Source organism: Caloramator sp. ALD01 (assembly GCF_000472625.1).
Taxonomy (GTDB): Bacteria; Bacillota; Clostridia; order Clostridiales; family Caloramatoraceae; genus Thermobrachium; species Thermobrachium proteoclasticum.
The window spans coordinates 1-41,575 of record NZ_AXAA01000019.1; the positions used below are offsets into that span (position 1 = coordinate 1).

35 protein-coding genes and 1 pseudogene are annotated in these 41,575 nt (G+C 30.7%); 34 read left to right on the forward strand and 2 right to left on the reverse strand.

The window, feature by feature from the left end:
* The first annotated feature begins 285 nt into the window (after nt 1-285).
* The 6 genes from ftsE (at nt 286) to A3M9_RS0108580 (ending at nt 5,779) form a co-directional block, all read left to right on the forward strand.
* Nucleotides 286-972, forward strand: coding sequence for a cell division ATP-binding protein FtsE (gene ftsE, locus A3M9_RS0108555; protein WP_027308862.1), 687 nt, complete (start codon nt 286-288; stop codon nt 970-972).
* Nucleotides 962-1,849, forward strand: a complete 888-nt coding sequence (gene ftsX / locus A3M9_RS0108560; protein ID WP_027308863.1) for a permease-like cell division protein FtsX — start codon at nt 962-964, stop codon at nt 1,847-1,849. Before ftsE ends, ftsX begins: the two co-directional genes overlap by 11 nt.
* 23 nt (nt 1,850-1,872) lie before the next feature.
* Complete coding sequence (locus A3M9_RS0108565) at nt 1,873-3,030, forward strand: murein hydrolase activator EnvC (protein ID WP_027308864.1); 1,158 nt, start codon at nt 1,873-1,875, stop codon at nt 3,028-3,030.
* 364 nt (nt 3,031-3,394) lie between these two features.
* Nucleotides 3,395-3,838, forward strand: coding sequence for a VanZ family protein (locus A3M9_RS0108570; RefSeq protein WP_027308865.1), 444 nt, complete (start codon nt 3,395-3,397; stop codon nt 3,836-3,838).
* Nucleotides 3,839-3,882: 44 nt separating this feature from the next.
* Entirely contained in the window at nt 3,883-4,716 is an 834-nt protein-coding gene (locus A3M9_RS0108575; protein WP_027308866.1) for a hypothetical protein, read from the forward strand.
* Nucleotides 4,717-4,840: 124 nt separating this feature from the next.
* The gene (locus tag A3M9_RS0108580; RefSeq protein WP_027308867.1) at nt 4,841-5,779 is read left to right on the forward strand and encodes a DUF2140 family protein; all 939 of its coding nucleotides are present in this window, start codon (nt 4,841-4,843) and stop codon (nt 5,777-5,779) included.
* 52 nt (nt 5,780-5,831) lie between these two features.
* Here the strand turns inward: A3M9_RS0108580 and A3M9_RS0108585 are convergent, their stop codons facing one another.
* On the reverse strand, nt 5,832-7,295 hold the full coding sequence (locus A3M9_RS0108585) for an aminotransferase class I/II-fold pyridoxal phosphate-dependent enzyme (RefSeq protein ID WP_027308868.1): 1,464 nt from the start codon (nt 7,293-7,295) through the stop codon (nt 5,832-5,834).
* Nucleotides 7,296-7,479: 184 nt separating this feature from the next.
* On the opposite strand from A3M9_RS0108585, the gene A3M9_RS0108590 reads away from it, so the two are divergent.
* From A3M9_RS0108590 to A3M9_RS0108665, 16 genes are all read left to right on the forward strand, one after another.
* Nucleotides 7,480-8,061: a 50S ribosomal protein L25 gene (locus A3M9_RS0108590; RefSeq protein WP_027308869.1), complete on the forward strand. Its 582-nt coding sequence runs from the start codon at nt 7,480-7,482 to the stop codon at nt 8,059-8,061.
* Nucleotides 8,062-8,163: 102 nt separating this feature from the next.
* Nucleotides 8,164-8,949, forward strand: coding sequence for a hypothetical protein (locus A3M9_RS0108595; RefSeq protein WP_027308870.1), 786 nt, complete (start codon nt 8,164-8,166; stop codon nt 8,947-8,949).
* Between the two features lie 152 nt (nt 8,950-9,101).
* Nucleotides 9,102-10,169 (forward strand): tetratricopeptide repeat protein, encoded by a 1,068-nt coding sequence (locus A3M9_RS0108600; protein WP_027308871.1) that lies wholly within the window; start codon nt 9,102-9,104, stop codon nt 10,167-10,169.
* Nucleotides 10,170-10,171: 2 nt separating this feature from the next.
* The gene (locus A3M9_RS0108605; protein WP_027308872.1) at nt 10,172-10,855 is read left to right on the forward strand and encodes a YveK family protein; all 684 of its coding nucleotides are present in this window, start codon (nt 10,172-10,174) and stop codon (nt 10,853-10,855) included.
* Nucleotides 10,856-10,866: 11 nt separating this feature from the next.
* Complete coding sequence (locus tag A3M9_RS0108610) at nt 10,867-11,553, forward strand: CpsD/CapB family tyrosine-protein kinase (RefSeq protein WP_027308873.1); 687 nt, start codon at nt 10,867-10,869, stop codon at nt 11,551-11,553.
* Nucleotides 11,550-12,326, forward strand: coding sequence for a tyrosine-protein phosphatase (locus tag A3M9_RS0108615; protein ID WP_027308874.1), 777 nt, complete (start codon nt 11,550-11,552; stop codon nt 12,324-12,326). Before A3M9_RS0108610 ends, A3M9_RS0108615 begins: the two co-directional genes overlap by 4 nt.
* A gap of 329 nt (nt 12,327-12,655) precedes the next feature.
* A complete protein-coding gene (locus tag A3M9_RS0108620; RefSeq protein ID WP_027308875.1) occupies nt 12,656-13,378 on the forward strand; it encodes a CpsD/CapB family tyrosine-protein kinase in 723 nt (240 codons plus the stop codon).
* A 61-nt stretch (nt 13,379-13,439) separates the two neighbouring features.
* A complete protein-coding gene (locus A3M9_RS0108625) occupies nt 13,440-15,290 on the forward strand; it encodes a nucleoside-diphosphate sugar epimerase/dehydratase (RefSeq protein ID WP_027308876.1) in 1,851 nt (616 codons plus the stop codon).
* Nucleotides 15,291-15,336: 46 nt separating this feature from the next.
* Nucleotides 15,337-15,966, forward strand: a complete 630-nt coding sequence (locus tag A3M9_RS0108630; protein ID WP_027308877.1) for a sugar transferase — start codon at nt 15,337-15,339, stop codon at nt 15,964-15,966.
* A gap of 155 nt (nt 15,967-16,121) precedes the next feature.
* Nucleotides 16,122-17,333 (forward strand): glycosyltransferase family 4 protein, encoded by a 1,212-nt coding sequence (locus tag A3M9_RS0108635; protein WP_027308878.1) that lies wholly within the window; start codon nt 16,122-16,124, stop codon nt 17,331-17,333.
* A gap of 6 nt (nt 17,334-17,339) precedes the next feature.
* Entirely contained in the window at nt 17,340-18,383 is a 1,044-nt protein-coding gene (locus A3M9_RS0108640) for a nucleoside-diphosphate sugar epimerase/dehydratase (RefSeq protein WP_027308879.1), read from the forward strand.
* Nucleotides 18,384-18,409: 26 nt separating this feature from the next.
* The gene (locus A3M9_RS0108645) at nt 18,410-19,519 is read left to right on the forward strand and encodes a capsular polysaccharide biosynthesis protein CapF (RefSeq protein ID WP_027308880.1); all 1,110 of its coding nucleotides are present in this window, start codon (nt 18,410-18,412) and stop codon (nt 19,517-19,519) included.
* Between the two features lie 3 nt (nt 19,520-19,522).
* Complete coding sequence (wecB, locus tag A3M9_RS0108650) at nt 19,523-20,650, forward strand: non-hydrolyzing UDP-N-acetylglucosamine 2-epimerase (RefSeq protein ID WP_027308881.1); 1,128 nt, start codon at nt 19,523-19,525, stop codon at nt 20,648-20,650.
* A 1-nt stretch (nt 20,651) separates the two neighbouring features.
* Nucleotides 20,652-21,518, forward strand: a complete 867-nt coding sequence (locus tag A3M9_RS0108655; RefSeq protein ID WP_027308882.1) for a glycosyltransferase family 2 protein — start codon at nt 20,652-20,654, stop codon at nt 21,516-21,518.
* A gap of 158 nt (nt 21,519-21,676) precedes the next feature.
* The gene (locus A3M9_RS0108660; RefSeq protein ID WP_027308883.1) at nt 21,677-21,913 is read left to right on the forward strand and encodes a helix-turn-helix domain-containing protein; all 237 of its coding nucleotides are present in this window, start codon (nt 21,677-21,679) and stop codon (nt 21,911-21,913) included.
* 354 nt (nt 21,914-22,267) lie between these two features.
* The gene (locus tag A3M9_RS0108665; RefSeq protein ID WP_027308884.1) at nt 22,268-23,626 is read left to right on the forward strand and encodes a hypothetical protein; all 1,359 of its coding nucleotides are present in this window, start codon (nt 22,268-22,270) and stop codon (nt 23,624-23,626) included.
* Between the two features lie 507 nt (nt 23,627-24,133).
* Here the strand turns inward: A3M9_RS0108665 and A3M9_RS0108670 are convergent.
* Nucleotides 24,134-24,895 (reverse strand): transposase, encoded by a 762-nt coding sequence (locus tag A3M9_RS0108670; RefSeq protein ID WP_370882854.1) that lies wholly within the window; start codon nt 24,893-24,895, stop codon nt 24,134-24,136.
* Nucleotides 24,896-25,307: 412 nt separating this feature from the next.
* On the opposite strand from A3M9_RS0108670, the gene A3M9_RS0108675 reads away from it, so the two are divergent.
* From A3M9_RS0108675 to A3M9_RS0108730, 12 genes and pseudogenes are all read left to right on the forward strand, one after another.
* The gene (locus A3M9_RS0108675) at nt 25,308-26,588 is read left to right on the forward strand and encodes a hypothetical protein (RefSeq protein ID WP_027308886.1); all 1,281 of its coding nucleotides are present in this window, start codon (nt 25,308-25,310) and stop codon (nt 26,586-26,588) included.
* Nucleotides 26,589-26,836: 248 nt separating this feature from the next.
* Nucleotides 26,837-28,131: pseudogene (locus A3M9_RS14455) on the forward strand (IS1380 family transposase).
* A 177-nt stretch (nt 28,132-28,308) separates the two neighbouring features.
* A complete protein-coding gene (gene istA, locus A3M9_RS0108690) occupies nt 28,309-29,886 on the forward strand; it encodes an IS21 family transposase (RefSeq protein WP_027308889.1) in 1,578 nt (525 codons plus the stop codon).
* 65 nt (nt 29,887-29,951) lie between these two features.
* Entirely contained in the window at nt 29,952-30,368 is a 417-nt protein-coding gene (locus A3M9_RS15015) for an ATP-binding protein (protein WP_305803569.1), read from the forward strand.
* A 1-nt stretch (nt 30,369) separates the two neighbouring features.
* Nucleotides 30,370-30,702 (forward strand): ATP-binding protein, encoded by a 333-nt coding sequence (locus A3M9_RS15020; RefSeq protein WP_305803570.1) that lies wholly within the window; start codon nt 30,370-30,372, stop codon nt 30,700-30,702.
* Between the two features lie 643 nt (nt 30,703-31,345).
* Complete coding sequence (locus A3M9_RS0108700; RefSeq protein WP_027308890.1) at nt 31,346-32,512, forward strand: nucleotide sugar dehydrogenase; 1,167 nt, start codon at nt 31,346-31,348, stop codon at nt 32,510-32,512.
* A gap of 11 nt (nt 32,513-32,523) precedes the next feature.
* Entirely contained in the window at nt 32,524-34,044 is a 1,521-nt protein-coding gene (gene murJ, locus A3M9_RS0108705; RefSeq protein WP_027308891.1) for a murein biosynthesis integral membrane protein MurJ, read from the forward strand.
* Nucleotides 34,045-34,207: 163 nt separating this feature from the next.
* The gene (locus A3M9_RS0108710; protein ID WP_027308892.1) at nt 34,208-35,911 is read left to right on the forward strand and encodes a phospho-sugar mutase; all 1,704 of its coding nucleotides are present in this window, start codon (nt 34,208-34,210) and stop codon (nt 35,909-35,911) included.
* 308 nt (nt 35,912-36,219) lie between these two features.
* Nucleotides 36,220-37,116, forward strand: a complete 897-nt coding sequence (galU, locus tag A3M9_RS0108715; protein WP_027308893.1) for a UTP--glucose-1-phosphate uridylyltransferase GalU — start codon at nt 36,220-36,222, stop codon at nt 37,114-37,116.
* A 545-nt stretch (nt 37,117-37,661) separates the two neighbouring features.
* Nucleotides 37,662-38,507 (forward strand): hypothetical protein, encoded by an 846-nt coding sequence (locus A3M9_RS0108720; protein ID WP_027308894.1) that lies wholly within the window; start codon nt 37,662-37,664, stop codon nt 38,505-38,507.
* Nucleotides 38,508-38,561: 54 nt separating this feature from the next.
* Complete coding sequence (gene galE, locus A3M9_RS0108725; protein ID WP_027308895.1) at nt 38,562-39,575, forward strand: UDP-glucose 4-epimerase GalE; 1,014 nt, start codon at nt 38,562-38,564, stop codon at nt 39,573-39,575.
* A gap of 40 nt (nt 39,576-39,615) precedes the next feature.
* On the forward strand, nt 39,616-41,385 hold the full coding sequence (locus tag A3M9_RS0108730; RefSeq protein WP_027308896.1) for a transglutaminase family protein: 1,770 nt from the start codon (nt 39,616-39,618) through the stop codon (nt 41,383-41,385).
* Nucleotides 41,386-41,575 lie beyond the last annotated feature (190 nt).

Here is a 41,575-nt window from a genome sequence, read left to right on the forward strand (position 1 = left end):
ATAATAAAAATAGGGCTCAAAAACAAAGCCCTATATAGATTGAATTAACAAATATTAATATATTTTTAATGCTACGCATTTTACATTAATAACTTTTTATGCATTTTATTAAATTAAGTTGAATATTTATAAAAAACGTCATTAAAAGCCACTATTTTTTCGGAGCTCTTGGTGGCACTTTTTTAAAAAATTTTTTCACACAAAAAAACAAATTTATGTTATTATATATGTTGTAGAAAAATATATAACTATTATACAATACGACGAAATAAGGAGTTGTTGCTGATGATAGAACTTAAAAATGTTTCAAAGGTCTACAAAAACAACCACATAGCACTATCAAATGTCAATTTTAAAGTGCAAAAGGGTGAATTTGTGTTTTTGGTTGGACCAAGTGGTGCAGGTAAATCAACAATTTTAAAACTTCTAATGAAGGAGATAGAACCTACAAGTGGAGATATAGTTGTAAATAATGTAAATATAACAAATTTAAAAAGAAAAGAAATCCCATATTACAGAAGAAGTATAGGGGTAGTATTCCAAGACTTTAGACTTCTTCCTGATAAAACAGTTTATGAAAATGTAGAGTTTGCAATGCAAATAGTTGAGGCAAGCCACAAGGACATAAAAAAGAGGGTGCCCCAAGTATTAGATATGGTTGGATTATATAGCAAACAAAAAAATTACCCACACCAATTATCAGGTGGAGAACAGCAGAGGGTTGCTATTGCAAGAGCAATAGTAAACAACCCAAAGCTTTTAATATGTGATGAGCCAACAGGAAACCTTGACCCAGATACAGCACAGGAGATTATGAGTCTAATAAACGATATAAATAAAAGCGGAACTACGGTTCTTATGGTAACCCACGCAAAGGATCTTGTTGATAGAATGAAAAAGAGAGTTATAGCAATAGAAAAGGGTGTAATAGTAAGAGATCAGCAAAGAGGTGTATACGGATATGAGGATTAATACGATAAAGTACTATATAAAAGAATCATTAAAAAGTGTGTATAGAAACAGAATAATGAGTCTTGCATCAATCACAACAGTTGCAGCAACACTATTTATACTTGGTGTTTTTATGGCACTTGCAATAAACGTTAATCGCTTTGCAGCAAATGTTGAGGATATGATTGAAATAACAGCCTTTCTAAAGGATGATGTAACAACATTAAAACAGCAGGAGCTTGAGAGACAAATAAGAGAAATACAGGGTGTTGTAAGTGTAGAATATGAATCAAAGGAAAAGGCACTTGAAAAATTTAAAGAACAGCTTGGAGAAAATAAGGACCTTGCAAAGGGCCTTGAAGAATCTAATCCACTACCAGCATCCTTTATAATAAAGGTTGACAGCCCAGACAGCGTAGAATATGTAAGCCCAAGAATAGCACAATTAGAGGGTGTACTTAAGGTAAAGGATGCTAAAAAAACAGTTCAAACCATAGGAAAGCTTGTAAAAATAGTTAGATATTCTTCAACTGTCCTAATGATAATTTTAGGTACAATTTCAATCTTCTTAATATCAAACACAATAAAGCTAACTGTCTTTGCAAGAAAAAGAGAAATAAGCATAATGAAATATATAGGTGCAACAGATTGGTTTATAAGATGGCCATTTATATTAGAAGGTTTACTTTTAGGCCTAATAGGAGGCTTTATAGCCGCACTTATTGTAGAGAATGCATATACCTATGCAGCAAATGCAATCAAGCACAACATAATGATATTTACTTTAGTACCACCTCAAGAGGCTGTTAAACAGTTTTGGTGGCAGTTTAGCCTTCTTGGAACTTTAATTGGAGGATTTGGAAGTTATATTTCTATAAGAAGATTCCTATCTGTATAAAAATTGGTTTGGGGGGATGGTTCTTGAAAAAGAGGATTGCTGTTGTTTTTATGACTTTAATGTTTACATTTTCATCTTCCTTTGTATTGGCTGATGAATTAAAGGAGAAGCAAAAACAGCTAAATGAAACAAAGAAAAACATAGAAAACCTAAAGGGAAAGATTGATGATGTAAAGGACAAGCAAGAAGATGTAGAAAAGGAAATAAATAATCTAAACAGTAAAATAGATAAGTTGCAAAATAGCATAGAGAACTTAGATAACCAAATAGCAGACACTAAAATGAGAATTAAACAGCTCAATAAAGAAATAAAACAGCTTGAAAAGGAATACGAAGAGCAGCAGGAACTGTATAAAGAAAGAATAAAGGTTATGTATATGAATGGACCTTCAAGTATTTTAGAAGTGTTATTGGACTCTCAGAGCTTTTCAGACTTTTTTGGACGAGCAGAGATTGTAAAGGCAATAGTAGAAAATGACAAAAACATATTAAAATGTATTGCGGAAAAAAAGGAGCAAATAGAAAACAAAGCAAAAGAGGTAACGCAAAAGCAGCAGAGATTATTGAGTATGCAATATGAATTATCATCTCAAAAAAGTCAGCTTGATGAGGCCTGCAGGGAACAAAGAAGGCTTTATGATAAACTTGAAAATGACAAGGCATATTTAGAAAGGGTACTAAAGGCTGAACAGGAGGAATCGAATCTGCTTGAAAAACAAATAAAGGAGATTCAGGCAAGACAAAAGAAAAACAATAACTTCGGCACTTTTTCAAAAACAGGTATTATTAAAGTAAGCGACTTAGGCTATATTCCAAAAGTAACATCACCCTTTGGAATGAGAATGCATCCAGTTTTAGGCTATGCAAGAATGCACAATGGTATGGATATTGCAGTTCCAACAGGCACACCAATATATGCAATGGCAAAGGGTGAGGTAATAATAGCACAGTATATGAATAGCTATGGGAACGTAGTTATAATAGACCACGGGGATGGATTAACCTCAACCTATGCCCATCTTTCAAGGATATCCGTTTCAGTTGGACAAGTTGTTGAAAAGGGACAGATGATTGGAAAATCAGGTAACACTGGTCTATCATCAGGTCCTCACCTACATTTTGAAATAAGAAAAAATGGTGTTCCTGTAGACCCAACACCTTATTATATAGTTGGACAATAAATAAAAAAACTGGCAGCCATATCACATATAACATTTGATATGGACTGTCAGTTTTCTTTATCTAGAAACATAAAATTAACAAAATTTATATAGTAAATTAATATGCATCCCTCCGCTATGCATAGTCCTGATGACCTCTCAGCTTGACACATCCTATCCTGAATTACGGTCTTTTTCTATGTCAAAATACAAGATTCAATAAATATAAATAAATATTTAAATTTTAAATCCCTTTGTTAAGAGTTTTTTAATTTAAGATAACAATTAAGTTTACTAACAAACTGATATGTTTTATAAAAATATATGGTATAATATAACAAATATTGGGTATTATATAAAATAAAACTGTATGAGGTAGATTGCAATGAAGCGTAAATTCCTATTTATTTTTTTATTGTTGTATATGTCATTTATATTTTACCTATCATCAGAACCTGCAAATATATCCCATAGTAGAAATAGAAAAATAATTGAAACAGTAAAGATAACAACAGGAAAGGATATTGATAAAAAGGTAGGTAGAGAACGCCTAAATTTTTATGTTAGGAAAAATGCCCATTTCTTTTTATTTATGTTCTTAGGAAGCCTATCCCTTTTATACATAAACCACATAAAAATAAAAAACAAGTTTTTAATAGCATTTATATTTTGTTTTTTATATGCTATATCAGATGAAGTACATCAGTATTTTGTCCCAGGTAGAGGGCCAAGAGTTATGGATGTATTTATTGATTCTGCGGGTGCACTTATTGGTATATCCTTTATCAAAATAATAAATTGGAAAAGTAAAAGAATTGTGGTAAAATAAAAACATTAATTAGTAACAAATACCTATCATAAGGGAGGATAACTATGCTAATTTTTACAAAGGCAGAGGGAAGGTTTAAGGAAATATCAGATAAATATATAAAAAAGAGCGAGGTTGCTCGAGTTTCACTACCCATTGAATACAAAGGTCAGCTCTATAGAGAAATACAGTTTAATAAAGTATTTTTAGGTAGTGTACGCCAAACTGTTAATGGCTACATATACGTTACAGAGGATGGACAAAAGGTAGAGGATGAAAGGGACATTAAGGAGCTCTCTTATCTTGCATATCAATTTGAAGTTCTATTTGATGATGTTTTCAGCGGAGGAATTCCAAAGGCGGTAACCGAAGAAAAACAACTAAAAAGAGAAGAGAAGGACTTTGAAAAAATGCTTGTAGCCCTTGATGCGCTTAAGGCGGAGGGGCTTGAAAAAACAGAAAAATTAAGGGATGCCTTCTTAAGGCTTACATATCTAAAGAGAGAAAACAACAAGGCACTTAAGGAACTAATAGATAAAGTAAACAGCCTATCAAATGAAAACATTGTCTTTAGCAAAAAAATATTAGATGAAATAATGCCCTACTATAGAGGTGCCCTTCTTAAGAATTTTGAAAAGATAAAGCTAATTGCCAAGACAAAGGACGAGATAGACGATGTTAGATCAGCCCTAAACAAAAAAAGAAAATCACTTAGATTTAGAATATCAGGCACAGAGCTTATGGACTGCCTAAATAGACTCGATTACGGCATAGACTACTTTAAAAAAGTTTTAACCGTATATGAACCAGTACTGGATATGAGTGATAAGGAATATATTAAATACCTTGATTCTATGGATAGAAAAAATGTTGAAGAGAAATTAAGCAAATTAAGATAGCCCACTTTATTGTGGGTTATATTTTTGATATTTAAATAAAAATAAGCTATTAAAAAGGCTTTAACTTTACCTATTTTATAAAGTATAATTATAGGATGGTAAATACAAATATAGGAGGTTTCATATGAAAAAGAAATGGCTTATACTAACACCTTTACTCTTAATAATATTATTACTTATTTCTCTTCCAATTCTTGCTGTATCTAAGCCCTATTCCTTTGAAGAGAGAAAGTCTACAGATTTAATGACCAAGTTCATAAAATCAGAAAAATTAGGAACAATTACAGCAACCGAAGATGATATTAATGGTTTTATAAACACATACTTAGAAAGGCACAAAAATTTATCAAAAATATCGATTGAAAAGGCAAATATAAAAATAGGCAATGCAGATATAGAACTAATAGCCCAAATATTATATCAAAAATATAGAGCACAGGTTTCCCTTAAGGGAAGTTTTGAAATAGATAATGAATATATTTATCTTAACCCAAGTAGTTTTAAGGTAGGAAGACTCAATGTTCCAAAATCCTTAGTATTCAATTTTCTAAAGGATAAACAAACCGATTTTATACAAGATGAAAAAATAAAGTTTCCAAAGGAAAAATTTCCTGTAAACATAACAGAAATATATTTAGAACCAAAACAAATAACAGTGAATTTTACAAAAAGGGAAAACTTGATTTTTAGCAAGCAAGAAGAAAATAACCAAAAGAGTCCACAAAATACAACCCAATCTCAAACTAAAACTCAAAAACAAACAAATACTACAACTCAAAATTCCAATAAAAAAATTGTATTAATAAATAAACTTAACTCTCAACTTGATAAAACATTATCTAATTTAAAATTAAAAGAGCAGAAGCAGATAATATATCAAATACAAAATACATTAAATTCAATGACTAAAACTTCTAAATACGATTACACAAAGGATATACCAAAGGTTAAGGCACTCTATAATAAATTAACACCTCAGCAGAAGGAAGAGTTTAAGCAGGTATTATTTAATAATGTCAGCATAGATTTGCTTTTTGAGTTAAAGTCAGTCTATGGTATGTAGTAAATAATATAAATGGGACAAAAAATGTAGAAGGCAGAATAAACTCTGCCTTCTACATTTCTAAAACCTTAATATATTCAACATTTGGATCTTCAGTTCCCTGCACATATAGGTTTGCATCCTTTAGAGCTTGAACATAATCTATAACCTCTTCGTTTATAATCTCACCAGGACATACAATTGGAATACCTGGAGGATATGCAAGAAGAAACTCTGCAGAAACAAGCCCAACACTTTCCTTTAATGGAACACATCTCTTTTTACCATTAAAGGCCTGTCTTGGAGTAACAGCCCTCTTTGGAATTCCTGGAAGATCAAGAACATTTCCTATTGCAGGTCTTGTTCCATAGTATCTATCAGAAATTTCCTTAAGAGCAGATATAAACTTATCCATCTTTTCCTTAGTATCTCCAAAGGAGCCAACCGCAAGTATGTTATATAAATCCGATAGCTCCATCTGTATATGGTATTCATCTGCAAGTATTTGGTCAAGCTCATATCCTGTAAGCCCAAGCCCCTTACAGTTTACTGTAATCTTAGTTGGGTCAAAGGAAAAGGCTCCAGGCTGTCCAAGTATCTCCTCACCAAAGCAGTATAGCCCCGGTATCTTATTTATCTCACGTCTTGCATAGGTTGCAAGTTCTATTGCCTTATCTAAAAGCTCCCTTCCTTTTGTTGCAATCTGCATTCTTGCAACATCAAGGGATGCCATAAGAGGGTAAGATGGGCTGGTTGTTTGAAGTAGATTCATAATCTGCTGAACTCTATTTATATCAACCCTTCCAGCTCTAACCTGTAAAAATGACGCCTGTGTCATTGCACCAATAATCTTATGGGTGCTTTGGGCACAAATATCAGCACCTGCCTGCATAGCAGACATAGGTAGTTTTTCGTTAAAACTACAGTGTGGTCCGTGGGCTTCATCAACTATAAGTGGAATGTCGTAGCTGTGTACAATATCTGCAATTTTCTTAATATCTGTTGCAACACCATAGTATGTAGGATTAATAATCAAAACTGCCTTTGCATCAGGGTTTTCCCTAAGAGTTTTTTCCACCGTCTCAGGTGTAACATTATGTGCAATACCAAGATTTTTATCAACCTCAGGTTGCATATAAACAGGAACTGCCCCAGATAAAATAATACCTGCTGTAACAGATTTATGTACATTTCTTGGGATTATTATCTTATCCCCTTCTCCCACAACAGACATAATCATAGCCTGAATTGCACCACTTGTTCCGTGGATTGAAATAAAGGCCATATCAGAACCATAGGCATCAGCCGCAAGCATCATTGCCTCCTTTATAGGCCCCTTTGGGTGGTGCAGGCTATCAACTAATTTAAATACAGTAACGTCGATTGAAAGTATGTTTGTACCAACAAACTCCTTAAACTTATTATCCATTCCATCGCCCTTTTTGTGCCCAGGTACATGGAAGGGAATAGTATCTCTCTTTACATATTCCATCAAAGCATCAAATATTGGTGTTTTAGTTTGATCCATCTTATACAATGTAATATCCACCCTCTTTCTTATAAAGTGAAACCTTAATAATTATATTCCACTCTATATAAAAATGCAATTATCTATATAAAATTTTTTCCTTAATTTTTAATAATATTCAATGTATAAAAAATAACTTTATAGGGAAAACTCCTCTAATGTAGTAGAGTGTTGTAAAAAAGGAGGAGTAAAAATGCAAATACAAGCAAAGGTTAGGCAAAGGGTTTCAAAGAGTGAAAACCATAGGCTTAGAAAAAGTGGCAAACTTCCTGCAGTTATATATGGACTAAACAGGGAAAACTTTAATATTGAGATTGCAATGGAGGATGTCTTTGAGGTCTTAAAAAAGGATGGTCCCCACGCAATAGTTGATATTAACGTAGATGGAAAACACGAAAATGCAATGATAAAGGATATACAGAGGGACCCAATTGATGGTAAGGTCCTCCACGTTGACTTTGAAAGGGTAGAGGGAAACAAAAAGGTACATACAAAGGTTCCAATAAACTACACAGGAGAGGACTACCTAAAATCCCGAGGCCTTTTAATTCAAAAGGAGATATCCTATGTTGAGGTTGATGCTCCAGCCGATAGAATACCAAAGAACATCACAATAGACCTATCCAGCATAACAGGAAACTACAAGGTAACCCTAAAGGATGTTGAAATAGCAGAGGAGATTGCAATAGACCTTTCAGAGAATGCCACAATAGCACAAATATATTATTTGAAAGAAGAAAAAAATCAGGATACAGTTGAAGTGCAGAGCCTATAAGCTCTGCTATTATTATACAAAATTTACATACAGAGCATTGAAAAAAAATAGAAATCAGTATAAAATATAATTATTAAAAAAACATAAAAAAGGAGGGCAAAAATGAAAAAGACTAAGAAATTATTTGCACTAATTTTAGCACTAACTTTTTTTGTATTTCCATTAACTGAAATTAGTGTACAAGCAAAAACAGCATTGCCAAAGGCAACAATAGCATCATCAGTTAAATCAACTTACCTTGTTTATGAACCAATTACAGCAACAGTAAACTCAAATTATGCAGGTAATGTTCAATACAGAGCATACTTGAAGAATTTAAGAACAGGAAAAATATATGATGTATTTACAACAAGCAGGGATAAATACTCAAGTGCTGTAAATGGAAGAACAAACTTTACATTTAAAACAAGAGCAACTGCTGAAGGAAGATACCAAATAGTTGTAATGGCAAAAAGAAGTGGCGTTAAGAAGTCATATGAATCAATTGCCTACTCAAAGGTTTTTACAGTAAAGGATGTAAAGGCAGCAATAACAAATGTTAGCTTAAAGGTAAATGGAAACAAGATAATAAATGGTTCAGTTTCTGGAAATACATTTAGCTTCAACTTATCAGGTCTAAGTGATAAAGACTCAATAACAAGACTTGTACTTACAGCAAATAAGGATGCAAAGGTAAGTATATTAGGAGTAGAAATTTCACTTACTGCTTATCAACCAAAGGAAATATCACTATCTATGTTAGGAATAAAGGATAATGGAGTAGAGGGTGCAACACTTGCAACACTAAGAAGCATTAAGCAAGATTCAAACGGATATATTTCAAGAAATATACAGCTTCTTGCAGACGGCAAAAATTATACATATGTAATAAAGGCAAAGATAAAATAACACATTAATAAACTTAAGCAAAGTGCAGGATTTAAAATATATACCCTGCACTTTGCTTTTTAATTAGTTTCAAAAAAATATTAAATTTTATTGTAAAATAAATGTATTTGTATTAAAATATAATTTGTTAAAGTTCTAAAAGGGGTGATTTGTTGAATTACGTAGATTACATAAAAAAAGAAGTCGAAAAAATACTTTTTATTGAAATAGAAAGGGATATAAATTTTAAAATAAAAAATAACTTCACATTAAAAAAGGGTGAATATCCAATATATGCTGAAAAACTAAAGGAGATGGCCCTAAGCGGTACATCAAACATAAATTTAACATATATATTAGAAGGAATTATTACCATACTTGGAGTTGACGAAAACTTCAAATATAAGGACCTATATTTATCTACACTAAAGAACATAGATGGAATAGAGAGCTACATAATATCCCAAATAGAAAAAAATAAGCAAAACAACCTAAAAAAATCCCTAATATATGCCAACACATTAATAAAAATAAACAATAGTGAAACAAATCAAATAAACAGGATTTATCTTTTATTTGACCTTCAGGCAAAAACAGGGTTAGACTTTAAGGATGAAATAGAAAAATCCCTAAAGGATGTCTTAAAAACAAACATAGAAAACCCCACCGCCAATTACAATTTAGCCCTACTTTACCTAAATTTCGACAGAGATTTAGCAAAATACCACTTAAGAAAATGCCTAAATTACCCGATAACTAAAAAGGAGGCAGAGGAGCTTTTATATAAGATAGAATTGGTTGAAAACTTTGATAGGGCAGTAGATTTAATAAAGCAGCAGCAGTATAAGGAGGCTCTAAACATACTTATTCCACTAATAGAAGAGGAGCCACAAAACCTAAATGCAATATACTACACAGCCCTATGCTACAGAAACCTAAATCTAAACGAAAAGGCTCTTTACTACCTCTATATGTTAAAGGACCAACCAGAGAGGCCTGAGGTTCTTATTGAAATAGGACTAAACCTTGCATCTTTATCCTATTTTGAAGATGCATTAGAATATTTTAAGGATGCACTCAAATTAAAGCCCAATGACCAAACTATAATTTCAAACATTGGTGTTTGCTATTATTATTTAGGACAAGTTGATAAGGCAAAGGAGGCCTTTGAACTCTCATTAAAGCTTAATAAAGATGACGAAGTAACCAAAAAGTGGTTAGAACTTATAAAGGAGGACTAAAGATGGAACAAGAAATGACGCTGGATTTAACAGAATTGTTTGCAATTATTAAAAAAAGATTATGGCTTATTGTTTCAATAACCCTTATTACAACATTAATTTCAGCATTACTTAGCTTTTTTGTTTTAACTCCAATATATGAAGCAAAGATAAGCATATTCCTTGGACGTGAAAGAACTGCAGAATCATTAAAAACAGACTACAACGAAGTTTTAATGTTTCAAAAACTATCAAAGACCTATGCAGAGATTGCAAAGTCTAAGACTGTTGCAGAAAAGACATTAAAGGAATTAAATAAAGATGTACAAGCTGATGTATTACTAAATAATTTAACTGCAACACCACAACCAGATACACAGATGCTTGTTTTAAAATATCAATCAAAGGACCCACAGGATGCAGCATTAACACTTAATACTCACGCTAAGAACTTTATTGAGGAATCAAAAAGATTCTACCCAGACGGTAATGTACAAATTGTAGATGCAGCACAAGTACCACAAAATCCTGTTAAGCCAAAAAAGATGCTTAACATAGCAATCGCCTTTGTACTTGGAGTAATGCTATCCCTTGGACTTGTGTTTATTCTTGAATATATGGATACAACAGTAAAAACAGAAGATGAAATAGAAAAACTACTTGATATACCAGTAATAGGAATAATACCAAAGAATTTAGAAGAATAGGGTGATGATATATGTCAAATTTTATTGTTGAAAAAAATCCAAAATCTCCAATATCCGAATCCTATAGAACACTTAGAACAAACATACAGTTCTCATCCTTTGATAAGGATATAAAGACAATAGTTGTAACAAGCTCTGCACCAGGAGAAGGTAAGAGCACAACTGTTGGCAACCTTGCACTTGTTATGGCACAGTCGGGCAAAAAGGTTCTTTTGATTGATGCAGACCTAAGAAAGCCAACAGTTCATAAAAAGTTTAAACTCTCAAACCAAACAGGACTTACAAATATATTAATAGAGGACAAAAATCCCTTTGAGGTTATACAAAAATACAGCGACAATCTTTATATCTTAACAAGTGGAATACTTCCTCCAAACCCTGCGGAGGTTGTTGCATCAAACAAGCTTAAAAACTTTATAAATGAAATGAAAAATCACTTTGACTATATACTTCTTGACTCACCACCTGTTATTGCAGTAACAGATGCACAAATACTTTCAAGCTTTTTAGATGGAGTTATACTTGTTGTATCAAGTGGTGAGGCTGAAAAGGAACTTGTTAAAAAGGCAAAGGATCTTCTTGACAAGGTAAATGCTAATATAATAGGTGTTGTATTAAACAAGCTTGAATTAAAATCAAGGAAGGGCTATGGATATTATTACTACTATTATGGTGAAGAAGGAAGTGCTAAAAAATGATAGATATTCACAGCCACCTACTCCCAGAAATAGATGACGGAGCAGACAACATAGATACGACAATTGAGATGATAAAAATATATAAATCACAGGGGGTTGACAAAGTTATTGCAACCCCCCATTTTTACCCATCCTACTTTGAAAACACAAGAGATGTAATAAAGAGGGAAGTAGAAAAAGTAAACATCCTGCTAAAGGAAAAAAACATAGACTTTACAATCCTTCCTGGAAGTGAAGTATATGCCACAAGGGACACACTTTTGGACCTTAAGGAGGGAAGAATCCAAACCCTAAACGATTCAAGATATATACTTATGGAGTTTGACTATAGAAGGTTTCCTGATTACGGTTTTGACCTTATATATGAAATAGGTCTTTTAGGATATAGAGTGGTTGTCGCCCACCCCGAGAGATACCATTATGTCATAAAGGATATAACCTTTTTAAACAAACTAATAGACGAAGGATGCTTAATTCAGATTAACTCCTCAAGCCTTACAGGCGTTTTTGGAAAGGACGTAAAAAAAACAGCCCTAAGAATAGCTGAAAATGGCTCCTTTAATTTTTTAGCAACCGATGCCCACACCCAAAACATAAGAGGCCCACACTTTGAAGATGCCCTTAAGATTCTTAATAAATTAAAAAAAGATTATTATCAAACATTATCATATAATGCTGAAATGTTAATAAAAAATGTCGAAATATGTAGCGAACTTAACAAAATCAAAGAAAAACGAAGTATTTTTAATATTTTTAGAGCAACAAAATTATAATTATGAAATATATAATTATTTCGTAATTATTATAAAAATTTAAAAGTTTATTCAAAAATATTTCATATGTTATCATTAAATAGCGATTGGTGATCTGTGAAGCTTACTCTGTATCTGGGCCCTTGGAGTAGGTGGAGATAGTAGGGCACCCACCACCAGATATTTTTTATTTGGAGGTGGTTTGTTTTTTTGAAGCAGTAAATATAAAAAACAAGTCTGTATATAGCTTAAGATTTTGGGGGATTTATATCAATTGACATTTTATTTTTACATTATGTGGGTAAATAAGGCATCCTAAAATGGGTATTTTTTTAAAGGTGGGGGTTTAAATGGTTGGTATTGATTTAGTTACTGTTGAAAAGCCAAAGAGCCCTATAGCAGAGGCCTATAGGACTTTAAGAACAAATATACAATTTTCATCTCTTGATAAAAAGGTTAAAAAAATAGTCATAACAAGTTCTGCCCCAGGTGAGGGCAAAACCACAACAGCATTAAATCTTTCTATAACATTAGCACAAAATGGACATAAAACGCTTCTACTTGATTGTGATATGCGAAAACCAAGTATACATAAAAAACTTAAAATTTCCAATTTATACGGTATTTCTGATCTTTTAGTTGGTGAAGCAAAATATGAAATCGTAATTTCAAAGGGGCCTGTTGAAAACCTTGATATAATAACATCGGGTACAAAGCCCCCAAATCCCGCAGAACTTTTATCGTCACAAAAGATGCTAAACTTTATATCTGACGTTGAAAAAAATTATGAATACATTATTATAGATACACCTCCTGTTCTTATGGTAACCGACGCACAAGTTCTTTCTAAATATGCCGATGGAACAATACTTGTTGTAGCATCAGGTGAAGCAGAGAAAGATGCTGTTGTTAAGGCAAAGGAACTACTAACTAAGGTTGGTGCAAATATACTTGGTGTAGTTTTAAATAAGCTTGATACCAATAGACGCGGCTATTATGGATATTACTATCACTACTACTATGGACAAGAGCAGGAGAAGAAAAAGAAGAAGGGATTCCTATTCAATAGGTAAAAATTACATCTAAAGTTTTTGTAACATTGGTCGATATAGTAATTATGAGAAGGTGATTTTATTGGAGAAGCTAAAAAAATATAGATACTTAACTTTAATATTATCAGATATCATATTATTAAATATTTCATTAGTCTTGGCATCATTCTTTGTATATGGAGATAGGATAAAGTATTCCTTTAACAATCCTTATCTATTACTAAATACTGTTTTTTTAGTTGCATCCTATGCACTATTTGGTCTATATAAAAGCCTATGGCATTATGCCAGCGTTGATGAACTTATATCATCCTTCTTTGCAAACGCTCTATTTTTACTAACAAACCTTCTTTTAAACAACTTCCTTTTCAACCAGTTTGAAACAAGGTTTGTTCTTTTATATGCAATATTTACAGCTCTTTTAACAAACCTACTGAGGCTTAGCTTTAGAGTATATAGAAGAGTGAGCATAGGTGCAACAAAGAAGCTTGCACAGGGCAAAAAAAGAGCCCTAATAGTTGGTGCAGGTTCTGGAGGAACTCTTCTTTTAAAGGAGATAAGACAAAACATACTTTTAAACTACGAAGTTGTAGGATTTATTGATGACGACCCTGCAAAGATAGGAAAGACAATAATGTCAGCAAGGGTATTAGGGAATAGGGATGATATTCCTACTATTGCAGATAGATATCAAGTTGATATAATAATAATAGCAATCCCAACATTAAACATACACGACAAGAGGGAGATAATTAAGATATGTAAATCCACAGGCTGTGAAGTTAAAATAATGCCTTCAATGGATGAGGTTTTATCAAACACCGAAAGGGTTAGGGAAATAAGGGACGTAAAGATTGAGGACCTTCTAAAGAGGGATCCAATAAAACTTGATAATAGAGCAATCAAGGAGTACATAGAGGATAAGGTTGTTTTAGTTACTGGTGGAGGAGGCTCTATAGGTTCTGAACTCTGTAGGCAGGTTATAAGGTTTAACCCTAAAAAGCTTCTAATACTTGACATATACGAAAACAACGCCTATGACCTTGAGCTTGAGCTTAGAGCAAATCATCCCCACATAGACATCGAGGTTTTAATTGCTTCAATAAGAGATAAAAAGAGGATGGAAACAATATTTGAAAAATATAGGCCTTATGTTGTATTCCACGCAGCAGCTCACAAGCACGTACCATTGATGGAACACAACCCATCTGAGGCAGTAAAGAACAACGTATTTGGTACCTTAAACCTTGTTGAATGTGCAGACAAGTACAGCGTAAAAAGATTTGTACTAATCTCAACCGACAAGGCAGTAAACCCAACAAATGTAATGGGTGCAACAAAGAGAACAGCAGAAATGATTGTACAAGCCTTTGCAAAGAAAAGTAAAACTGAATTTGTTGCAGTTCGTTTTGGAAACGTGCTTGGAAGCAACGGCTCTGTAATACCACTGTTTAAAAGACAGATAGAAAAGGGAGGCCCTGTTACTGTAACCCATAGGGAAATAACAAGGTACTTTATGACAATCCCAGAGGCCTGCCAACTTGTTCTTCAATCTGCAGCCTTTGCTAAGGGCGGAGAGATATTTGTGCTCGATATGGGTGAGCCTGTTAAGATATACGATATGGCCTGCAACCTAATTAGGCTATCAGGTTTTGAACCAGAGAAGGACATAAAGATACAGATAACAGGCCTAAGACCAGGTGAAAAACTATATGAAGAACTCCTCTTATCAGAAGAGGGACTAACAAAGACCCAAAATAGCAAAATATGTGTTGCAAAACCACTAAATATAGATTATGAGGAGCTAAAACTTAAGCTTGACGCCCTAAAATTTGCACTACAATCCGAAGAACCTATGAAGATAAAGAAGCAGCTAAAGGAGATAGTAGAGACATATAAGGTATACGATGAGGTTGCAGCAGGGGAGGAATAGGTGGAGAGGTTATCACCTTTCCAACCTATAAAAGGAGGATGATTGAATGTATCGAAAGTACATAAAAAGATTTATAGATTTTCTACTTTCACTTATTGGACTTATAGTTTTATCACCAATATTTCTAATTCTTATGATCGCAATAAAACTTGATTCAAAAGGGCCAGTATTTTTCAAACAAAAAAGAGTGGGAATTAATAAAACACATTTTGAAATATTAAAGTTTAGAACAATGAGAATAGATACACCAAAAGATACACCAACACACCTTTTAGAAAATCCAGAGAAGTGGATCACGAGGGTAGGTAAATTCTTAAGAAAAACATCCCTTGATGAGTTACCACAAATTATAAACATTCTAAAGGGTGATATGAGTATCATTGGCCCAAGACCAGCTCTTTGGAATCAATATGATTTAATTGCAGAAAGGGATAAATATGGGGCAAACGATGTCTTTCCAGGCCTTACAGGATGGGCACAAATAAATGGTAGAGATGAACTACCAATTGAAATAAAAGCAAAGTTTGATGGAGAATATGTACAAAAGATGAGCTTCTTATTTGATACTAAAATATTTTTTAAAACAATATTTAGCGTTCTAAGAAGCGAGGGTGTTGTTGAAGGTGGAACAGGCAAATTAAAAGTAGATAATGAAAAGATTAACATTGCTGAGTAATTAAAATATTATAAAATATTACTGAAAATATTTGATTAATAAATATAATTTAATATGGAAAGTTCAATATTAAAATGTTTACTATATTAAATTATATTGACGAAGTGAGAATGGGGAAGGGATAAGATTATAAATAGTACAAGGAGTAAGAGTAAATGAAGATATTGGTTGTTTGTCAGTATTATTATCCTGAGCCTTTTAGAATAACAGATATATGTGAGAGCCTATTGAAAGTAGGTCATGATGTAACAGTTTTAACTGGATTGCCAAACTATCCAGAAGGAATAATACTTCAAGAATATCGTTATGGTAATAGAAGAAAAGAAATATTAAATGGGGTTAAGATAATAAGATGTTTTGAAATAGGGAGAGGTAAATCAAAAATAAAATTATTTTTAAATTACTTAAGTTATGTAATATCTGCTACTTTAAAAGTACTATTTATGAAAGAAGAATTTGATGTGGTTTTTGTAAATCAACTTTCACCAGTAATGATGGCAATCCCAGCAATAGTTTATAAAATGAAGCACAAAAAGAAAATATTGCTTTATTGTTTAGATTTATGGCCGGATAGTTTATCAGCTGGTGGAGTAAGAGAGGATTCAATTATTTATAAAATATTTTATAAAATTTCAAAGTGGATATACAAATCTGTTGATATGATTTTGGTCACATCAAGTATGTTTGAAGATTATTTTAAAAATATTCTTCAAATAAATAATGTTAATATAAAACATTTACCGCAATATGCTGAAGATTTTTTTATACAAAAATGTGAGGAGCCATTTAAAGAAGTTGTAGCAACAACAGAAAATAAAACATACAACTTTGTGTTTGCTGGAAACATAGGTTATATGCAGAGTGTAGAAACAATTATTAAATCAGCAAATGAACTTAAAGAAATTAAAAATATTTATTTTCATATAGTAGGAGATGGATCTAAGTTAGATGAATGTAAAAAACTTACTGAAGGGTTGAAACTTCAAAATATAATATTTTATGGAAGAAAGCCAGTTGAGGAAATGCCAAAATTTTATAATATGGCAGATGCAATGCTAATAACTTTAAAAGACAATAAAGCTTTGTCTTATACACTACCAGGTAAAGTACAATCATATATGGCTGCTGGTAAACCAATAATAGGGGCTATTAATGGGGAAACAAGACGTGTTATTAGTGAGGCAAATTGTGGTTTAACTTGTAAAGCAGAAGATTATAAAGCTTTAGCTAATTTGATAAAAAAATTTTGTGATAGTAATGAAAAAAATGAAATGGGGAAGAATGCCCGAAAATTTTATTTAGAAAATTATAGTAAAGATAATTTTATGACTGTTTTGGAATGGTCTCTCAAGAAGTTGGAGGTGTAAATTAATATGTTTAACAATAAAACACTACTTATCACAGGTGGTACTGGTTCCTTCGGTAATGCTGTACTTAAAAGATTTCTTAATACGGATATTAAAGAAATCCGTATTTTTTCAAGAGATGAAAAGAAACAAGATGATATGAGAAAATTATATAAAAATGATAAAATAAAGTTTTATATAGGCGATGTTAGAGATTTAGCAAGTATAAAAAATGCAATGCATGGGGTTGATTATGTCTTCCATGCGGCAGCATTGAAACAAGTTCCATCATGTGAGTTTTTCCCAATGGAAGCAGTAAAGACTAATATAATAGGAACAGATAATGTTTTAACTGCTGCAATTGAGTATGGAGTAAAAAAAGTTATATGCCTTTCAACAGACAAGGCAGCTTATCCAATAAATGCAATGGGAATTTCAAAGGCTATGATGGAAAAGGTATTTGTAGCAAAGGCAAGAACAGTGTCTCCAGATAAAACAGTAATTTGTGGTACAAGATATGGAAATGTCATGGCTTCACGTGGTTCAGTAATTCCATTGTTTGTTGAGCAAATAAAGAATGGACAACCACTAACTATAACTAATCCAAATATGACAAGATTTTTGATGAGCCTTGAAGAGGCTGTTGAATTAGTTGTATTTGCCTTCAATCATGCTGAGGCTGGGGATATTATGGTTCAAAAGGCACCAGCGTGTACAATAAGAGATTTAGCACAAGCAATAAAAGAATTGTTTGATGCTGATAATGAAATAAAAATAATAGGAACAAGACACGGAGAAAAACTATATGAAACACTACTAACTAAAGAAGAATATCTACATGCCGTAGATATGGGAAATTTCTTTAGGGTACCTGCCGATAAAAGAGATTTAAATTATGATAAGTATTTTGTGGAAGGTGAAGAAAAACTATCTATTGAACAAGAGTATAATTCACATAATACAGAAATTCTAAATGTTGAACAAATCAAAGAGAAATTATTACAACTTGACTATATACAAGAAGAATTAGAATCTTGGAAAACTTATAAAGAAGCTGCTGCAACAAAATAACTTATTACAAGAAAGGCAGGATAGTTATGAATATACTGGTTACTGGAGCTAAAGGGTTTGTAGGTAAAAATCTCATAGCTGAGCTAAAAAATAGAGGATACAATAACATATTTGAATATGATATTGATACTGATAAAAATTTGTTAGAAGGATATGTTAAAGAATGTGACTTTATTTATCACTTAGCTGGTGTTAATAGACCACAAAATGAAGAAGAATTTATGCAAGGTAATTTTGGATTCACTAGTGAATTATTAACTCTATTAAAGAGGTATAACAATAAATCACCTATATTAATTACTTCTTCAATACAAGCGAAGCTTGACAATCCTTATGGAAGAAGCAAAAAAGCAGGTGAGGATTTAGTATTTAATTTTGGAAAAGAAAATGGAAATAAAACATTAGTGTATAGATTACCTAATCTATTTGGTAAATGGTGCAGACCAAACTATAATAGTGCAGTTGCAACATTTTGCCATAATATAGCAAATGATTTACCTATAAAGATAAATGATCCAAATGTTGTCTTAATTCTTGCATATATTGATGATGTGGTAGAAGATTTTATAAACGCTTTGGAAGGTAAAGAAAATAGAGTGGGGGAATTTTGTGAAGTATCAAAAACATATACAGCTTCTTTAGGGCAGATTGCAGAACTTATATATTCTTTCAAGAAGAGTAGAGAAGAAAGAACCATTCCTAATATGAGTGATGAATTTACAAAGAAACTTTATAGTACCTATCTTAGTTATTTACCAAAGGATAAGTTTAGTTATGAATTAAAAATGAATGTTGATAATAGAGGCTCATTTACCGAATTTATAAGAACTATAGATAAGGGACAGGTATCTGTCAATATTTCAAAGCCTGGAATTACAAAGGGTAATCATTGGCACCATACTAAAAATGAAAAATTTCTTGTTGTAAGTGGAAAAGGTGTAATTAGATTTAGAAGGATTGATTCAGATGAAGTTATAGAGTATTATGTAAGTGGTGATAAATTAGAGGTAGTTGATATACCACCAGGATATACACACAATATAGAGAACCTTGGAGATACAGATATGGTTACAATAATGTGGGCAAACGAACCATTTGATAAAGAAAAGCCAGATACATACTATTTGGAGGTATAAGATATGAAAAGGCTTAAGGTTATGACAGTTGTTGGAACAAGACCTGAAATAATAAGACTTTCACAAGTTATAAAGAAACTTGAAGAATCAGAAGCAATCGACCATATATTAGTTCATACAGGACAAAATTATGATTATGAATTAAATGAAGTGTTTTTTAAAGATTTAGAATTAAAAAAGCCAGATTATTTCCTTGATGCGGCAACAGGAACAGCAGTTGAAACAATAGGAAATATACTGATAAAAATAGATCCAATTTTAGAAAAGGAAAAGCCAGATGCACTTCTTGTACTTGGAGATACAAACAGTTGTCTTTGTGCAATAGCAGCAAAGAGAAGACATATACCAATATTCCATATGGAAGCAGGAAATAGATGTTTTGATCAAAGGGTACCAGAAGAAACAAATAGAAGAATTGTAGACCATATAGCAGACATTAATTTAACCTATAGTGATATAGCAAGGGAATATCTAATAAGAGAAGGATTCCCAATAGATAGAATAATAAAAACAGGTAGCCCAATGTATGAAGTAATTCAGGCTAAAATGAAGGACATTGAAAAATCAAATGTGCTTGAAAGACTTGGACTTGAAGAAGGAAAATATTTTGTAGTTTCTGCTCATAGGGAAGAAAACATAAACTCAGAAGAAAACTTTATGGATTTAGTAGAAAGCCTTAATGCTATTGCTGAAAAATATAATTTACCTGTGATAGTAAGTACTCACCCAAGAACAAGAAAGATGATTGAAGCAAAAGGAATAAAATTCAATCCATTAATTCAAACACTAAAACCACTAGGATTTAATGATTATGTAAAACTACAAATTAATGCAAAGGCAGTTTTGAGTGATAGTGGAACAATAAGTGAAGAATCATCAATTTTAGGCTTAAGAGCATTAAATATAAGACAAGCTCACGAAAGACCAGAAGCAATGGAAGAGGCTTCTGTTATGATGGTTGGATTAAAGAAGGAAAGAATATTACAAGCACTTGAAGTTTTAGAAACTCAAAAGAAAGATACATTAAGATTAGTTAGAGATTATAGTATGCCTAATGTGTCAGATAAGGTGTTAAGAATAATACTATCTTATACTGATTATGTAAATAGAGTTGTATGGGGGAAAAAATAATATGGAGAAACCATTAGTTAGTGTAATAATACCTTTTTATTCAGGAATAGATTGGCTCAGGGAAGCATTAAATAGCGTACAAAAACAGACGTACAAAAATATAGAAGTTTTAGTTATAAATGATGGTTCTAAAGAAAATATTAGCTGTATTAATAAAATTTATGATCTAAATATTAAAATAATAAATAAAGAAAATGGTGGACCAGCTTCAGCAAGAAATTTAGGTATAGAAAAAGCATCGGGTAAGTATATAGCATTTTTAGATTCTGATGATTTATGGTTACCTGACAAATTATCTGTACAAATAAGAGAAATGGAATCGAAAAAATATGTTTGGAGCCAACATTCATATGAGATGTTTTGGCAAAATAAATCTAAGACAAAATTAGTTAATACAAAAATCTATTCGGGCGATGTATATAGGGAGTGTTTTATATCTTTTAAAGTTCAAACATCATGTGTGGTTGTGTTAAGAAGTATTCTTATGGAAGATAATATTCGTTTTCCAATAGAAAAAAGATATGGACAAGATATGTTTTTTTTTAAACAAATTGCTAAAAAGTATCCATTAGGTTATATTGAAGGGGTATATTCAAGATTTAGAATTAGAGGAACAAATGCTGGATTTAGAGCAAAAGTACAGATTGATCATAAAGCAGATATATGGAATGAAATAAAGAGTGATAAAGAAACTTTAAAAATATTACCAAAACCAATTATTATTGCATATAAAATTACAAGTTTACTCAATAAGGTGGTTTATGCTGTGAATAAAAAAATTATTAAAAGTGAGAAAAAGATTGAGATATTTTCAAAATTTATATACTTGATTCCATATACAATATTCAAATTACATTCAAAAAAATAAAATATATTCGAATGTAAATTTTAAAAGATTAGAAGTGTGCATTTTGTTTAGTATAACCTAATACTAGGCCAGAAATATAATTGAAAATTAGGCTACATGGAATAGATACTTTCTCTTATGGAAAGGATAACATAATAACATAAGAGGAAGTGTTGAAGGTGATAAAGTTGAAGGATAAACAAGAAATAATTTTAGAGTATATTAGAAACGGTAAATCTCAAAGGCAGATAAGTAGAGAAACTGGTATATCAAGAGAAACTATCAGAAAATACATTAATGAATATGAGAAAAAGCTCGTAGAGTTAGGAAACATTAAAGAAGGTGATGAATTAATTAAAGTTGATTTAATTGATGAAATTGTTAAAACTCCTAAGTATAATAGCAGGCTTATTTAGCTTATATTTTAAACTGCTGAAATCAAGTTGAGATAAAATTATTTTTAGTTTATTTTCTTTTTGAAACTTTAATATTTATTCGAAGGAAAATAAGCATTCTTGTCGAAAATATATAAGTAGGATTCACTCCTTTGTTGGAGATTTTTGTGCTACTTATTATATTTGACATATAGGACGAATTTCATTTTTGTATTACTAAAAATTAAGTATTTTTAATGCTTTAGAAATATGAAATTTTGGCATATGTATATATGTGTAAGATTCAAAATCTCGTTTTAAATTTAGCAATGAAAAAAAGTCAGTATAAAAATTTATTGTTTGTATATTTATTAGGAAGGGGATATTTAATTAAATATGAATTCTAAAAATAATGAAAGGATTGTTGGAAGAATATTATATAAACCAATAAAAATTGTGATGTTATATTTTATATGTTTAATTATTTTATATACTTGGGGGCCACTTGAGTGGAGAACAGAGAATCCCATTGAATTTTATATATTTTTACTCTTATCTCAAGGATTAATATATATAGGATATACAAAAACAATAAAAAAGATGTATAAAAAAGATGCAATTTTTAAATATCCAGGAATAAGTTATGATGAGAAAGTTATACTTAAGTGGCTAAAAGTATTAATTGTTATTAATTTAATAATCTCATGCATGTTTTTAATTAGAACTATAGGAATTTCTTCATTTTCAATATATGATATAATTAATAGTTTTTATAAAGGTATAACTGATCCAGGAGTAATGTATAATTCTAAATTTACAAATGAGAAAATATTTGGAGGTAAGATACTAGCACCTATTTATACGCTTATGTCTCCTGTACTTTGGCCAGTTTTACCATTATCTATTATATATTACAAACAATTAAGCTTTGTAAATAAAACCTTAATAATAATGACAATTATCATTGAAATTATTCGTTGGGTATCTATTGGTACAAATAAAGGTATAGTTGAATTAATTTTAATTATTATAGCTATTTTATTTTTAAAACAATGGCAAAAAATGTGTAGTGCAGTCACAATAATGACTTCAAAACGAAGTAAACATATTCGAGTAGTAGTAATAACTACAGTATTAATAATGATTGGATTATTTTTATTTCAAAATAATGTGTCTTCAAGACTTAATAATAGTTACTATATAGTTTCAGCTATAACAAATAACACTGAAATAAATTTGGAATCTCCTTTAATAAAAGTTACACCAATAGCATTTCAACCGTTATTAGTCTATATAACTCAATATTTAACACAGGGGTATTACGGACTTTCTTTAACTTTAAATGAACCTTTTATACCAATGTTTGGAATAGGGAATTCTTATTTTTTAATTGCTAATTTTCAAGAATTATTCAATTTAGATTTATGGAAGTATACCTATCAAGCTCGAATAGCTTACAAGGGTTGGGATCCTTTTATTAATTGGCATAGTATATACTCTTGGTTAGCAAATGATGTATCATATTTAGGAGTATTAGTTATAATGTTTCTGTTAGGAAAGTATTATGCTATTGTTTGTTACAGAAGTATTAGAAATAAAGATCCAATAACATCTGTTATATTCTGCCTACTGGTTATTTGTTTTTTTTATTTTCCAGCTAATAATCAGATATTATCCACACCTTCAACGTTTATGGCCTTTTGGGGATTAAATATTTACTGGTTTTATAAAACTAAGATTAAAAGAGTGAAATAGAAAAGTTCAATCTTTTATTGGTGATGTAAATGAGGAAATTGCACAATTAAAAAATATTTAATTTCCTCAATATGTATAATCTTAAATGATTTTAAGTGCACTTTAATAAGCTATTCAAATTTTTTGTGGATAATTTGAAAATATATAAAATTGCTTTATGCTAATGTGGATAATGTTTTTTAGTGTTTATAGCAATTGTTCCTGCAATTAATGTTATAAAATTTAATAATACCCAAGCCTTATGAAGCTCAGAAGACATTATATTATTCATATTAAGATAATCTTTTAATCTACTATTACATCCTTCTATAGAGTTTTTTTATCATAAAGATTTTGCCATTTTTCAGAGCCTCTAATAGGATAACTAAAGAATCTATGGTTATTTATATAGTTTACTTTGAGGCAATAACCATAGTTAGAGCTACTACACAAATTCATTCCTTTTAAGCAGTTTATTTGGACTATGGCTTGAGGACACCAGAATTTGAGATAGTAACCATCCTTGCCCTAATATGTTAATTTGTAACCTAACGAGCATATTGGATGGAGGTTATCATCCATTGCTTCAGGTGGAACATAGTTCCCTCTTTTATTGAAAGCTATGATAGACTGGCCTTTGGTTTCTTTGATGATATAGTTATAGTTATAGTTATCATCTATATCATATATAGAATCCATTATATAATAGTTTGGTGTAAATACTGAATTATAGAATACTTTGAGCTGTTTCATTGAAGTTATTGCTAAAATACTATCATTTTTGCTTGCAGGTGTAATGATTACATTGAGCGGAAGCTCGCTTTTGCAATAAGCAGGTATGTGAGCCTTCCAACCAAACCATTTAACATCATTGCCATCTGTATCCTTTTTCTTTCCCAAATAAGGGGAAATATCATTGTTCTCAATATTAGACTTAGGTTTTTGACTTTCGAAGGAATCAAGTTTTGTAGAATCTATTGCTACTTCGGTTTCATCAATGATACCAAATTTTTTAGCTTTTAAAAATAAGTTTTTAAATTCCTTTTGGAAATAATCAGACAAGGAAAGTTTATCAAGAAACCTACTAAAGGTTGATTCTGAAGGTGCTTTTTTTTTAATATCTAAGCCACAGTAGTATCTTAAAGCAGGATCTGAGTTAAGTCTTTCTATGAGACCATGTATATTTTTGATTTTCTGTACTTGCATAGCAATCAATGCATGGAGAAGATTTGTTACTTCATAGCCCTTCAGACCTCTCTCATGGTTAGATTTAGTAAGATTTACTTTTATCTAATTGGGATAAAACCATTTGAATTTTTGTTTCTGGTTGAAATTTTCTTATTTCTTAAAAGGATAAGAAGGGTTCTTGTCGAATATACATAAGTAGAATTCACTCCTTTGTTGTTTTAAATTGTTGACACTTAATATATTCGACATTTTGGGTGAATTTCCTTTTTGTATTAAGAAAAAGTTAGTTATGTCAATGCTCTAAAAATATAAAATTTGCTCTATTAACAAAATAAGATTTGCAAGTGAAACTTCTTCATGAATTATTTGTCAAATTAAAGATAATATAATTAGATAAAAAGTGAGGAAATCATATGGCATACATATTGGTAAAAAATTACAATATATGGATAGTAATGGTGAAGTCTTAGAAATAATCTCAAGGTCCAATGTTTTATACAAGAGGTGAGAATAAATGAATGAGAAAAAGCATATCGTGTTTATTTTAAATGAGTATTATCCATATGCTTCTGCAAATGGAATCTGTGTATCAAAGATCATAGATGTTTTAAAAAACACACATAACATAACTGTGATTTGTGTTAAAAATGAAAAAGGATTACCAGATATAGAAGAATACAATGGTCATCATATTATTCGTATTGAAACTTGGGAAAATTTTGCACGAAATCAAATCAAATTTATGATTAATAATTATAGTAATAAAATCGTTAAAGCATTTTTTATATTAATGTTTAGAGGAGTTCAATTACAAAGATTTATAAAGGCAATTGCTTCAAGAGAAAACGTATGTAGTGAATTAGTAGATGAATATGTTAAGTCGTTATCAAATATACAAGAACAAATAGATTTGATTGTACCTGTATGTTATCCATTTGAAAGTATAATTGCAGCTTTTAAATATAAAAATCAACATAAAGATAAAGTAAAAGTTGTACCATACTTATTTGATAAATTTAGCGAAAGTAATACACTTCATCGTACTAAATGGAATAAGAGATTAAAGATGAAAAGGCATTTAATTCTTGAAAAATTTATGTTAGAACAAAGCAATCATGTGCTTGCAACTGAAGATTGGCAAAAACACTTTGAATTACATTTCAGTCAATTTATGAATAAAATTACAATTACAGGTATACCAGCATTTTGCGAACTTAAAAATAGTCATAATATTCAGTTTGAAGATAATAAGATTCACATTGTATATACAGGAACTTTAAATTATAATATACGATCTCCAAGATACACATTACAGTTACTCTCAAGTTGCATGAATGAAAGAGAAAATTTAGTATTTCATATGTATACTAGAGGGAATTGTAACTATTTAATTAAAAAGTTTCAGGATGATAAGCCTAAACAAATAATTAATCATGGCAGTGTACCAGTTGAAATATCACATTCTGCATTAAGTGCATCTAATATATTATTATCAATAGGGAATTCCGATATTTCGCAAAAACCAAGTAAAATTTTTGAGTATATGGCTACCGGAAAACCAATTATTCATATATATAAAGATAAGAAAGATCCAATTATAGATATACTTAATAAATATCCTATAGCCTGTTGTATTCCTGAAGATGAAGACGAATTTGAAAATAATAAAAAATTAATAATTGACTTTATTGACCAAAATTATAAATCTGATATTATAAAGTTTGAAGAATTAAAACAAAGTTTTATTGATGCAACTCCAGAGTATGTAGCCAAGAAATTGATAGATATTTTATAGATATGATTTATATAGTTCATATGATAAAAAATTTTTAAATACATATTTATATAAATTTAATTATAAGAATATATAATAGATAATCTTTGATTCGGCAAGTAATGCCGAAATGCATTGAAATTAAAGGATTTTTTGTTCAAAAAAATTAAAATAAATCAACCCTTTTTAGTATTAAATATAATTGCAAAAAACAAAAGGATGATTTCTATGAATAGTTTACAACAAAATCAAAAAAATTAAAGGAAAAAATTAGATTTTTAAACTTGAAGGCAAAATTAAATGATACGAAAGTTACTTCTGTAGTAACTTTTTCTTATGTAGAATTGTTTAAACAATTAATAGTATTATCAACTATTTTAGAAAAAGGAGTAGCCTATAAGAAGGCAGTTAATTCTACTTTTAATACTGGAGAAATTATAGAATATATGATTGACGCAAATATCCTTGGGTTCTCAAGATTTATGCATATTTAAACCTTAATAAATGATGAATGATATAAAAAGTTTAAAGTTGTAGATCAATTACCCAATGAAAAATTATGTAGATATCTTTTAAAATCTTTACCAACAGCAATTTTAGAAGAGTTAAGAACTATTAATAAAAAATACTTTAATATTAATGATACTGTAATAATTATTTTTGGCAATGAAGAAGAAGCATGAATAGAAATAATTCAAGGTACAATGGGAGACCAACATTTAAAGAAAAAGTTGGGTTTATTTCAGGAACGGATGAACTACTTAACATTACTCTTGAAAATGGTAGACACCACAGTAATTATAAATTTTTAGATTTCTTTAAGAGTTGTGTAAACCAGCTTCCTTCAAGATATATTCTTAAAAGAGTTAGACTTGATAGNGGTTTTTTTGATGAAGAAAACTTTTTATATTTTGAAGATAATGTAATAGAATATGTTGTTAAGAGTAAAATGTATTCTACTGTTAAAATGATAATAGATTTTATAAATAAAGATCCAAAGGATTATATATGGCATGATATAAGCTCTACTTTATCTGTTACAGAAATTACAGTTCCATTGCCTAAATGGCAAAGAGCAAGAAGATTTGTGATTATAAGAGAAAAAATTATTCCAAAAGATATGAATCAGTTAATGTTCGAAGAATGTAAATATAAATAGCAAGCAATAGTAACAAATATAGATTATTTAACACCTGAAGAAATATTTCAAGATTATAATCAACGATGTNATGTTGAAAATAACATAGATGAAATAAAAGAAGGCTACGCCTTTAGCGAAAATAGTTTAGTAAATCATAAATGCAATGAATTGTACCTTTTAATAAAAATGATAGCATATAACATTCATAACTGGTTTAAACAAGCAATCATGCCTAAGGAAATACAACATCATGAAATTAGCACATTGAGAAGAATATTTTATAGAGTTTGTGGTAATGTTTGCGTCAGCAAATATTATAGATATTTAAGTTTTTCAAATAATTGCTTATTAGAAAAAATCATTACTCATATTCAAAAACAAATACATGTATTTAGTAGAAAAATGATAGCAGTATACACTTAATAGTAAAATAAAAACAATAAATTACATTAAAAATCCAAATAATATTTGGGTTTATTAAGTATATGTTTAGTATAACCTAATACTAGGCCAGAAATATAATTGAAAATTAGGCCACCTAGAATAGATACTTTCTCTTATGGAAAGGATAACATAATAACATAAGAGGAAGTGTTGAAGGTGATAAAGTTGAAGGATAAACAAGAAATAATTTTAGAGTATATTAGAAACGGTAAATCTCAAAGGCAGATAAGTAGAGAAACTGGTATATCAAGAGAAACTATCAGAAAATACATTAATGAATATGAGAAAAAGCTCGTAGAGTTAGGAAACATTAAAGAAGGTGATGAATTAATTAAAGTTGATTTAATTGATGAAATTGTTAAAACTCCTAAGTATAATACAGGAAAAAGAGAAAAAAGAGTATTAACTGATGAAATTATCGATAAAATAAAATTTTACCTAAAGGAAAATGAAAACAAGAGATTAAATGGTTTATCTAAACAACAAAAGAAGAAAAAAGATATATATGAGGCTTTAATAAATGAAGGATTCAAGATAAGTTATCCAAGTGTAGCACAAGCAATTTCAAAAATAGAGAGAAAGGAAAAGGAGGCATATATAAGACAGGAATACGCTTTGGGAGATGTTGTTGAATTTGATTGGGGAACAGTCAAGATTTATACCGAAGGTGATGTGTTAAGAGAATACCAGATGGCTGTATTTACATCGGCTTATGGAAATTTTAGATGGGCAAGATTGTTTCCTAAACAAGATACACATTGTTTCCTTGAAGCTCATGCACTATTCTTTGAAAGTATAAAAGGAGTATATAAAACGATAGTATATGATAACACAAGAGTTGCAATAAAAAAATTTATAGGTAGATATGAAAAAGAACCTACAGATGCACTTTTGAAGCTATCTCTTTACTACAAGTTTAATTTTAGATTTTGTAATATATATTCTGGAAACGAAAAAGGACACGTAGAAAGGAGTGTAGAATTTATAAGACGAAAAGCCTTTGCTAATAAAGACCATTTTAGTTCAATGAATGAGGCAAATGAATATCTTCAAGAAGTTTGTACAAAACTAAATAGTTTGCCTCAAGCATCACATGATAATAAAACAGCATTACAGATGCTTGAAGAAGAGAGAGTATATTTACTACCAGCAATGCCTATATATGAAACAGCAAGAGTTGAAGATTTTAGAGTAGATAAATATTCTACAATCACAATTGATTCATGCCATTATTCAGTACCAGATGCTTATGTAAATTGCATGGTAAGATGTAAAATATATTCAAGCAAAATTATAGTATTTTATGAAAAAGAAAAAATAGCAGAACATATTAAAAGACAAGGGAATAATCAGTGGGAAATTAAAATAGAACACTATCTAAAGACTTTATTTAGAAAGCCTGCGGCTTTAATTAATAGTACTGCTTTAAAACAAACAGACAATAATCTAAAAGAAATATATGATACTTATTTCAAATCAAGAGAAAAAGATTTTGTAGAACTAATACAGCTTGCAGGTGAAATAGGAATAGATGAAATAAAAAGAGGTATTGAAATATTAAGAAATCTATGTCCTACAGATATTTCTACCGATAAAACAAAATTCATTTGTAATAGAAGCAATGATATTGAATTTTACAGAGAATACTTTAAGCAAAAACATGATGATATAATAAATCATTCTAAAGATATGCTTGATATATATTCTGAAAGGTTATCAGAATATAATAAATAGCCAAAAACATAGCACGAATGGAGGTAATAAATATAAATAAAATGGATAAAAATAAGAAGCTATTAATGAGTGGAATTTTAGAATATACTAATTATCTAAAATTAACATTTATAAAAAGCAAAATCGATGAACTTTTAAAAGAAGCGACTTTAAATGATATGAGCTATGAAGAGTTTTTATATAGACTTTTACAAGGTGAATATGATAGGAGGATTGATAATCTTAAAAAGAATAGAATTAGAATGGCTGAATTCCCATATAAAAAGTATCTAGAAGATTTAATTGTCGAAGAACTACCAGAAGACGCCCAAAAGAAACTAAAATTATTAGAAAGCCTAGAATTTATTAAAGAGGGTCAAAATATTATACTATCAGGTAACCCTGGTACAGGCAAAACACACTTAGCTATTAGTTTTGGAATAAAAGCATGTATGGAGGGATATAAAGTACTTTTTACTACAGTTCCATTTTTTTGTAAATAAGTTGAAAGAATGTAAGTCAAATAGGACATTGAGAGGATACCAAAATAAATTTGAAAAGTACGACCTTGTAATACTTGATGAATTTGGATATATATCTTCAGATAAAGAGGGAGCAGAATTATTATTTACAAATTTGTCCTTACGGACTGGAAGAAAATCTACAATTATCACAACTAACCTTTCTTTTGATAGATGGGGGGAAGTATTTATTGACCCTGTAATGACAGCAGCTATGACTGATAGATTAGCATATAAGTCATATTTGGTTAATATGAATGGTAATTCATATAGATTAAAGGAAACTCAAAAATGGCTAAAAGAAACGGTAAAATAATACATATAATTTACCATATTACGGAAGGAATTGGCCTACTTTTCGTTTATAATTTGGCATAAAAATGATGTATAAAATACAAGTATACTCAAAAAAAGACCTAACGGTCTAAAATACCATAACAAATGTAAATTTATTCATAAAGAAAATAAAAATGGCAAGTAGAAACCTTTTTAAAATTCACTTGCCGAATTCAAGTACTACATAATTTAGGAATGCTTAAGCTTTAGCCTGATGAATTATAGAAGAGTTTATATTATCAGTATCAAGCTAATTCTTTAATCAATTATTACATCTTTCTATAGAGGTTCTTTTAACATAAAGACATTGCCATTTTTCATAGCCTCTAACAGGATAACTAAAGAATCTATGGTTATTTTTATAGTTTACTTCGAGGCAATACACATAGTTAGAACTACTACATCAATTCATTCCGTTTAATAATCTTACTTATATTTGTTCGGCAAGAATACTTATTTTCCTTCGAAGAAGTATTTAATTCTAAAAAAGAAAATAAACTAAAAATCATTTGATTTTAGTAGTTTAATTAATAATCTAAATAAAATTATTCACGAAAGGGTTAAAGATGGAATTCAAATATTATATGATTTAAGAAAACTTTTAAGTAAGGGGGAAACCAAAGATGAAAATTGCAGTAGCAGGATTAGGATATGTAGGACTATCAATTGCAGTGCTTTTAGCACAACACAATGAAGTTGTGGCTGTTGATGTACTTCAGGAAAAAGTAGATATGGTTAATGATAAAATATCTCCAATAGTTGATAAGGAGTTACAAGAATTTCTACAAACAAAGGAACTAAATTTAAAGGCAACAACAGATATATATAAGGCATATAAGGATGCCGAATATGTAGTAATTGCAACTCCAACAGATTATGATCCAGAGAAAAACTATTTTAACACAAGAACAGTGGAAAGTGTTATAGCTACAGTTCTTGCAATAAATCCAGATGCAGTTATGGTTATAAAGTCAACTATTCCTGTTGGATATACAAACAGAGTTAGAGAAATGTTTGATACAGAAAACATAATATTCTCACCAGAGTTTTTAAGAGAAGGAAAGGCTCTTTATGATAATCTCTATCCTTCAAGAATAATTGTAGGTGAAAAATCTGAGAGGGCTGAAAGATTTGCAAATTTACTTCTGCAAGGAGCAATAAAGAAGGATGTTCCTGTATTATTTACAGATTCAACAGAGGCAGAGGCTATAAAGCTATTTGCAAACACATACCTTGCAATGAGAGTAGCCTTCTTTAATGAACTTGATACTTATGCAGAATTAAGAGGACTTGATACAAGACAAATTATTGAGGGTGTTTGCTTAGATCCAAGAATAGGTAACTACTATAATAACCCATCCTTCGGATATGGTGGATATTGTTTACCTAAGGATACAAAACAGCTTCTTGCAAATTATCAAGATGTGCCAAATAACTTAATTGAGGCAATAGTTAAAGCAAATACGACAAGAAAAGATCATATAGCTGAAATGATAATAAAGAGAAATCCAAAGGTTGTAGGTATATATAGACTTACAATGAAAACAGACTCAGATAACTTTAGACAATCGGCTATACAAGGTGTAATGAAGAGAATAAAGGCAAAGGGAATAGAGGTTGTTGTATATGAACCTGTCTTAAAAGAGGACAAGTTCTTTAATTCAAGGGTAATAAAAGATTTTAATGAGTTTAAAAAGATTTCAGATATAATTGTTGCGAATAGAATGTGTGAAGAATTAGAGGATGTAAAAGACAAAGTATATACAAGGGATTTATATGGTAGAGACTAAGAGGTGACTAAATGAAGAAAACTGCATTAATAATTATGATAATTACTATATTTTCAAAAGTTTTAGGCTTCGCACGAGAAGTCTCGTTATCTTACTTCTTTGGGGCAAATAATGTTACAGATGCATATTTGATTTCGCTAACAATACCAGGTGTTTTATTTGCTTTTATTGGAACAGCTATAAGCACAGGGTTTATTCCTATGTTTAGTGATTTAAAAGCCAAAGAAGGTGAAGAGAAGACAATTAAATTTACTAATAATATAGTAAACATTTTAATTGTACTATGTACAATATTGGTTGTTATAACTGTATTATTCACAACACCTATAGTAAAATTGTTTGCAACAGGTTTTAGTGGTGAAACATTAAGGCTGGCAGTTAAATTTACAAGGATAAGTATTTTAGGGATATATTTTTCTGGTTTAGTGTATATTTTTTCAGCTTATTTGCAGATAAAAAATAATTTTATTATTCCAGCATTAATTGGTTTTCCAATGAATATAATAATAATATTTTCTATGTTTGTTGCATCTAAAACACATAATATATATTTATCTATAGGTAGTGTTGTAGCCTTTTTAGCACAGCTTCTTTTTATATTACCTTTTGTTTTTAAAAAGGGATATAAATTTTCTTTTATATTTAATGTTAAGGATAAATATATTAAAAACTTATTAGCCATAGCATTGCCTGCTATACTTGGTGTTTCAGTGAATCAATTAAATGTATTGGTAGATAGAACAATTGCATCTAAAGTAGCAGAGGGTGGAATTTCAGCGTTAAATTATGCGAATAAATTAAATGGATTTGTCATGGGATTGTTTGTAACATCTATTAGTACAGTAATATTTCCTTTGATATCAAAGATGGTTGCAGAAAATAATTATGAAGGGTTGAAAAAGTCTTTATCAGAATCAATTTCTGCAATAAATTTTCTTGTTATTCCTTCAACAGTGGGAGCTATGGTATTTTCAACCCCTATTGTTGAGATGCTTTTTGGACGTGGTGCCTTTGATGAAAGGGCAGTTCAAATGACTTCAAGTGCGTTGTTTTTCTATTCAATTGGTATGATAGGGTATGGACTTCGTGAAGTTTTATCTAAAGCTTTTTATTCTATGAAGGATACAAAAACACCAACTATAAATGCTGTAATAGCGTTGATTATGAATATAATATTGAATATAACGTTATCTAAGTTTATGGGAATTGCAGGTCTTGCACTTGCAACAAGTATTTCAGCTATAGTGTGTACAGGCCTATTATTTGTATCATTAAGAAAAAAGATAGGTTCATTTGGATTAAAAGATATAAGCATATCATTTATAAAAATAACAGTTGCATCTATTATTATGGGAGCAGTTGCGAAGATAAGCTACAATGTTTTAGTTGGTGTAATCTCAAAAAATTTATCATTAATTTGTTCAATTATAATAGGTGGAATGGTTTATTTTGTTGTGATTTTATTTATGAAGATAAAGGAAGTTGATGAAATAGTTTTAAAGATGAAGCAAAGGTTTTTAAGAAAAGAATAATGACTATGAAATTGTTTATTTTATATTTTGCTGCCTTTTGGGCAGCAAAAATTTTTTATACATCTTCAACAAAATTTCCCCTCCTTCTTGAAAAAAATTCTAAAAAGTGATAATTTATTATCAAGTGTTTTTTAAAATATTTCGAAAGAATGGAGGTTTATTTATGGAATATATGGATATGTATAAAAGATGGTTAGAGTTTGATGAAGAAACAAGAAGGGAACTTGAGGGACTTGATGAAAAGGAGATAATGGAAAGGTTCTATAAGGAACTTGAGTTTGGTACAGGAGGATTAAGAGGTGTAATAGGTGCTGGAACAAACAGAATGAATGTATATACAGTAAGAAAGGCAACACAGGGTCTTGCAAACTTCATTTTAAAGCAAAACATAGAAAATCCTTCTGTTGCAATAGCATATGATTCAAGAAAGTATAGTGATGTATTTGCAAGGGAGGCTGCCCTTGTTTTAAATGCAAGTGGAATAAAGACATACGTATATGATGAACTAAAGCCAACTCCAATGCTATCCTATGCCGTAAGACATATGAAGACAACAGCAGGTATAGTTATAACTGCAAGCCACAATCCAAAGGAATACAATGGATACAAGGTATATTGGTCAGATGGAGGCCAAGTTACAGAGGAGCTTGCAGAAGGGATATTAAATGAGATTAAGAATGTAGACTATAGCGATATAAAGACAATGGAATATAATGAGGCAGTAGAGAAGGGATTATTCAACTTTATGCCAAAGGAAGTTGAGGATACATATGTTGAGCTTGTAAAGGGATTGACTGTAAATAAGGATATTGTTGAAAGAATGAAGGATAAGGTAAAGGTTATATATACTCCACTACATGGTACAGGAAACAAACCAGTAAGAAGGGTTTTAGCGGAGCTTGGATATAAGAATGTGTATGTTGTAAAGGAGCAGGAGAATCCAGACCCAGCCTTTTCAACTGTAAAATATCCAAACCCAGAGGAGTCAGAGGTATTTGTTAGGGCAATGGAGATGGCTCGTGAGCTTGATGCAGATGTAATAATAGGAACAGACCCAGATTGTGATAGAGTTGGTGTTGTTGTAAAAAATTCCGAAGGAAACTACGTTGTTTTAACAGGAAACCAAACAGGAGCACTTTTAACCCATTATATGCTTGAAAACCTTAAGGCAACAAACACTATGCCTAAAAACCCTGTGGTTATAAAGACTATTGTTACAACAGAGTTTGCAAAGGCAATATGCAAGGATTATGGTGTAGAGATACTTGATGTTTTAACAGGATTTAAGTATATAGGAGAGAAGATAAAGGAATTTGAGATAAATGGGGATAAGAGCTTTGTTCTTGGATTTGAGGAGAGCTATGGATACCTTGCTGGAACATTTGTAAGGGATAAGGATGCGGTTATAGCTTCAATGCTAATTGTTGAGATGGTAGCATATTATAAGGAGAGAGGAATGAGCCTATACGAAGGTTTAATGGAACTATATAATAGATATGGATTCTATAGAGAGGACCTTGTTTCAATTACCCTAAAGGGAATTGAGGGAAGCGAAAAGATTAAAAAGATAATGGAGGATTTAAGAAACAATCCTCCAAAGAAGGTTGCAGGTTTAAATGTTGAGCTTGTAAAGGATTATAAGATGAACAAGACAAAGAATGTTGTAAATGGAGAAGAAACTGTAATAGACCTTCCAAAGTCAAATGTAATTCAGCTTGTTTTAGAGGATGGTAGTGTGATTACTGCAAGACCATCAGGTACAGAACCAAAGATTAAGTTCTATTTTATGACAAAGGGAGAGACTTTAGAGAAGGTAGAGGAGAATATAAAGAGGTTTAAGGAAGAGATATTGAAGATGGCGGAATAACAAAAAAGTGCCACCCAAGTGAAATGTGAAAAGTCTTACGACTTTATCACATTGTCACCAGGGTGGCACTAACGGTTTTGCGACTTTATCACATTGTCACCAGGGTGGAACTAAAGCTTTTTGCGTTTTTGTCACATTATTACCAGGGTGGCACTAAAGGTTTTTGGGGTGAATTTTATTTGACTACTTTATAATTTCTTAAAATTATGTTAAAATACAAATATTGCTGTAATGTTTAAAAAAGAACGGTATATATTATATTAAGGCATTTTAATGGTAAACAAAGGAAAAGTGTAGGGGGTATTTTTATGAAAGTTAGAAAGGCAATAATTCCAGCCGCAGGGCTTGGAACAAGATTTTTACCAGCTACAAAGGCACAGCCAAAGGAGATGCTTCCAATCGTTGATAAGCCAACAATACAGTACATAATAGAGGAGGCTGTTTCAGCTGGAATTGAGGAAATATTAATTATTACAGGACGTAACAAAAGGGCGATAGAGGACCACTTTGATAAATCTGTAGAGCTTGAGCTTGAGCTTAAGGAAAAGAAGAAGGATGACCTTTTAAAGATGGTACAGGATATATCAAATATGGTTCAAATACATTATGTAAGACAAAAGGAACCAAAGGGGCTTGGACATGCAATACTATGTGCAAAGACATTCGTAGGGAATGAACCCTTTGCAGTAATGCTTGGTGATGATGTTGTTGATGCAGAGGTTCCATGTCTAAAGCAGCTAATTGATGTGTTTAATGAGTATAAGACAACAATACTTGGTGTTCAGCAGGTTCCAATGTCAGAGGTAAATAAGTATGGTATTGTTAAAGGGATGCATATAGAGGATGGTGTTTACAAGGTTAAGGACCTTGTGGAGAAGCCAAGTAAGGAGCAGGCACCCAGCAATGTTGCAATTCTTGGAAGATATATTATAACTCCACAGATATTTGAGATTTTAGAGCATACTCGCCCAGGTAAGGGTGGAGAGATTCAGCTAACAGATGCATTAAAGGAGCTTTTAAACAGAGAGGCTATGTACGCTTATACATTTAAGGGAAGAAGATATGATGTGGGGGATAAACTTGGTTTTCTTCAGGCAACAGTTGAGTATGCATTAAAGAGGGAAGATTTGAAGGATGAGTTTTATAGGTATTTAAGGGATGTTGTTGGTGCGTATGAGAAAAATTTTGAGGTTGCAGCGGAGTAAGAGTGCCACCAAGAGCTCCGAAAAAATGATACCTTAAAAATCGCCACCACTATATATAGTATATAAAAGATAATATGTGCAACTATATATAGTATGTTTTTAAAAATAATTTGATTTTTTCGGAGGTCTCCCACCCAAGTGAAATGTGAAAAGTCTTACGACTTTATCACATTATCACCAGGGTGGCACTAATGTAGGAGTTGCGACTTTATCGCATTGTAACCAGGGTTACACTAATGTAGGAGTTTACGACTTTGTTACATTGTCATTAGGATGGGTGAACTCCGAAAAATCAAATCATTTTTAAAATATACTATATATAGTAATTCATATTAATATAGTAACGGAGATTTTTAAAGTATCATTTTTTCGGAGCTCTTGGTGGCATTAATGTTAGAATTGGAGGCTTTGTAGTATTGCCTTTAGCATTAAGTAAGATCGATATACTAAGAAAAATAAGATAATATTATAGCATTACTAATAGGGTGGCACTAACGTAGGGTATGATATTTATTATATTATAATTAATGTGAAAAGGTGGTTTTATGAGGTATTTGAAGAAGGTTGTTGTGGTCCTGCTAAGTTTTATTTTATTTATTGATTTACTTTCTATTGTGCTTAGCTTTTTTGTTAGAAATAGGCTGCTTAATGAGAAGGTATATTTTGATGTTTTAAAGAAAAATGGCGTATATAAGCTTGTTGGGGAAGAGGCTTCAAAGGAATTAAAAAAATTTATAGAAGAGAAGAAGATACGGGGATTTAAGGCGGAGGAATATATTGATGAGGCCTTTGTTGAGGCTAATGTAAATAGGATAGTATATGGTATTATAGATTATTTAACTAAAACAGAAGGTGAGATACCAAGGATAAGCCTAAGCTTAGATAAGGAGCTTATAAACAAGACAGATGATTATTATAAAAAAGAGGGGAAGACCTTAAGCGATAAAGAGATAAAGGTTTTAGAGAAGTTAGGAAGTGAACTAAATAGTGTGGTTGAAGAGAAGATTAATTTAGATGTTTTTTCAAAACTTGAGAAGAATGGAGTATTTTTATGGGCAAGGGATATTATAAGCAACCTCTACAGGAATTTAAACTTTTATATTTTTATTTTATTAGCAGGTTTGTCTATCCTATTTTTTATGACAAATTACAATGGGTTTAAAATATTATCCTTGGAGCTTTTTATTACTGGTATGCTTTTGGCTGTTCCTTTTTATACATTGTATTATACAAGGTATTTTAGTTTAATAAATATAGATGAGGTTTTAATTAAAAATGCATTGTATGAATTGCTAAATAGTTTTAGCCTTTATATTGCAAATATTGGGCTTGTATTTCTGATAATAAGTATTCCTATTTATTATGTATATAGAATATATAAAACAAGATAGAGTTAAGGAATTAATAGATTTATATCTTAAAATTTTTTACAGGAGGATGAAAGGATGTCAATTTTAGTGACTGGTGGTGCAGGCTATTTAGGTAGCCATACGTGTGTTGAACTATTAAATTTAGGCTATGAGGTAATTGTGGTAGACAACCTATCTAATAGTAAAGAAGAATCTTTAAAAAGGGTAGAAAAAATAACAGGTAAAAGGCTAAAGTTTTATAATGTTGATTTGCTTGACAAAGAAGGTTTAGAGAATATATTTAAAGAAAACAAAGTAGATGCCGTTATTCACTTTGCAGGATTAAAGGCGGTTGGAGAGTCAGTTCAAGTGCCTTTAAAATATTACCATAATAATATAACAGGTACCATTATTTTATGTGAAGTTATGAAAAAATATGGAGTAAAAAGGCTTATATTTAGTTCATCAGCAACTGTATATGGTAATGTAGAAAGGGTTCCGATAACAGAAGATTTTCCGCTTAGTGCAACAAATCCTTATGGAAGAACAAAATTGTTTATTGAAGAGATTTTAAGGGATTTATATATATCAGATAATGAGTGGAGCATAGTTTTATTAAGATATTTTAACCCAATAGGAGCACACGAGAGTGGACTTATTGGAGAAGATCCAAACGGTATACCAAATAACTTAATGCCATATGTAACACAGGTTGCAGTAGGAAAGTTAAAGGAACTTAGGGTATTTGGAAATGACTATGATACACATGATGGAACAGGAGTTAGAGACTATATACATGTTGTTGATTTGGCAAAAGGACACGTAAAGGCTTTAGAAAAGGTTATGGTTTTTAAAGGTGTTGAGGCATATAACTTAGGTACAGGAAAGGGATATAGTGTTTTAGATTTAGTTCATACATTTGAGAAGGTAACGGGTAAAAGGGTGCCTTATAGGATAGTTGAAAGAAGGCCTGGGGATGTTGCAAAGTGTTTTGCGGATCCATCAAAGGCAAATAGGGAGCTTGGATGGATTGCAGAAAAGAATTTAGAGGATATGTGCAGGGATGCATGGAGATGGCAGAGCAACAATCCAAATGGGTATGAGGAATAGTTAAAATTTTTTTTATTTTTTACGTGGATGGAGGATTCAAATGTTTAAGAAAAAAAGAATAGTAGCATTTTTTATTACGTTTGTGTTTTTATTTATAAACTTCAACAATGTCTTGGCAAATACAATAGATAATAGTACAAAACAAATGGTAAATGTAGTTACTGTCAAAAAACAGCCATCATCAAACAATGAAATAAAGATTGTAGAAGCAAAAGATAAGGATGAAATTGAAAATGAGTTAAAAAATTATAAAAGATATACACCAAAGGAATATACACGAAAAAAGGTAGAACAGTATCAAAGGCTTTTGTCTAATCCTTATTATGAATTAAGAAACAGAGAAGAAAGATATTTAGAAACATATGTAGAATTTAATACTAATAATAAATCGGCTAAAGATTTTATAGTAATTATTGATATAGGTAATGAAATTGATTCAATCCATCAATTTGAATTAGATGTGTATATAACCAATAAAGACATCGAGGAGTATGAATTTTTAGTTGATGAAAATGGAGATAGAAAAATAGCAGTAAGAATTCCATTTGTTCAGGCAAACCAAAAATATAGACTAACAATTGTCCAAAAGTTTGAAATTGCAACTCCTCATTTTTATGATATAAATGTATTAAAGCAAAATCCTGATTATTCAGATTTTAGTCAATACGAAAGATATATTAGTGAAGAACCTAAAATTGAAACAAGCTATCAACCAATAATTGATAAAAGCCATGAATTGCTTGATTCACAAACTAATGTATATGATAAAATTTTAAAGGCATATGAGTGGATTCAATTTTCAATGGAGTATGATTTTGCCTATGGTAATAGAGGTGCAAAATCAGCAATCGATAATTTAAAAGGTGTATGTGAAGACTACGCAAAATTATTAATTGCTCTTTTGAGAGTACAAAAGATACCTGCAAGGGAGGTTGTTGGTTTTAGAAATATTGAAAACCTTTCAACTTACTATACGCCAGTTGAAGTGTCTGGAGATTATCACGCTTGGGTTGAGGTATATTTCCCTAATATCGGTTGGTTACCAATGGATCCAACAACTCATCCAGAACCGAAATATAATGCTGAAAAGAGAGAATGGGAAAAAACAATCAATCTTAGAGAATTTATACAGGATTTCCCATCAAGTGAGCACATAATCTCTGATTATAACGATTCGAATTGGCTTACATATTATTATCACGATTATGAGAGCTATGGCTCAATTTCAAAACTTGATTGGGGATGGACTTTATCTGCATACAATTTGTATGGAGAAAAAACCAAAATAAATCCTGTAAAACTTGATTTTGTTGTTAGCAATACTACTTATAGAAGTATTGACCTGAAAGTCAATTATGAAGGCACTAAAAGTTTAGATTATGTTGAAATAACTGTTTATGATTCTGAAACAAATGAAAAGGTTGATCGCATAAGGCTTTATATTTCAGGAACAAATATAAAGGATTATCCAGCAAAGGTTAATAATCTTGTTCCAAATAAAAAGTATAAAATTGAAGTTACAGGTGTAAACAATGATGGATATAAATATACTAAAAAAACAACAGAGGTAAAGACTTTAGATATAAAAGAAGAAGACAAGATGTTGTTAAAACCAAGGATAGAAAATGTTATTACCTCAAATAATAGTGTTAATTTTGATATTGTAAGCGAAGAAAACCATTATGCTACAAAATTTAGAATTGAGGTTTTTAATAATCGGTTCTATAATAAATGTTGGGGCGTAGCCCCAGCATATTTTTTTACAAAAAAAATATGCACCTGTTTTAGATGCCTGGTAAAATTAAATTAACTACAAAAATATTACCTGAAAGGAGGCATCCTACAAGTGCACACTAATAATTGTATCAAAAATTTACTTGGTTTTAAAGATGTTATTATAACAAAAGTACTTGATAATGTTTGCTATGAAATTTATTTAGAAATGAAAAAGAAGCCTCATACTTGTCCTCGTTGTAATTCTGAAACTCGTAGAGTTCACG

What these genes read in the sequence shown, in the direction of transcription:
- A3M9_RS0108635 (WP_027308878.1), top strand. Translation starts at nt 16,122, where the DNA reads ATGAAGATATTGGTTGTTTGTCAGTATTATTATCCTGAGCCTTTTAGA.
- ftsX (WP_027308863.1), top strand. Translation starts at nt 962, where the DNA reads ATGAGGATTAATACGATAAAGTACTATATAAAAGAATCATTAAAAAGT.
- A3M9_RS0108615 (WP_027308874.1), top strand. Translation starts at nt 11,550, where the DNA reads ATGATAGATATTCACAGCCACCTACTCCCAGAAATAGATGACGGAGCA.
- A3M9_RS15015 (WP_305803569.1), top strand. Translation starts at nt 29,952, where the DNA reads ATGAGTGGAATTTTAGAATATACTAATTATCTAAAATTAACATTTATA.
- A3M9_RS0108675 (WP_027308886.1), top strand. Translation starts at nt 25,308, where the DNA reads ATGAATGAGAAAAAGCATATCGTGTTTATTTTAAATGAGTATTATCCA.
- ftsE (WP_027308862.1), top strand. Translation starts at nt 286, where the DNA reads ATGATAGAACTTAAAAATGTTTCAAAGGTCTACAAAAACAACCACATA.
- murJ (WP_027308891.1), top strand. Translation starts at nt 32,524, where the DNA reads ATGAAGAAAACTGCATTAATAATTATGATAATTACTATATTTTCAAAA.
- galU (WP_027308893.1), top strand. Translation starts at nt 36,220, where the DNA reads ATGAAAGTTAGAAAGGCAATAATTCCAGCCGCAGGGCTTGGAACAAGA.
- A3M9_RS0108700 (WP_027308890.1), top strand. Translation starts at nt 31,346, where the DNA reads ATGAAAATTGCAGTAGCAGGATTAGGATATGTAGGACTATCAATTGCA.
- wecB (WP_027308881.1), top strand. Translation starts at nt 19,523, where the DNA reads ATGAAAAGGCTTAAGGTTATGACAGTTGTTGGAACAAGACCTGAAATA.
- A3M9_RS0108590 (WP_027308869.1), top strand. Translation starts at nt 7,480, where the DNA reads ATGCAAATACAAGCAAAGGTTAGGCAAAGGGTTTCAAAGAGTGAAAAC.
- A3M9_RS0108630 (WP_027308877.1), top strand. Translation starts at nt 15,337, where the DNA reads ATGTATCGAAAGTACATAAAAAGATTTATAGATTTTCTACTTTCACTT.
- A3M9_RS0108575 (WP_027308866.1), top strand. Translation starts at nt 3,883, where the DNA reads ATGCTAATTTTTACAAAGGCAGAGGGAAGGTTTAAGGAAATATCAGAT.
- A3M9_RS0108710 (WP_027308892.1), top strand. Translation starts at nt 34,208, where the DNA reads ATGGAATATATGGATATGTATAAAAGATGGTTAGAGTTTGATGAAGAA.
- A3M9_RS0108645 (WP_027308880.1), top strand. Translation starts at nt 18,410, where the DNA reads ATGAATATACTGGTTACTGGAGCTAAAGGGTTTGTAGGTAAAAATCTC.
- A3M9_RS0108665 (WP_027308884.1), top strand. Translation starts at nt 22,268, where the DNA reads ATGAATTCTAAAAATAATGAAAGGATTGTTGGAAGAATATTATATAAA.
- A3M9_RS0108570 (WP_027308865.1), top strand. Translation starts at nt 3,395, where the DNA reads ATGAAGCGTAAATTCCTATTTATTTTTTTATTGTTGTATATGTCATTT.
- A3M9_RS0108580 (WP_027308867.1), top strand. Translation starts at nt 4,841, where the DNA reads ATGAAAAAGAAATGGCTTATACTAACACCTTTACTCTTAATAATATTA.
- galE (WP_027308895.1), top strand. Translation starts at nt 38,562, where the DNA reads ATGTCAATTTTAGTGACTGGTGGTGCAGGCTATTTAGGTAGCCATACG.
- A3M9_RS0108655 (WP_027308882.1), top strand. Translation starts at nt 20,652, where the DNA reads ATGGAGAAACCATTAGTTAGTGTAATAATACCTTTTTATTCAGGAATA.
- A3M9_RS0108640 (WP_027308879.1), top strand. Translation starts at nt 17,340, where the DNA reads ATGTTTAACAATAAAACACTACTTATCACAGGTGGTACTGGTTCCTTC.
- A3M9_RS0108595 (WP_027308870.1), top strand. Translation starts at nt 8,164, where the DNA reads ATGAAAAAGACTAAGAAATTATTTGCACTAATTTTAGCACTAACTTTT.
- A3M9_RS0108610 (WP_027308873.1), top strand. Translation starts at nt 10,867, where the DNA reads ATGTCAAATTTTATTGTTGAAAAAAATCCAAAATCTCCAATATCCGAA.
- A3M9_RS0108730 (WP_027308896.1), top strand. Translation starts at nt 39,616, where the DNA reads ATGTTTAAGAAAAAAAGAATAGTAGCATTTTTTATTACGTTTGTGTTT.
- A3M9_RS0108620 (WP_027308875.1), top strand. Translation starts at nt 12,656, where the DNA reads ATGGTTGGTATTGATTTAGTTACTGTTGAAAAGCCAAAGAGCCCTATA.
- A3M9_RS0108720 (WP_027308894.1), top strand. Translation starts at nt 37,662, where the DNA reads ATGAGGTATTTGAAGAAGGTTGTTGTGGTCCTGCTAAGTTTTATTTTA.
- A3M9_RS0108605 (WP_027308872.1), top strand. Translation starts at nt 10,172, where the DNA reads ATGGAACAAGAAATGACGCTGGATTTAACAGAATTGTTTGCAATTATT.